The following is a 57671-nucleotide window of genomic DNA, read 5'->3' on the forward strand; positions in this document are numbered from 1 at the left end:
CGTTTTAACAACAACGAGAGTCGTTTCTCAGACGGACATCAGCGCGGAGGTCAGCAGCGTCGCGATGCTCGCGACAGCGCAGCTCCCAAAGCCGGTTACCGCCCGTCGAAAGGTCAAGGACCTGAAATCGACACCGATGTAACCGGTCGCGAACTCGATGGCTCAGTATTGCGCCAGCTTCGCGCGTTGGAAAAGGATAACGCCGACGTCGTCGGTCAGCACCTCGTGATGGCAGGCCGCTACCTCGACATCGACCCCAAATTCGCTCTAGAGCATGCTCAAGCTGCAACTCGCCGCGCAGGCCGCATCGCAGCGGTACGCGAAGCCGCCGGCATCGCCGCCTATGTAGCAGAAGATTTTGAACTTGCTCTGCGTGAGCTCCGTACTCATCGTCGTATCTCCGGCTCAGATGAGCATCTAGCGGTGCTGATTGACACCGAACGCGCGCTGGGACATATCGAAAAAGCTCTTGAACTGGCAGAGGAATCGAAGCAGCTAGAACTTAAGCCCGCTGAGCGAGTAGAAACCGCCATTGTGGTCTCCGGTATCAAACACGACCAGGGCGATTTAACAGGCGCTATTGAGGCGCTGGAGATTCCCGAGCTCAATAGCCAGCGTGGATTCGACTACAGCCCTCGCCTCTTTGAAGCTTACGGTGCGCTTCTTGAAGAAGACGGGCGAGAAAAAGAAGCCGCTCGCTGGTACCGACTCGCAATCGTTACTGAAGCTGCGTTGGGACAGGGCGAATTCGCAGAACCCGAAATCTTCGATATCTTCGGCGAGCCCGAGCTCTTTGAAGACGAGGAAGAACCTTCGGTTTCTCTCACTGACATCGAAATTAAGACGGAAGAGTCTGAAATCTATGAAAAGGAAGACGACGACTTCGTTGAGGAAGATGAGCAGGATGAAGACGCACTGAGCTCCGCTGAAACCACAGTGAGCGAAGAACAAGCTTCCGAAGAGAACCTGCAGTCTTTCGACGAGGAATCAAAAACCGAGACCGAACGAAAAGAAAACCACGAGGACTAATAATGCTGTTAGACCGGCACGATAGCATACTTTCTGACCTGGACGGCGTAGTCTACGCTGGCCCCTTCGCTCTTGAAGGGGCTCCGGAGGCTCTCAACCGAGCGCAGGATATGGGCGTGCCGGTCGCATTCGTTACCAATAATGCCTCCCGAAGTGTGAGCACCGTTGCCGAGCACCTGGTGAAGCTTGGTGTCAAAACGGATAGCGAGCACGTCATCAGCTCTGCTCAAGCGGCAGCTGAAATGCTTAAAGACCAAGTGACACCCGGTGCAAAAGTTCTTATCTGCGGTGCGCAAGCTCTCGCAGACTGCGTGAAAGATGCCGGGTTTGAACCGGTCTGGAAACAGAATGATTCACCGTCCGCCGTCGTGCAGGGGTTTAACCCTGAATTAAGGTGGGTCGACCTTGCCGAAGCAGCCTTTACTCTCTCTGACCCGGATATTGTGTGGGTAGCGAGTAACACTGACTTGACGATTCCTAAAGAACGAGGAATTGCACCGGGTAACGGGACGCTGGTGAATGCTGTAGCCACTGCAACGGGGAGAACTCCTCTGGTTGCTGGAAAACCTGAGTCAGCTATTTTCACCACCGGAGCAAAAAAACTCAAGAGCTCTCAGGCTCTGGTGGTAGGGGACCGTCTAGATACCGATATCCAAGGCGGAAACCGGGCCCAGATGGCGACGGCATGCGTACTTACCGGTGTTGATACCGTCGAGTCTGTTTTGGCTGCAATACCTCTGGAACGGCCAACCTACCTACTGAAGAATTTGGGTGAACTTTTCGAAGACTATCCCGATATCGAAGTTTCTATTGAGACCAATGGGGCACAGGCATCTTGTGCTACTCATCGCGCTTTAGTTACTGGAAATAAACTTGCTGTGTCCGGCGATTCAGACCACCTCAACTTTTGGCGAGTTAGCTGCGCAGCTTGGTGGGCAGCTCATCCTCACGTTGACGTTCCCACATCTCCGGAGGAAATCGTTCATGAACAGTAAACCCGAATCTGAAGAAACCTCCCACGATGAGTTGATTGAGTTCGAAAAAGAACTTGAGGCGGTGCTGGCGTTAGATCCTATCGAAAGAATTCAGCGGTATGAAAGTCTCAACGCTCATCTCATTCATGAGATGGAAACGGCGCAAGAACCTGCGGAGCCTGACGAGTGAGCTTACGTTTAGATAAAGCACTGGTTGAACGAGGTCTAGTTTCCTCACGTACCTTAGCTGCTAAGTTGATTGCTGAGCGAAATGTCAAAGTCAACGGCAAGGCTGCGCTCAAAAGTTCGCAACTCGTGGGGGAGAAGGATTTTTGCCAAGTTGCGTCTTCAGACCTGACACGATATGTATCGAGAGCCGGTCATAAGCTCGCCGGAGCATTAGAAGCTTTCCCTCAGATTCGGCTTGAAGGTAAACGGTGTTTGGACGCCGGCGCTTCGACAGGCGGTTTTACCCAGGTGTTACTTGAGCGAGGGGCGGCTTCCGTGATGGCAGTTGACGTAGGTCATAATCAGTTGGCGCCCATGCTTCGTGACCATCCCTCGGTGGAAGTTTTTGAGGGACTCAATGTCCGCTACCTGAAGCCAGATATGATTGGCGGAGAAGTAGAGGTGACGGTCTCTGACTTATCGTTTATTTCTCTCACCCTGGTTATGGACGCTTTAGCGATGTCAACTCAGCACGGGGGCGATCTGCTGCTGATGGTCAAACCTCAATTTGAAGTGGGGAAACACTTTATAGGAGCAGGTGGCGTGGTCAATAATCCCCAGGCACACCAGATGGCTTTAGATAAAGTGTGTGCAGCCGCAGAGCAAGCCGGTTTAGAGGTTTCAGGGCAACAACAAAGCCCTCTACCGGGGCAAGATGGAAACCTCGAATTCTTTTTGTGGTGTAAGAAATCATAGATTAATCTACGCCTTAAATTCGAATACTTATTCGAATTTAAGGCGTTTTTAGTTCACAAGAGCTCATGAGTGGAATAGTCTAGGTACGTGACTTTTTCCCAAACAGCTCATGACTCTTTCAGCCGTAAAATTCTGGTGTTTGCGCACACCGGCCGTGATGACGCTCGCCGCGCCGCCCGTCTTGCCTGTACCCAACTTTACGGTGCAGGTCTGAGCCCGGTGATGGAACGTTCTGATCTCGAATCGCTTCTGGAGGGGTGGCAAGAACCGGTCCCGGTTGAAGTGATGCGTGAGTCGGTGGCTCTCAACGAAGTCGAGCTCGGCGTTGTACTCGGCGGAGACGGCTCAATTTTGCGCGCTGCCGAGATGATTCGACACACCGAAATTCCACTGGTCGGAGTTAATCTGGGACACGTGGGGTTCCTCGCTGAATCGGAAGAATCAGATTTAGAGGAGACTGTCTCCCGTATCGTACAAAGCGACTACGAAGTTGAAGAACGTATGGCGCTCGACGTGCAAGTTTGGCACGGGCGTAAGAAAATTGCGGCAACCTGGGCTCTGAACGAAGCCAGCGTGGAAAAAGGCAACCGCGCCAAAATGATTGAAGTTGCTATTGACGTCGACGCCCGCCCCATTAGTACCTTTGGGTGTGACGGGGTGGTCATGGCGACTCCCACCGGATCAACCGCCTACTCGTTCTCCGGCGGTGGTCCCATTGTTTGGCCAGAGGTTGAGGCCATGCTGATTGTTCCCCTTGCCGCTCATGCCCTGTTTTCGCGCCCCCTCGTTACTGCGCCGTCGTCGACTATCGCAGTAGAAATCTCTGCAGAATACGGTCAAAACGCGGTGCTGTGGTGCGATGGCCGGCGTAACCAAGAAATCCCCGCAGGTTCGCGTATCGAAGTTTCGAAATCGTCTAAACCGGTGAGACTTGCGCGCATTCACCCTGTACCTTTTGCAGAGAGATTAGTCGCAAAATTTGAACTTCCCACCGAAGGGTGGAGGGGGCCAATTCGCCGAACAGATACTACTGCACTTCCCCAGATAACGAAGGATATAAACGAGTGATTGAGGAAATTCACCTTCGCGACCTCGGTGTCATTACCGATGCTCGTTTGCCGTTAGAACCGGGGTTTTCTGTACTGACCGGTGAAACCGGTGCGGGCAAGACCATGGTAGTAACTGCATTGGGAATGTTACTGGGCAATCGTTCCGATGCTAATTCCGTACGGTCGGGAGCAAAAAATGCTCTGGCAGAAGCCGTTATTAAACTGCCACATGACCACCCATCTCTAGCTCTCGCCGAAGACGCAGGAGGCTCGATAGAAGAACTAGATGCAGAATCCAGCGAGCTCCTTCTTGCGCGGACTGTATCTGCAGCAGGGCGTTCCCGCGCGCACGTCGGCGGTTGCTCTGCACCCATCAGTACGCTATCCGATATCGGGCAGCATCTGATTGCTGTTCATGGACAGTCGGATCAGCTTCGCCTCAAATCTTCTGCTGAACAGCGCCATGCTTTGGACTCCTACGCGGGAGAAAAATTAGCGCGGTTAAAAAAGAAATACCGGGTGAACTACGAACGATTCCGTACTGCTGCCGCCGAACTGCGAGAAGTCCGCGAAAATACCCGCGCTCGCGCATTGGAAGCGCAAACATTAGAGGGTGCGTTAGCAGAAATCGATCGTGTGAATCCGCAGGAGGGCGAGGACGAAGCCCTGAAGAGCGAATCCGCCAAGCTCTCTAATGTGGAGGCACTGCGTATCGCCGCGACGACCGCTTCAACGGCTCTTGCGGGAAGCGAGTACGGGGAGGCTGATACCCCCAACGTACTGGCCCTTCTTGATTCCGCTCGTTCAGCGTTGGATCAAGAATCAGCTGCTGATGAAGATATTGAAGCTATTGCTCAGCGAGTGAATGAAGCGTTGATTCACGTGACTGACATCGTCGAAGACATTTCGTCGTACTTATCTAACCTTGATTCAGAAGGACCAGAGCGGCTTGCCGAAGTGGAGACGCGGAGAGCACATCTGAAATCGTTAACCCGTAAATACGGTGCGGATATAGCTGAGGTGTTGGAATGGGCACAAAGCTCGCGGGAACGACTAGAATCGCTTGCCGACGATCCAGCCCGTGCTGAAGCCCTTGAAAATGAGTTGCGGGAGCTTAAGGAGACCTTGACCGAGCAGTCTGACCAGCTCCGCACACTGCGAGAAAAAACGGCGGTGAAACTGGCTCGCGCTGTAACAGAGGAGTTATCAGCTCTGGCGATGCCAAATGCATCCTTGGTCGTGACGGTGGAAGAGACCGAAAAGTTCTCTTCGCACGGTAAAGACGCCGTAACTTTCATGCTCCAGCCTCATCAGCGGGCGGATCCGCGCCCGCTGGGTAAAGGTGCCTCCGGTGGCGAGCTCTCTCGCGTGATGCTGGCTTTAGAGGTGGTGCTCGCTGAAGTCGATCCGGTACCCACCTTCATCTTCGACGAAGTGGATTCAGGCGTCGGCGGTAAAGCAGCTATAGAAATTGGTCGACGTCTTGCCATGCTTGCCCAACATGTGCAGGTATTGGTGGTCACGCATTTGCCTCAGGTGGCAGCGTTTGCAGATCAGCATATTTTGGTGTTGAAAAATGATGATGCCTCGCTGTCCCGCGTTGAAGTGCTCTCAGACGAACAGCGCGTGGTGGAACTGGCACGTATGCTGGCGGGGCACGATCAATCTGCATCGGCGCAGGAGCATGCCCGCGAACTACTCGAAATGGGCAAGAAAGCCAAGTAATTTTTAGCGTTCAAAGTAGAGGAAAAATGGAACAGAACCTCAACCCATCGGTAGGCGAAGCTGCGCGACTTAACGCGCCGCAAATAGCCGAAAACCAGAAGACTATAGCTGATATTGCGAACCCTCGATATGTGACATCACGCTCCACCAAATTTGAGGGGTATGTCTGGGACGTTATCCGAGAGGGGATATCCCTCGAAGAAGGCGCAGAACCCTTTGAACGTGACTTTCTGTTGCATCCCGGTGCCGTCGCAGTAGCTGCTCTCAACGAGAACAATCAAATATTGCTTATAAATCAATACCGGCATCCGGTGCGTGCGAACCTCTGGGAGATCCCTGCTGGTCTGCTAGATATCGACGGCGAAGACCCGCAGATAGCGGCAGCACGAGAACTCGCCGAAGAAACTTTTATCCAGGCAGAACAGTGGGATTCGCTCATGGAATTCTATAATTCACCCGGTGGTATGGGGGAGATGTGCCGGATTTATCTTGCCCGAGGAATTAGTCAAATCCCCCGCGATCAGCAACAAGAGCGCGAACACGAAGAATCAGAAATCGTAATGCGCTGGGTTGATTTGGATGAAGCTGTTTCAGCTGTGCTCTCTGGCCGAATACACAATGCCAGCTCAACGAACGCTATTTTGGCGGTTGCTGCGGCGCAAGCACGAAACTTTGAAACGCTCTATTCTGCCCAGGCCCCTCTCGACGCTCACCCATATTTGAGGGATCCTGACTTTCGAGGGGAAATCCGCCCCGCTGAAGGTCGCTAATGCCTCGAGAGCACCAGCGCGTCACTGCTTTAGAAACCGCAATCGAAACCTATCTTCAGTACCTCACCATTGAACGTGGTTTGGCAAAAAATACGGTGGAGTCCTATCGGAGGGATTTACTCAAATACCAGAGATTTTTAGAAGATTCTGGGATTATTGACCCCACGGTCATTACCAAAAAACACGTGAGAGATTTTGCTACTGAATTAGCTGAAAAACCTGCCAGGAGCACGGGGAAGTCTCTCAGCGCCCGCAGCGTAGCTCGTATCATTGTTGCTATTCGGGGGGCACACAAGTTTTGGCTACGAGAAAAAATAACAGCTCAGGATCCGGCTGCTTCCGTTCACCCGCCTACGCCCGGGGCGCGTTTGCCTAAAGCAATCGCCGTCGAACAGGTAACTAAGCTCTTGGAAGTACCTGATATCAGTACTCCCACGGGTTTACGCGATCGGGCGATTCTTGAATTTCTCTACTCTACAGGTGCTCGCATTTCCGAAGTCATTGGCGTGGATTTGGATGATCTTTCTATTCACACTGCGCTAGGAGACGACGAAGCGGCCGGGCACGACGTCGTGCGTCTTTTTGGCAAGGGTAATAAGGAACGTATGGTTCCCGTCGGTTCGTATGCAGCATGCGCTCTCAACGACTATCTGGTCCGAGCCAGGCCTGGTTTTGCCGCACGCGGCAAGGGGACGGCGGCAGTTTTTCTCAATGCCCGAGGCGGCCGGCTCACGCGGCAGGGCGCTTGGCTCATTCTCAAAAAAGCGGCTGAGAGAGCGAAACTGGAGGCAGAAATCTCTCCTCATACGCTGCGTCATTCGTACGCTACACATTTGCTAGAAGGTGGCGCAGATATCCGTGTAGTCCAAGAATTATTAGGGCATGCGTCGGTGACCACTACTCAGATTTATACCCGCGTTACACCAGAAACCCTACGTGAAGTATTTGCTTCCGCCCATCCCAGGGCTCTCTAAAGAATTCGCGGTTAGCTCGTCCCACAGCAAAAATCCCGATGCTAAACAGCATCGGGATTTTGGGAGACAATCACTAAATTTTTAGCCCTGCCACAATTTGGCGATTCCGCCCAGGGACATAATGCCCAGGTAGACCGTCAAAATCCAGCTCAACCAACCGGCGATAAGTAGCCAGAGAGGGTACTTGTAACCGCGGAGAAGCTTTTTACCCTTGAAGGTGGCAACAATGAGCAGAGCTGCCAGGCCAACGGGAAGAATAAGACCATTGACTGCACCGGCGACGATGAGCAATGTCGCAGGAGTCTTGCCCACCAGCACGAACACCAAGGTAGAGGCAACAATGAACGCGACGGTCAAAGCATTCTTGACGGTGATAGAAGTCTTCTCAGAGGTGATAAAGGATACCGAAGTATAAGCTGCACCAATCACCGAAGAAATTGCTGCACCCCACAGAATCAGGCCGAACAGACGGGTTCCAATTTCGCCCGCCGCAATTCCAAACGCCTGAGCAGCGATAGACGATTCTTTAGCAAATTCAGCGCCGCTGGCTACAACGCCCAAGATAGCGAGGAAGAGCATGAAACGCATGAGACCGGTGACGATAACGCCGGTTACAGAGGAGGTTGCGATGTCCTTGACGTACTCGGGACCTTTGACCCCGGCGTCAATCATGCGGTGCGCACCAGCATAAGTGATATAACCACCTACGGTACCGCCCACCAGGGTGGTGATGACGGCGAAGTCAACGGTTTCGGGAAGAACGGTGTTCTTTAGAGCCTCGCCTACTGGAGGATTAGACACGATTGCTACATAAGCGGTAGCGAGAATCATGATGACGCCCAAGACGACCACAATTTTATCCAGCGCTGCCCCTGCTTTTTTGGAGAGGAAGACCAAGATAGCCAAAACAGCTGTGATGATGCCACCGACAGTGGGATCCATGCCCAGCATCGCGTTGAAACCCAGACCGCCACCGGCGACGTTACCAACGTTGAAAACAAAACCGCCGAGCGCTACAAGTATTGCGAGGAAAATACCAAGACCTGGCAGGACGTCATTGCTGAGATCCTGTGCCTTGCGACCGGTTACACCAATGATGCGCCAGACATTGAGCTGCACAGCGATGTCAATCAAAATCGAAATCAGAATCGCAAAAGCGAATGACGCGCCCATCTGATAGGTAAATTGGCCGGTTTGCGTAATGAATCCAGGACCAATTGCACTGGTCGCCATGAGAAAGAGAGCCCCAAGCAGAACCGAACGGCCGCCCTTTTTGATGTTCTCCCGGGAGTCAGCTACCGAAGTAGGTGTGGGTGATAAATCTGCCACAGATATTCCTTATTAAAATGCTCGCCCAGAAGGTCGAGGGAAACGCCAAGATGAAATGTTGTTAACTAAGCCATAGAATGGCTTCAGGTTATTATTGTTCAACAATAAAGCACACTTTCGTGTGTTGTCTATCTCTGTCTTACACGAAAGGAAGAGCGATGACTCGTACAGTTGATCTCAATTCGGATTCAGGTGAAGCGGTCGGTTCATGGTCAATGGGGGATGACGCCGCCATGATGAAGATTGTTTCCAGCGCTAACATTGCCTGCGGCTTTCATGCAGGAGATCCGCTGACGATGCGCTCCACCGTTGAAGCGGCAGCAAAGAATGACGTGTCCATTGGCGCGCACGTCTCCTACCCTGACCTGGTGGGATTCGGTCGCCGCTTTATGGACATGACCCCGGCTGAACTCAGCGCCGCTGTGCTCTATCAAATGGGTGCTCTGGAGGCTGTATGCCGTGCGTCCAATACCCGAATCTCATATGTGAAACCCCACGGCGGACTCTATAACGCAATTGTTCACCACGAAAAACAAGCGGAGGCGGTGGCGCACGCCGTCAAAGAATTCGGATCAGACCTTCCGATTCTGTGCTTGCCCAACAGTGAAATCGAGCGCAAAGCTCTTACTCTCAACGTTCCGGTGGTTCATGAAGTATTCGCTGATCGGGGTTATACCCCCGAGGGTACCCTGGTTCCGCGAACTCAGCCTGGGGCAGTCATCCATGATGTAGACAAAGTTGCGCAACGAGTGTTGCAGATGGCAACAGAAGGAACGGTCGTTGCTAATGACGGCTCAACGGTAACGCTCGATGCTCAAAGTATCTGTGTTCACGGGGATACTCCCGGGGCAGTTGCCATTGCTCAAAAAGTGCGGGAAACGTTGACTGCACATGACGTTGAGATACGTTCCTTTTGCGCTTAATCAACGCAAACACATACGATGAATATTGTTGAACAATCTTTGAGTTCAATATTGAGAACTATCTGTTAGGAGCAATAGGTGACTGCACCTCCAATGCTCAAGCGATTCGGTCTGACCTCCATTCTGGTGGAGTGTGCAGATCTCAGCGCGGCGCTCGCCGTGCATTCCCATCTTCAGCATCAACCGCCAGCTGGGCTGGTTGAGCTCATTCCCGCGGCACAAACCGTGCTGGTGCGTTTTGAGCAAGCGCATCAAGCTCTAACTTTTGCGCGCACTTTTACCGGCGCAGCTAGCACCGATATTCGCAGGGAAGCAAGCCGCGAACAGCTGATTGATGTGGTGTACGATGGCGAGGATTTAGCAGACGTCGCAGAGCACACCGGGCTTTCGATTGAGAAAGTCATTGAAGCTCACACACAGCAGCTATGGTCTGTAGCTTTTGCTGGATTTGCCCCGGGCTTTTTTTACCTCCACGCTGAAGAAAACGTTCTAGAGGTTCCCCGACGCGCATCACCCCGTACCGCGGTACCCAGCGGTGCCGTCGGTCTGGCAGGACAGTTCTCCGGTATCTATCCCCGCACTTCTCCCGGTGGCTGGCAACTCATCGGTCATACCAATGCACCCTTGTGGGATCTCTCCCAGAATCCTCCTGCGCTTCTTGAACCGGGTAATACGGTGCGTTTTCGCGCGGTTCGTGAGCACATCGACGTCGCTACGCCCGAATCTACCGTGTCAGAACCCTCAACAGACTCGGTGCTGACCGTGAAAACTGCAGGCGCGCAACTGCTCTTCGAAGATGAAGGTCGTAGCGGACTCACCCACTGGGGTGTTTCACCGGCGGGGTTTGCTGACCCTGTAGCTGCTCACGCTGCCAACCTGTTAGTAGGGAATATGCCCTCGGCGACCGTCCTCGAATCGCTCATGGGCGGATTCGTTGTGGAGGCGCAGCAAGATACGGTGGTTTCCCTTACCGGAGCACGCACCTTTGCTATTGTCACCGAACCTGCCCAGCCCGATCGAGTGGTGCCGCAAGAGACACCCGTTGCGCTCATGGCAGGCCAGACCCTGCGTGTCGGTGTTGCCGAGCAAGGCTTACGCGTTTATCTCGGAATACGCGGCGGGTTCGCGGCGGAGGAAGCTGCAACGAGCTTTTCCACCGACACGATGTCATCCATCGGGCCCTCCCCACTGCAGCCCGGAGATTCCCTTCATGTTGCCGAAAAAACGGGGATTGCCGTCGCGCACCCAGTGATTGCCCCTGCACTGCCTAACCCGCAAGAAGCTAATCTCATTCGAGTAATTGTGGGGCCGCGTGATGACTGGTTTACCCCCGAATCAATACAACGATTCTTCCGTACCGAATGGACGGTCAGTCCAGATTCCAATCGCATCGGAATCAGGCTTGCGCCGCAAGAAAACGAATCTGACGGTACCGATACACAAACCCTAGAACGCGCCAACACCGAAGAACTACCCAGTGAGGGCATGATTTCGGGGGCGATTCAGGTGCCGCCAAACGGTGAACCGGTCGTCTTCTTAGCCGACCACCCCGTCACCGGTGGTTACCCCGTGATTGCTTGCGTTCACCCCCACGATCTGAGGCTACTTGCTCAAAGCCAGCCCGGAACAACCATTAGATTTACACGCTTCGAGATAGACGGCGAAGCCAACGAACAGGAGAACACCCGTGCGTAAAGTATTGATTGCAAACCGCGGTGAAATTGCAGTACGCGTCATCGGCGCCTGCGCTCAAGAAGGCTACGAAAGCGTTGCCATCTACGCAGATTCGGACGCGCAAGCACTGCACACAGTACTTGCCGACGAAGCTTACGCTCTCGACGGTATTACCCCTGCAGAGACCTACCTCAATGTTGAAAAAATTCTCGATATTGCACAAAAATCTGGTGCTACCGCTGTGCACCCCGGCTATGGCTTTCTCGCAGAGAACGCCAAATTCGCGCAGGCAGTCATCGATGCTGGACTGATTTGGATTGGCCCTTCACCCGAAACAATTACTGCGCTCGGTGACAAAGTTAAAGCTCGCGATATTGCGCTCGCCGTCAACGCTCCCTTGGCTCCTGGAACCGATGGGCCGGTCGAAGGCCCCGCTGAAGCGCGCGAATTTGCTGAAAAGCACGGACTTCCCATCGTCATTAAGGCAGCCCACGGTGGTGGCGGACGCGGCATGCGCGTGGTGCGGGAAATGCACGAAATTGAGAACGCTTTCGAATCGGCTCAACGAGAAGCAGTAGGGGCATTCGGAAATGGCGAATGCTTCGTAGAACGTTTCCTCGACAAGCCCCGCCACGTAGAAACTCAGGTGGCAGCGGACCAGCACGGCGGCGTCGTCGTTCTGGGAACCCGCGACTGCTCCTTGCAGCGCCGCCACCAAAAGCTCATTGAAGAAGCACCGGCACCATTCCTAACGACCGAACAAATTAAGACGCTGGAGAAAGCCTCCAAGGATATCTTTGCTGAAGCCGACTACACCGGTGTAGGCACCTGCGAATTCTTGATTGCAAACGATGGCACAATTTCCTTCCTCGAAGTAAATACCCGTATTCAGGTAGAGCATCCGGTGACCGAAGAATCGGCAGGTGTCGATCTTGTACGTATGCAGCTTGATATAGCGGCAGGGGAGCCCCTCGCCTATACCGAAATGCCAGAACCCATCATGCACGCCATCGAATTCCGTATTAATGCTGAAGATCCCGGTCGCGGATTCTTGCCCTCAGCGGGAACTATCGATTCGATTAACGTGCCTACCGGACACGGTATCCGCTGGGACTCAGGCGTGCGCGCAGGCACCGTTATCGACGGCAGCTTTGATTCGATGCTGGCTAAACTTATCGTCACCGGAACCACTCGCGAGAGAGCCCTCCGCCGCGCAGTTCATGCGCTCAAGCAGCTAGAAATCAACGGTGTTTCCACTGTCGTTCCATTTGACCGCATGATGGTTGAGCACGAAGCATTCAAATCAGAAGACGGCGAACTGGGAATCTACACCACCTGGATTGAAGACGTATTGGGCGACGATCTGGAGATTGATCCCCACTACGAACAGGGCCTGATTCCCGTGGGCGCTCAGGTTCTGCCCGGCACGGGCGTTACCCGCTTTGCCTTGGAAATAGACGGAACGCCTAAACGAATCGGCATTCCCGACGCTGTATTCGCCGCTATGGGAAATGGTGCTAGCGCCGGTGTTCCCGAACCCGCTGCTGCCACCGGCGTGGTATCGCCGATGGGTGGTGTTCTAATTCGCTTCACGGTAGAAGAAGGCGCTGAGGTATCGCAGGGTGAGCAGATTGCGTTACTGGAAGCTATGAAAACCGAGGTTCCTGTATTCGCCGATGCGAACGGTACAGTGGCGCACTTTGAGGTTGCAGCCGGCGAACGCGTTCAGGCAGGAGATACCCTCCTCAAATTCGCGTAACCTAGAAGAGTGAATCCAGAAACATCTACTCTCTCCACGGTTTCGAGCCTGGCAGAAATAGCTGCTCGCACGCCGTCGGCTCAGCACGCGCACGTTACGAGTTGGACGGTAAACGTTCTGCGGAGTGCAATGAACGACGGCGTGTTGGTGCCGGGAACTAAGCTTTTGGAGCAACACATTTCGGAGATCCTCAATATTTCCCGAAATACACTGCGCCAGGCGTTCATGATTCTGATCGCTCAGAATCTGGTGGAGCAAATTCCTAATCGGGGTGTGTTTGTGAGCGCGCCCGATAAGGAACAGATTAGTGAGATGTTTACTGTTCGGTTGGCTCTAGAGGGGGCTGCTATTGAGCTGGCTCCCTCTGGAGCGCAACCGCATATCAGAGAAATTTTGAAGAAAGCACAGCATAGCCGAGAGCGTGGTTCGGTATCAGGAATGGCCAGTGCCAACCAAGATTTCCATAAAGAGTTAGTGCAACTAGCTGCAAGCCCCCGCCTTGATTCGCTCATGAGCAGTGTGTTGGCGGAGATGCGTTTGCTGTTTTTCTTGATGGAAACGGTCCCCAGCTTTCACGCGCGGTTTGTGGATCTGAATCGGGAACTTTTAGAGCTGGTGGAGCAGGGCCATAAAAAAGAAGCCCAAGCAGCTTTGCGACAGTATCTCAAAATATCGCAGGAGCAATTTACCCAGAAACTACACCACTGATATTGGAACTTCTGGTTAACTGCTCACCGGAAAACCAATAAATCAACCTCATGACAGTAGTGCCCCCGGCGAAGAATTTGCCGGGGGCACTGCCTTTCTTTTGAGAGTTTTGGAACGAGCCTAACGGTCGTCCACCGCAATATGGCGGGTGGGTTCTTGAACGACAGGAATCTGTTTGGTCGGAGATTTCTGCGCTACGGCATTATCTACGTGCTGATCGCCTTCGAGATGGTCATTGCCCATTGTGGATTCATCGAAGGGGTCATTGCCTGCCAAAACGTTCTTGACCTTAGCCATATCCACTTCGTTCACAATCTTGCCCAGTAGAACGGTTGCCACTGCATTGCCGGTGAAGTTGGTTAAGGCACGAGCCTCAGACATAAAGCGGTCGATACCGACAATCAGACCGACGCCGTCGATAAGGTCCGGACGATGCGACTGCAAGCCTGCTGCGAGGGTTGCAATACCTGCACCGGAAACACCAGCGGCACCCTTTGATGCAATAATCATGAAGAGCAACAGCGAAATCTGCTCGCCAATCTCCAACGGATTACCCATAGCTTCCGCAACGAAGATGGACGCCATCGTGAGATAGATTGCGGTTCCGTCGAGGTTGAACGAGTAACCGGTAGGAACTACCACGCCCACCACAGGCTTAGAAACACCCAGGTGTTCCATCTTTGCAATGAGTCGGGGGAGTGCGGCTTCAGAGGACGATGTGGAGAAAATCAGCAGGTATTCGCGAGCTAGGTACTTCATCAGTTTGAAGATATTGACGCCGGTTACCAGCTTGAGCAAACCACCGAGGATAATAGCGATGAAGAGAATACAGGTGATGTAGAAACCGACCATCAGAATCAGCATCGACCCGATAGCCTTGGCGCCGGTACTGCCCACTACACCTGCAATAGCGCCAAATGCGCCCAAAGGTGCAACCCACATAATCATCATCAGCAAGCGGAAAACAAGTGCTTGCATGTAGGTAATAAACTTGAGAACAGGTTTACCTACTTCACCCATACGCTGTAGCGCAAATCCGACCAACAATGCAACGAAGAGAGTCTGCAGGATGTTCCCTGAGGTCAGCGCCGAAAGCAACGACGTTGGAATGATACCCAGCAAGAAACCAATCGTGCCGTCCCCGTGGTCAGACTCAGCAGACACCGGAGGAGTGTAACCGGTGGGTTGATAGTTCAAATCGTGCCCAGGATGAATAAAGTTACCTACTACCAACCCAATCGCCAAAGCAAAGGTAGACATGCAGATAAAGTAAAACAGCGCCATGCCGCCCACTTTGCCCACGGTAGCTGCTTTTGCAACGGAGCCAACTCCGATCACGATAGTGCAGAAAATAATGGGCGCAATCATCATTTTGATGAGAGCTACAAAAGCAGTGCCGATAGGAGCCAAACTCTTGGCGAAACCGGGGAATAATATACCCACGATGCAACCAAGAACTACCGCGACAATCACCGACACATACAGCATATGTGTAGGGTCTTGGTAAAACTTCTTCTTAGAAGCCTGAGGAGTAGCAGTCATATGCCAGAGCCTTTCTTTGACGCGCAATGCGCCGACGGTCCGAGAACGTCAAAGGGGAAGCACTCGGAGAATGTGTGATGAGATGTGCCTAACAGGCGATATAAGAATACTAGGTCATTAACCTACTGTTTACCGCCAAGTATGAGCCAAGAACTCAAGTATGACTAGTAAGTTCTCTAGGGTACCTTCCGCTCGTCCACTCCGTTATATGCAGAGAGAGGGCGGATGAGGGAGTTCTGCGCCCGCTGTTCCATAATGTGCGCTGTCCAACCGGTGAGGCGAGAGCAGACGAAGATGGGGGTGAAAGTGGGAGTATCGAACCCCATGAGGTGGTAAGTGGGGCCGGCAGGATAATCCAGGTTAGGCTTAATTCCCTTCACCTCATCCATCGACTCGGCAAGCCCTTGGTACAGCCCAATAATGTCGTGACGGTTGAAGTGTTCGACCATGTCAAAGAAGGACTTCTGCATGGTCGGAACTCGTGAATCACCATTTTTATATACGCGGTGACCGAAACCCATGACTTTCTTCTTCTGGGCAAGAGCATCGTCCATCCAAGCCTTAGCGCGAGTTTTTGCTTCTGCTTGGGATTCTCCCTGAATCACTCCGATTTCATCGAACGTATGTTGGACTGCCTCGTTTGCACCGCCGTGTAACGGACCCTTGAGAGCGCCAATTGCACCGCAGACTGCTGAATGCAAATCCGAGAGCGACGAAGTAATGACTCGGGCGGTAAAGGTTGAAGCATTGAAGGAGTGCTCCGCATAAAGCACCATGGAAACTTTGAAGGCTTCTTTGACTTCGGGAGCAGGAATTTTTTCAAACGCCATCCACAGGAAGTTATCGCAGTAATCTAAATCTTCGCGGGGAGGAACGGGGTCTTCACCGCGGCGTCGTCGCTGGTCATAGCACACCACTGCCGGCATTGAGGCAAAGAGCTGCCAGGCTTTATGCATTTCTGCCTCGGGGGATGAGTCCTCTGAATCTGCATCGCAGGCGCCCCAGAACGAGACGGCGGTACGGCACACATCCATCGGGTGGCAGTCGGTGGGTAAATCATCGATTATCTTTTTCAAATCAGCATCAAGTGACCGGTGTGCGCGCTCAAAATCCTCAAACTCTTTGAGACGTGCGGTATCCGGCAATTCGCCGTCCCACAGCAACAGGGCTACCTCTTCAAAGGTTTTGGTCGAGGCAAGATCTTGTACCGGGTACCCGCGGTAGAGTAGCGAATTAGTGTCGGCATTCACCTTCGAAATTGCCGTCTCATCAGCAATTACTCCGGCCAAGCCTTTATGAATTTCTGGTGTTGTTGACATGTGAATCTCCTTTGATCCGGGCAGATTATGCCTTGTCGCCAAAGCGGTCGGGAACCTCAAAATTAAAGATTCCGGTATCGAAGCGGTTGTATGCCTGGTAATCAACCAGGTCGTAGAGCCTGGCGCGGGTAAACATTTGATCAACAAAAGATTCTTGGGTGCCCTCAGCATCTATGGTGTCGAGTACTCTTTCCATAGCACCTAAGGACGAGCGCAGTAGAGTTACGGGGTAAATAATCATATTCACACCGACTTCGGTTAGCTGCTCTTTAGTGAAGAGCGCTGATTTCCCGAACTCTGTCATGTTCGCCAAAATGGGAACGTCGAGGGCGCTGCGGACTGCTTCGAATTCGGAGAGATCCTTAAGCGCTTCGGGGAAGATGGCATCTGCGCCTGCGTCTACCAGCGCTTTCATGCGGTCAATCGCTGCATCGAGGGTATCGACCCCCCTCAAATCGGTGCGTGCCATGATGATGAAGTTGGGGTCTCTGCGCCCTTCGATGGCAGCTCGGATACGTTTGACGGCTGTCTCTTCATCCACCATATTTTTGTTATCGAGATGCCCACAGCGCTTGGGGTTAAACTGATCTTCAATATGGCACCCCGCCAACCCAAATTCTTCGAGTTCTTGGACCGTTCGCGCCACGTTCATGGGCTCACCAAAGCCCGTGTCTGCGTCAACAATTGCCGGGAGGTTGGTGAGTCTGGCAATTTGACCGGCGCGCTGTGCGACTTCGGTGAGAGTTGTCAAACCTACGTCAGGAAACCCCAATTCGTTGGCCAGTACAGCGCCAGAAATATAGACACCGTCGAAATTTTTTTCTTCAATGAGTCGCGCAGAAATCGGGGTATATGCTCCGGGGAATTGCAGTGTTTTACCCGAGTTGAGCATGGTGCGGAAGTCTTCGCGCTTTTGCGCTGCTGTTTTAGAGGAGTACAACATTTTAGAAAATTCCCTCCCGAGCTTCTTCTAATTGGATGGATGCGGTGATGTTTAGCTGATCGAGTTCTCCAGCTTTCAAGTGGGATAGATTCTCTGCAGCTTCAATAAAGCGGTTCAACTCGAAATCTTCAACTTTTCCCTCAGCGAGAGTGCGTAACTTCTGAATGTACTGCTGACGGCCGAACGGACGAGCGCCCAAGGGGTGGGCATCGGCTACGGCAATTTCTTCGCTGAAGACCGTGCCATCGGTGAGTAGAATTTCCGCACGTCCACCAAATGCTTTTTCCTGGGGATCTAGCGAGTGATAGCGGCGCGTCCACTCGGGATCTTCTTCGGTGGTGACTTTGTGCCACAGCGCAACGGTCTCCGGACGCTGCGCCCGTTCGGGAGCGTAGGAAGCTACGTGATCCCAGACGCCGTCCTGAAGCATTACCGTGAAAATGTAAGGGATGGAGTGGTCGAGTGTTTCGCGGGTCGCTGTGGGATCGTATTTTTGGGGATCGTTAGCGCCAGATCCAATGACGTAGTGAGTATGGTGCGAAGTATGAAGAACTATCTTCTCGATATTTTCTGCCTGCGCGAACTCGGGATGCTCGCGGTGTAGCTTGCGTGCTAAATCAATCCATGCCTGCGCCTGGTATTCAGCCGAATGCTCTTTGGTGTAGGTATCGAGGATGGCACGCTTTGCTTCACCAGGCTCAGGGAGCGGGACCTCATAGTGTGCATCTGGGCCGTCGAGCATCCACGCGATAAAGCCGTCTTCACCTTCATAGATGGGAACGGGGGAGGTCTGCCCGCGTAGGGCGCGATCCACAGCTTCAACTGCCATTTTGCCAGCGAAAGCGGGAGCATGCGCTTTCCACGTTGAAATCTCGCCCTTGCGGGATTGGCGGGTGGCGGTGGTGGTATGAAGGGCTTGACCGATGGATTGGAAAACGGTTTCCGTATCTAGCCTTAGGAGGGTGCCGATGCCGGCAGCAGCTGAAGGACCAAGGTGAGCTACGTGGTCGATTTTATGGCGGTGGAGGCAGATTGCTTTCGCCAAATCGACTTGAATCTCATAACCGGTAGCAATGCCGCGAAGCAGGTCATGCCCAGTGTTTCCCTTATGCTGGGCGACGGCGAGGATGGGCGGAATATTATCTCCGGGGTGGGAATACTCGGCGGCAAGGAACGTGTCGTGGTAATCCAACTCGCGTACTGCTACGCCGTTTGCCCAGGCTGCCCATTCAGGGGAGACCTTTTTCTGAGCGATATCTACGCCGAAGATACCTGCACCTGCGCCGCCGGGACCAGCAGTAGATGCCAGCGCCTGGCCGCGGGCGGAGATGATGGGGCTACGGTTGAGGGAAGCGATGGCTACCGATGCGTTATCCAAAATCCGGTTGATGACCATCTCTTCAACCTCTGCGGTGACCTCTACTGGGTCGGTGGCAACAGCGGCAATTTTATGTGCGAGCTGGTCGGCACGAGCGAGTTTCTCTTCGGATGCGTAAACGCGAACCGGGTGGGTAATAGTCATCATCGTCCTAACGATTGTGCTGTGTGTAACAGGTAGGGGCAAAAGTTTGAAATGGCTCTTAAACCTAAGCAGCAGCGGCGTAGAAACCGTGTTCGGGTTTCTGGGAGGCTTTTTTGATTTCCTCCAATGCCTGATGCAAATGCAAGGTGACTGCAGCCTCAGCTAATTGTGGTTCACCGCTGGCAACAGAGCGGGCAATTTGCGCGTGCTCCCGGGCTGCTTGAACGAGTCGCTGGGGATTTTCCTGGGAGAGCTTTCTGATGCGAGTGAGGTGGCCTCGCAGGTTATTTTGTGCCTGAATCAGGTAGGGGTTATCAGCCGCTCGATCGAGTGCATCATCAAATTCGGCAACCAGTTTGTAGTAATCATCTAGCTCAAGTGCATTGTGGTTAAGCCTGTCGCTGGCGTCAACGAACCTCTGAGCTAGGTGCGTAAATTCTTCGGAATCGCCTTTGACTGCCGCCAGTGCTGCCTGAGTGCAGTCGAGGCTGACACGTAACTCAAAAAGTGCAATTGCTTTGTTCAAGGAAAGGGGCGCTACGATGACGCCGCGACCGGCAAGCGGTTCAGCTAGACCATCTGCCAGGAGCCGGGAAATCGCTTCGCGAACGGGAGTGCGAGATACCCCGAAACGTTCTGCTTGTTCTACTTCGGCAAGAACTGCACCGGGGGCAAGTATGCCATTCATGATTTCAGTTCTCAGCGCTTCGTAGGTTTTATCGCTGGCTTTCATCGCATCCCTCCCCATGGACTGTGTTGCACACCACTGTAACCTTCTAGATAGTTTTTGTATACATGATTTGAAAAATAAAGACTTTATTTCACGTTTCTCCTAAATATTTTGAATTAATGTATACAAACTATTGTTATTTGTGAGATGCAACACTAGATTGATGCTCAACCTGGATCACTCAGTTGAGGAGAAACTATGTCTCAGTCAGCAACCACCTACCGTTCAACTTTTCAACACAGCGTAGAAGAACCTGAAAAATTTTGGCTCAAAGCTGCCCAAGCTATTGACTGGGTAACCCAGCCTCAAACCGCTCTAGATAATTCTCAAGATCCCATTTTCCGCTGGTTCCCTGATGGTGAACTCAATACCTGCTATAACGCTGTGGACCGTCACGTTGAATCGGGTCGAGCAGATCAGGCCGCTATCATTTACGATTCCGCCATGCTGGGAACGCGCGAAGAAATTGCTTATGGAGATTTACAGCAACAGGTAGCTCTATGCGCCGGTGCGCTTAAAGCCTCGGGAGTGAATCGCGGCGACCGGGTACTCATTTATATGCCGATGATTCCCCAGGCAGTAGTTGCTATGCTGGCAACCGCACGGCTCGGTGCTATACATTCAGTGGTGTTTGGGGGATTCGCTCCCGCCGAGCTAGCATCGCGTATTGATGATTGCCAGCCGACCGCCGTCGTCACGACCAGCGGGGGAATTGAACCGCGTCGTCGTATTGAGTACATCCCTGCAGTGGAAAAAGCGATTGAACTCTCTTCAGCCAAGCCAGCTGCCGTGATGGTGTATGAACGAGAAGGATTCGAAGATACAGTGGAAGCTGCGGCGCAGAGAGCTGCCAAGAACCCTAGCGGGGTGCAGTGGATGAGCTGGGCTGACGCCGTGGCAGATGCGCAACCGGCAGAACCAGTCACCGTCAAAGCAACCGATCCTTTGTATATCTTGTACACCTCAGGAACGACGGGAACACTCAAAGGCGTGGTTCGAGACAACGGTGGACACGCTGTAGCAATGGCGTGGTCGATGAAAAATATCTATGACGTCTCGGCGGGTGAAGTCATGTGGACGGCATCAGATGTGGGATGGGTTGTAGGGCATTCCTATATCGTCTACGGTCCACTGCTCGCCGGTGCTACCACGGTACTCTATGAGGGAAAACCGGTAGGAACGCCTGACGCAGGTGCGTTTTGGCGGGTCATTCAAGACACCTCAGCGAAAGTTCTGTTCACCGCCCCGACCGCGCTGCGAGCGATTCGTAAAGCAGACCCCGAGGGTAGCCTCATTTCAGAGTACGACCTTTCCCCCCTCAAAACTTTGTTTGTGGCGGGGGAGAGGCTCGACCCTGAAACGCACCGTTGGTCCAGCGAAAAACTGCAGATACCCGTCGTCGATAACTGGTGGCAAACCGAAACCGGGTGGGCAATTTGCGCCAACCCACAAGGACTAGAACCACTGCCCATCAAGTCAGGCTCACCCTCAGTTCCCGTGCCCAGATTTAACCTCGAAGTGCTCGACCCCATTGGTGAGGCGGTCGAGGCAGGAACCGAAGGAAACCTTGCCCTTAAGCTTCCGCTTCCTCCGGGGTGTTTGCCAACGCTGTGGGGCAATGATCAGCGCTATATAGACTCCTACCTCAGCGCTTTCGACGGCTACTATGCGACGGGGGATTCAGGCTACATTGACGAAGAAGGCTACGTGTACGTCATGGGTAGAACCGACGATGTTATCAATGTTTCCGGCCACCGACTCTCCACCGGTGCAATGGAACAAGTGCTAGCTACTCATCCAGCGGTGGCAGAGTGCGCCGTGATTGGTATTTCCGATGACCTCAAGGGGCAAAAACCCTCGGGCTACGTTGTTCTCAAAACCGGTGCAGAAATCTCAGAGCAGGAGCTGGGCGAGGAACTCATTCACAATATGCGCCAAGCTATCGGCGCTGTGGCTGACTTCAAAGACGTGTATGTGGTCGAAGCGCTCCCCAAAACACGGTCGGGAAAGATTCTGCGTAAGACCATGCGGCAGATTGCAGATGGGGAAGACTATAAGGTTCCCTCCACCATCGAAGACTCAGGCGTTCTGGACGAATTGCTCGCTATTCTGAAGCGCTAAATGTGCTCTTCCACCGGTCTCGCAGATAATCGTTCGCTGGGCCGGTGGAACGCTCTCACGAAGAGCCCGAGTGGACCGGGAAACACAATTTGTTCAGAATACGGGTGAAAGCGGTAATCTAGAAGCTAAAGACCAAAGTCAGAAATAGACTCAACTAACCCAAAGGTGAAAAACATTGACCGAAAATGGAGCCGAACAGCTCGGACCAACAGGGCGCCCCTTGCGTGTCTTTCCTGATCCTGCGCCGCTACCTGAACACGGTCCCGCCCGCATTATCTCCATGGTGAACCAGAAGGGCGGGGTGGGTAAAACCACCTCCACTATTAATCTTGGCGCAGCTTTAGCTGAAGTTGGGCGTAAAGTCTTGCTCGTTGATTTTGACCCGCAGGGTGCACTTTCTGCCGGTTTCGGTGCAAATCCACACGAGCTAGATTTGACTGTATATAACGTCATGATGGATCGCAAAGTCGATATTCACGACGTCATTCAGCCCACAGAAGTCGAAAACATCGACTTACTCCCCGCTAACATTGACCTCTCTGCAGCAGAAGTTCAGCTAGTGAACGAAGTAGCTCGCGAACAGGTCTTGGCTTCAGCCTTGCATAAAGTCGAGAACGACTACGATGTCATTCTGATTGACTGCCAGCCTTCGCTAGGTCTGCTTACCGTTAACGCATTGACCGCCAGCCACGGCGTCATCATTCCTCTCATCTGCGAATTCTTTGCCCTCCGTGCAGTGGCACTGTTGGTGGATTCGATTGAAAAGGTGCAGGACCGGCTCAATCCCAAACTTCAAATCGACGGTGTACTTGCCACCATGTTTGATACCCGCACTCTGCATTCCAAAGAGGTGTTGGCGCGAATTATCGACGCGTTTGGCGACAAAGTATTTGACACCGTTATTAAACGCACGGTGAAGTTCCCCGACGCTACCGTCTCGGCAGAACCGATACTTTCCTACGCCTCAAACCATTCGGGCGCAGAGGCTTATCGCCAGCTCGCCCGCGAACTCATTAGTCGAGGGGGAGCACCCTAAAGGCTCCCGCAACGAAAGAATTTCTTGCTCAACCCCGCAATGACCGACGCGCGGTCGCCTACCCGGCACCGCGCGTCGGGTTTGTGCGTGGGCTAAACAACGCCGGGAAGTCTTGAAACTACCCCCAACACAGGGCAAAATATAAGTAGCTAGTTTACATCTCGACAATAGCTTGAGAAGAGGACGCTGCCGTGAGGGCACCGACAACAATCATCAACCAGCAGGGAAAATCCGCCGAAAATACACCCGGCTTCACCCTGACACTTCAGAACTTCGAAGGCCCCTTTGACCTTCTCCTTTCCCTTATTTCCCGCAGAAAACTCGATATTACCGACGTAGCGCTCGCCGAAGTTACCGATGAATTTTTGCACTATATCAACCAACTTTTTGAGAGCCAGATAGACACCGCTCTTGACCAAGCAAGCGATTTCTTGGTTACTGCCGCTACTCTGCTCGATTTGAAAGCAGCACGGTTACTTCCCCGCGGTCAAGTGGAATCAGAAGAAGACGTGGTTTTGCTGGAGGCTCGTGACCTACTCTTTGCACGGTTGCTTCAGTACCGCGCTTACCGCGATGTAGCCGGTATTCTCGCTGAACGCTATGAATCCGAGGCGCAGCGTTTTCCCCGAGATGTTGCTTTAGAACCCCAATTTGTCCAGGTTTTACCTGAATTGGTTTTTGAGATAAGCCCCGAAGAATTTGCTCAGATAGCGGCGAAAGCATTGAGTGCTTCGCATTTTGAAGATGAACCGCATGAGAATTTGGCGCAGGTTGAGCTAGGGCACCTTCACCAGCCCCTCACTACCATTGCGGACGAAGAAAATTTCATTGTGCAACGCTTGGCAGAAAATTCCCAGGAGTCCTTTTCGAATCTCATTCGCGGATGCGGAGAATTCGAAATAGCCGTTTATCGTTTTCTGGCGGTGTTGGAGCTGATACGCAATGGGGCAGTAGAGGTAACTCAAGCTAACCCCCTGGGCGAAATTTCTGTGAGCGCTGTCGGGGAAAAATCCCCGGTGCCTGAGTTACAGAAGGAGGCAAGTGTATGAGCGATATAACGGGAGTAAACCCCGATTTTACGGACGACGACCTTGCCATCCTCTCGACGGGCGCATGGAACCCGGAGGGGGACGACGCCCCAGCAGAGACGCCTGAACAGCAGGTAGAGGATTCTCTTCCCGAGATTCCCGAAGCGCCAGATAATCCGTGGGAGCAACCCGAAACCGCCGAATCGTATGCGCAACAGCAGCAGGAAAAACCACGTACGGAAGTTAAGCGTTCTGAAATTATCTCGCGGGTTGAGTTGACCCCAGGGGGCGTCAAAGCAGCTATTGAAGCAATTTTGGCAGTTGCAGATGCGCCCGTCAGCGTACGCGAGCTGTCCTCGGCTCTGATTGTTTCCGAATATGAAGTGGAAAAAAGCTTAGACGAGCTTTACCGCGAATATAACGGATACGACGACGGGCAAACGGTTCACGAACCCCGAGGGTTTGAGCTACGCAGAATCGCTGGCGGATGGAAGCTCTACTCGCGACATGACTTCAGCCCATGGGTGCAGCGGTTTGTGGTGGGAGATTCCACGGCAAAACTCCCCAAAACGGCTATGGAAACTCTGACCGTTGTGGCTTATCAACAGCCGGTGACCAGAAGTTATGTGGCAAGTGTTCGCGGAGTAAACGCCGATGCTGCCTTTCGCACCTTGCTCAAACGTGGACTGATTGCAGAGACCATTCCCGAACCAGAAACCGGTGCTCATCAATACATCACCACCGATGTATTTCTTCAAAAGCTGGGCTTAGGTTCTTTACAAGAACTGCCCGCCTTGGCGCCCTACTTACCTGATATTGACGACATCGAACTAGCAACCGAAACACCCTAAAAGATTCAGCGGAGTTTATTTCTCCGCGAAACAGACAGATAGCGCACTCATTGCGCAGAGAACAAGAGAGAAAAAGGTAATACACATGGCAGGAAGAACTGGAAGCGGAGCAGGAAACCACGGACGCGGCGGAGCAGGTCGCGGGTTCGGCAAGAATAACGAATTCCGCGGTGGCAAGCCCGGAGGAAAATCAGGTGGATTCAAGGGCAAGGGTTCCAACAAGGGAGCTAAGCCTGGTGCACCCGGCGGCCCCCGTAAACCGGGTAAGGGTCAGGGGCCTAAATTTAAATCAGGTAAGCCCTTTGCCGGTGAATTCGGCGAGTTTCGCCCTAACAACCGCAAGAATAGCAACTACGCTGGTCCCCACCGCCCGCGTCGTCCTAAGGCAGACCCCGTAGATCATTACGATTTCTATGACCACGAAGGCGTTCGCCTGCAGAAGCTGATGGCTCAAGCTGGTGTGGCGAGCCGCCGCGTGTGTGAAGAAATGATTGAAGAAGGTCGCGTGACAGTCAACGAGCAGCTAGTCACCGAATTGGGTGTTCGCGTCAACCCTGATGAGGTTTCAGTCCGAGTTGATGGAATCACTATTCAGACCAATGACAAGCTTGTTTACATGGCGTTTAACAAGCCTGCAGGCGTTGTCTCCACTATGGAAGATCCCGACGGTCGCCCCTGCATTAGCGACTTCTTGCGCAAATCTATGAATCAGCGCGTGTTTCACGTGGGGCGTCTCGATGTTGAAACAGAAGGTTTGCTTCTTCTCACCAACGACGGCGAACTCGCTAACCGTTTGACCCACCCCTCTTATGAAATTCCTAAGACCTATCTTGTGCAGGTGCGCGGTCCTGTGGAATTGGGTGTGAGCAATCAGCTAAAGAAGGGCGTTCGTTTGGAAGACGGCGTCTCCCGAGTTGACGATTTCCGCCTGGTTGATTCAACTCCCGGTCACGTTTTGATTGAGGTTGTTATTCACTCCGGTAAGAACCGTATTGTTCGCCGCATGTTTGAAGAAGTCGGCTACCCCGTAGAGAAGCTGGTTCGCGTAGAGATGGGGCCGGTTCGTATTGGATCGCAGAAACAGGGCACTATTCGAAACCTTTCTAAGGTTGAGATTGGTGAACTGCTTGCTTCGGTAGATATGTAAGAATCGTTGCGCTTGACAGGGGAGAAACGAATGGAACTGGCAGAAGATCAAAACCTCTCTGCCCTTGCTGGCCCGGTGCTCATTATTGGTACCGGTCTGTTAGGGGCATCGGTAGGTTTGGCTTTGCGCGCCCAGAAGATACCGGTGTATCTCTCTGATGTTTCTCCGACCATAGAAGCAATTGCAGAGGATATTGGTGCGGGTCGCTCCCTCCGCGCGGTAGCTACCGAACGCGGGGTTGCGCCGTCGGATCTTCGGCAACTGCTGGGGAGCGAACCTCAGTTGGTGGTGGTTGCAGCGCCACCGGATGTTTGTGCGCAAATCGTGGTCGAGCAGCTCACCCTCTGGCAACATGCAGTTGTCATTGATATTGCTTCGGTGAAATTGTCGATTCTGCAACAGGTTCAACAATCGGGTGTAGATACTTCCCGTTATCTAGGTACACACCCGATGGCTGGTCGAGAAAAATCTGGCCCTGTTGCAGCGCGCGGGGAGCTCTTCACCTCCCGCCCTTTCGTCGTCTGCAAGCATCCAGACGTTTCGCCCACTGCTGTGCGACTAGCGCAAACACTGGGAATTGAGATGGGATCCACCCTGACCTACCTCGACGCCGCAGAGCACGATCGAGCGGTCGCCCTGATTTCTCATGTGCCCCAGGTGATGAGTTCTCTGATGGCATCGCGCTTGCAAGAAACACCCTTACATGCGCTGGGGCTAGCAGGGCAAGGCCTGCGGGATACCGTTCGAATCGCTGGATCTGACCCCGGATTGTGGATTCAGATTTTAGCGGCAAACTCAGAAAATATAGTGCCCACGTTGCTGGGGGTGCGGGATGATTTGGAGCGGCTCATAACAACTTTAGAAAATCCCACTGCTGCAGGAGCACGCCTAGATATCGCCCAGCTCATGAGCGAAGGCAACGCCGGGGTAGCTAGGATTCCAGGTAAGCACGGTGGAGCTCCCGAAGCTTTCTCGCAACTTACTATTCTGGTGGACGATACACCGGGGCAGATTGCCCGGCTACTCATCGACATAGGGGAGCTCGGGGTCAACATTGAGGATCTCCGATTAGAACATTCTCCCGGACAACCTGTGGGTATGGCTGAAATTTCGGTCAATCCCAACGAACACGAAAAACTAGTAGAGGATCTCACCAGCGCGGGCTGGAAGGTCGTTCGCTAACAGAAAGGCAAAGATGAATAAGCTCGTTGTAGCAATAGACGGCCCTTCCGGCTCAGGCAAATCTTCGGTGTCTAAGGCGGTTGCACGCCACTTTAACCTGCAGTACCTCGACACCGGGGCAATGTACCGTGCTCTCACCTGGTACTGCCTGGAACAGCAAACTGATCTGACGAATCCCGAGGCAATCATTGCCGCCGCTGAAAAATTTCCCCTGCACCAGGGCACCAGCCCCGATGAGGAGTCAATCGTAGTGGGGGAGACCGACGTTGCAGAAGCAATCCGTGAACCCGGCATCTCGGGTTCGGTTTCTGCCGTAGCATCGGTGCCGCGCGTGCGGGAAATCCTGATTCAGATGCAGCGAGATGCAATCGCTGCCGCCCCCCGCGGAATGGTCGCTGAAGGACGCGACATCACCACCGTCGTCGCTCCCGATGCCGATGCGCGGGTTCTACTCACCGCCTCCGAAGAAGTTCGCATGGCTCGCCGGGGGCTTCAGCTCGGCGGTACCCAGAGCTCATCTGACCTACAAAAACAGGTTGTGCAGCGTGATGCTAAAGATTCCAAGGTTAACAACTTCACTGAGGCAGCCGAGGGCGTTGCTCTGGTTGATTCTTCTGATCTTGATTTTGACCAAACTATTGCAGCGGTGATTGCCGCTGTTGAAAAACAGATCAATAGCTAGTGCCTGCACTAGACTGTTCACAGATACTTAGACCATAGAAAAGAGGTTGCGACGTGGAAGAAAATATCACTCCAGAACGCGACGATTATGAGGATAAATTCCTCGGCGGTGGCTCAGATGACGTCTCCGAACGCCTCGCTGAAATTGATGATGAAACCGCAGAACAGCGCGCCGAAGCTCTCCTAGCAGGGCTCGAAGACTACGAACTCGATGAGGAAGACCAGGAACTTCTAGGTTCTTGGGGTTTTGAAATTAACGAGTCCGATCCCGAAGAAGCCGACCCAGTAGTTGCCATCGTGGGCCGCCCCAACGTTGGTAAATCAACCATCATTAACCGCATTATCGGCCGCCGTGAAGCCGTGGTTGAAGATAAGCCTGGCGTTACCCGTGATCGCGTATCGTATAAGGCTGAGTGGGCTGGCAAAGATTTCACCCTGGTCGACACGGGCGGTTGGGAAGCTGACGCCAAGGGTATCGACGCGCAGGTTGCAGCGCAGGCTGAGATTGCTGTTGCACATGCCGACGTCGTTTTGCTGGTGGTTGACGCCATCGTAGGTATTTCTAATACCGACGAAGCGATTGTTCGTATGCTCCGCCGCGTCAAGAAGCCTATTCTGTTGGTTGCTAATAAGGTCGACGCCGAGCATCAAGAAGCTGAAGTTCACGCGCTGTGGTCGCTGGGCATGGGGGAGCCATTCCCTGTTTCCGGTGTCCACGGCCGTGGTTTGGCAGATATGCTCGACGCACTCCTCAAGGTGATGCCCGAGCACTCGCAGTATGCTGAACCTGAAGCGCTGGGCGGACCCCGCCGTATTGCACTGGTTGGTCGCCCCAACGTAGGTAAGTCCTCGTTGCTGAACAAACTCGCTGGTGAAGAACGTGCCGTGGTTAATGATCTAGCGGGCACTACCCGCGACCCCGTGGACGAAATCGTCGCATTGGGCGATCGCCCCTGGCGTTTTGTAGATACCGCAGGTATTCGCCGCCGAGTGCACATGGCAAAGGGCGCAGATTTCTACGCTTCACTCCGTACCCAGACCGCCATTGAGCGCTCTGAAGTTTGTGTTGTTTTGCTGGATGTTTCTGAGCCGATTTCTGAGCAGGATGTGCGAATCATTCAGCAGGTTGTTGATTCAGGCCGCGCCCTGGTTCTGGCGTTCAACAAGTGGGATACCCTCGATGAAGAACGCCGCGAACTGCTAGAGCGCGAGATTGACCGTGACCTCGCCCACGTAGCGTGGGCACCGCGCGTCAACATTTCTGCGCGCACTGGATGGCATAAGGACAAGCTGGTTCCCGCACTGGAAACCGCCCTTGAGGCATGGGATTCTCGTATCTCCACCGGTCGCTTTAATGCGTTCTTGGGCGAGATTGTGGCAGCACATCCGCACCCCTTGCGCGGTGGCAAGCAGCCCCGTATCTTGTTCGGCACGCAGGTTTCTTCACGTCCGCCGAAGTTCGTTCTGTTCACCACCGGTTTCTTGGATCCTGGCTACCGCCGATTCATTGCCCGCCGCCTGCGTGAAACTTTCGACTTCACCGGTACGCCGATTGAAATCTCGATGCGCGTTCGCGAACGCCGGACCCTCGGTGAGCGCCAGGCAGCAAAACCTGGTAAAGCGTCCAAGGGCGGACGCCCGAAGAGCACCCGTCGATAACACTTGCCGGTAGAGTCCCGGAGCCGACTTGATCCGGGACTCTACCTCAAGGGGTAAATGTGATTGAAACCGCCCCAAAAAGTTTTAATTTTGGGTGATCTCAATTTTGCGTTCACCCTAAAGGTGGGTATAGTTATACGAGTGCTTGAGGGAAACCTTGAGAACAATCGGGTTGTGGCGCAGCTTGGTAGCGCACTTGACTGGGGGTCAAGGGGTCGCAGGTTCAAATCCTGTCAACCCGACACAAAATAAACCTCTCCACTAGGTTCGAAGCGTAGTGGAGAGGTTATTTTTATGCCCAAAAATCTACAATTTATCTATCCCTCAGCATATGAAAGCCCCTCTGGTCCTGTATGTCGTTAGTAGGAGCTTACGATTTACGCATCGCTATCTAATTCGTGCTTATCAATCGAGCAGATGATGAGTGGGCGGCTACTAAAACAGAGCTCAGATACACGATTCATTACTCGAAGAGAAAATCATGAGCTCATTATTGTGTAGATTGAATAAGTTAATTCCCAGATAGTGCAAGAAGCACTCGTTCAGAAATAAGACTGGACCCCGTCTGGATTGCGACATCTCTGCAGAAATTATAAAACTTATCGTACTTTTTTCTTGCGTCTTCGTCTTTAGTTTGGAATCTAGCTGCATCTACGTAGATGCGTAGTTTTTGCACTGCCTCACGAAGGTTGAACATCCCTGCCGATTCAACTGATTGTAAGCATTCAAGTATGTGGTCAATAAGTACACGTGCATGTGACTGCAATGCAGGATCCAAAGACGTGTCGTTATCGATTGCTTCTACGAGAATTCGAACTTCTTCAGAGAATCTGCTGCGCAATGCTGCTTGCATATCATTTCCGCCGTTGCGCGCAGCCATTGCTATGAAAGCAGAGAACATTTTCAAATCCTTAATAACTCTCTCATCTACTCGTTGAGCATAGGAGGAGTGGTATGGGAATCCACAAGCATTTACCCAATCAGGAAGGGAATATGCGAAACCTCTTACCTCGGGTATTTGTTCCTTGAATTGTTCGAGAACAGTTATTACCTGGCTGAGAAGTATGAAGGTTTCCATCCCGTCTTCAGGGGTTTGGATGCCGAATTCATGAACTCTATTTTCGATATCTTCGTTCCATTGTTCAAATTTTTCAGCAAGCGCTGCTGCAGGGTTTATGGTCTATTTTTCCTTTAGTCAAACACATAAATCAGGCCTCCGGCACGCGTTGCCGGAGGCCTGTGATTCCCTACGTAGGGAATAATCCAATGGAAATCCTATCAATAAAAAACTATCTAAGTTGTTCGATTTTGCAGCTACGAGGTTACCGGTACTTCCCCTAGACTACTGCTTTCTTTGCATTCTGTGTCCTGGCGCCTCAGCGCGGAGTTTTCAGATGCAACATCAAATGTTTGGTCTATTTACTCGTAATGAGTCCACATTCGAAGGACATGGACGGTCTGTTCATCTTCTATGACGTCATACACCAGCCGATGCTGAATGTTGATTCGTCGAGAATATAGTCCTGCTAAATCTCCAACTAGTTTTTCATACCTGGGTGGATTCTTATATGGATTTTCGGAAATTACGTGCAGAAGCCTCTGCGTTTTTTCTTTTAGTCCTGCTCGCTGAAGTTTCTGCGCATCTTTTTGAGCTTGTTTCGAATAAACAATTTTCCATGCAGGGCTTACCAATGTAGGTCCGAGCTTCCTTCAGAGAGAGGCTCATTTTTTGCGGCTAGAATGCTTTGAACCATTCCAGGGATGGAACTCAGATGAAGGGTTTCCTGGATGGCCTTCCAATCTTCTTCGCTGATCAGGACGGCGTTGCCCCTCTTGCCGGTAATCGTGAGTGGTTCCGCATTATTATTGACCTGGTCAATAAGTTGATAGAGGTGTGTACGAGCGTTTGTGGCCGATATTGCTGTCATATTACAAATCGTACGCTATAACGTACGACCTGAAAAGGATGTTTTAAGGTATCACACATCATGAGAAGATAGTAGAACCATCGCCATCTACAGAGGGAACCCGCGGTATGTAAGAAAAACATATCGAAAACCTCAAGATAGCAGAGGATTCTCAAAGACTCATCGAAAACTAGCCAACAGCTCCACCCCTATTAGTTTGCTTTACAAATAACCCCTGAAAGATCCCTCATGCTCATTCTTGCCAGTATCTTCGTTAGCCTCGCCGTGCTCATCCACATCTACATTTGGGTGCTGGAATCCTTCCTCTGGGATAAACCTCGCGGCTTACAAACATTTAACATGGACCCCAACCGTGCCGCGCTCACCAAAGAAATGGCAGTTAACCAGGGGCTCTACAACTTACTTTTGGCGGTTGTTGCCTTTGCCGGACTGATAGCGCTATGGAGCGGTTCACTTGCGGTGGCAAAAGCGCTCATTTTTGCAGGAGCAGGTTCTATGGCAATTGCCGGTATCTTCCTTTTCGCCACCACTGCAGATAAGCGCCGTCCAGCACTGATTCAACTGCTTCCCCCGCTCGTCGGCGTCATCGCTGCCGCTCTGATATAAGTTTTACTTTGGCTCTTTCAGGCTGCCAACAGTCCACTAGGGGGAGTACTAATGAACACCCCAAAGATCCTCCGCCAACCGAGTAATATGGATGGCGAGATAAGTGCGTTCATCGGCAGATAGATCCTCACCCAGATGCATCTCAAGTAGCATTTTGGCTTTGAGCGCGCAGGATACCTTTACGCGCCCGAAGAAGAGCGAAGTTTAGGAATCTGCCAGAGGAAGAACAAAAGGTTGTACACATGAAGTATTTTCACGGATACCTCCCCTAAGCCGCTGCAATAAATTCTATCGGGTGCGAACAGGGCAGTGACCCGGAAATACGCCTTTCCGGGCCACTGCCCGCTAACGGTTCGCTGAGGTGCGACTATGAATTTTCAGGGTAGGAAGGCTTCCAATCTTCTGGCGGTAACTCATTGGTCTGAATAAGCTGCTGGTACCAGAAGAACGAATCTTTGCGATAGCGCGCGAGATCTTTGAGATCGAACTCGTCGCGGTTCACATAAATGAAACCGTAGCGCTTTGCCACGCCCTGATGGGTGGACACCACATCGATAGCAGTCCAGGGGGAGTAGCCCAGGATTTCGACGCCGTCTGTAATCGCTTCCTGCGTCTGCTCCAGGTGCTTGCGCAGGTACTCGATGCGGTAATCATCGTGTACCCGCCCGTCATCGGTGAGCTGGTCGAAAGCACCGAGCCCGTTTTCGGTCACGATGAGGGGCAGACGGTAGCGATCCCAGATTGCACGGTAGGTCATGCGCATACCCACAGGGTCAATTTCCCAACCGAAGTCGGTCATCTGCAGATGGGGGTTAGAAACAGCCTTGAAGTATCCTTCTTCACCTTCTGCGATTTGCTGGTCGGCGTCCTCGCTACGTTCTGAGGCACCGCCACCCAAAGGCGCATCTGCCATGGTGGTGGTGTTGTAGTAGTTGAAAGCAATGAAGTCAGGTCGAGCCGATTTGAGAATCTCCAAGTCGCCTTCTTCAATGGTGGGCGCCCAGCCGTGTTCTTCCAGATAGGCCCAAGCCAGAGTGTTGTATTCACCGCGCACTGCCAAATCAAGGTAGAGCCAGTTGCGCACCGCGTTGTAGTTATCGGCGGCAATCACGTCCTCCGGTTTGGACGACGCAGGGTAAACATAGGAGATGTTAGGCGCCGGACCAATCTTGGCCTCGGGATGCATCTGGTGAAGCATTGCCATGGTCTTCGCCTGCGCCAAGAACATGTTGTGATTGATCTGGTAGAGCTCCTTGTCGGGGTCATCACTGGTGGTGGTGATAATGCCGAGCTTATGACCGTGCAGAATCATCATGTTCTGCTCGTTGATGGTCAGCCAATATTTGACCTTGGAGCCATACTCTTTGAAAAGAACTTCGGCGTAGCGCACGAATGCATCGGTGGTGGTGCGGGATGCCCAGCCGCCTTTTTCATCTAAAGCAATCGGAGTGTCGAAGTGGAACATCGTCACGATGGGTTCGATATTGTGAGCCAGCAATTCGTCGATGAAGTTGTGGTAGTACTCGATTCCCTTGGGATTGATTTCGCCGTCGCCGTCGGGGATGATGCGTGACCAGGCGATAGAGAACCGATGCGCGCGGAAGCCCAACTCTGCCATCAGCGCGATGTCCTCTTTATAACGGTGGTACTGATCAGCAGCTACTTTGTAGTCGCTGGTCCCTTCGGGTAAATCTTTCTTGAGGTCGATGGCAATAGGACCGCGACCGTCCTCGTCCCATGCGCCTTCTACCTGGTAAGCGGAGGTCGAAGCAGACCAGAGAAAATCTTGTGGGAAAGGCTTGAGCTCTTTGTGGTACATGGTGTTCCTTATCTAGAGAGTTATTCTTAGCGTTCGACGATGACGGCGAGTTCACCGGCACGAAGCTGCTTATTGAGTTGAGGTTCAACGGTGGAGAAGTTACCGGAGTTAGTGATGATGGTGATTACGGTGTCATCATATCCAGCCTGAGCCACTTGAGCACGATCATAGGTAACGAGTGGCTGACCGGCAGTCACGATATCGCCTTTTCAGACGTGCATGGTGAAGCCTTCGTTCATCATGATGGGGTGAGCCCCCAATGCAGACCAAACATGAACTTTACTGCATGTTGAAAATGATTCTCAACAGGTAGAATGGCGGGATGACTGATCAACACAAAACCCATCACCACCAGAACTCGGAGAACCTAACGCCCCAAGAATCATGGAACAACCTTTACTCGGAAAGAGAGCAGGTTTGGTCCGGTAAACCCAATGCAACTTTGGTGGCTTTGATTGAAAAATACCAGCCCACCACCGTCCTGGATCTTGGATGCGGCGAAGGTGGCGATGTCATCTGGTTGTCACAGCGCGGCTGGGCGGCTACAGGAATTGATATTTCCGACGTCGCTATCGAACGCGCTCGCCAAGCTGTAGAAAAAATTGGTGTGGAAGCCGAATTCGTGGCGGCGGATTTAGCAGAATGGCGAACTGACAGGAAGTTCGATCTCATCGTTTCCAGTTTCATGCAGTCCCACTTTGATGACCTCGACCGCATTGGAATTTTTAGAGCCGCACTTGAACTCTTGAATGTTGGGGGAGAGCTGGTCTCTCTTTCACATGCAGGCATGCCGTCATTTGTGAAAAAAGATGATCCCCGCCGCGAGAAGAGGGAGAATCTTCCGCAACCCCTGGTTGAGGCGCATACTCTCACGGAAAATGACGATCGTTTTGAAGTAAAACTTGCGGAAACCAGAAGCCGAACAGTTACCTCGCCCGACGGTGAAGAGGGCACTATTGACGACGGCGTGCTGGTTATCAAGCGAGTTCGCTAGGTATTTTCTGTACAGTATCAGGATATTTTTCTTTAATCAGTCTACTTTCGGTGAATAGAAAGTAGACTGATTTTATGACTACTACTCCTCAGAAAAAGACTCTTAAAGATAAATCACTGAACTTCATTACCGACGGGTACCTTTTCGCTTCGCGTATGCGTGCTAAAGCTGGTTTGAAGCAGAACTCCCACGAACCTTTCACCCTCAAGATGTTGGGTAAAGACGCCACGATGATTCGCGGCAAAGAAGCCGTGGGCTTCTTCTACGACGAGTCCAAAATTAGCCGTGATGGCGCCATGCCTCACGCCGTCAATGACACTCTCTTTGGTAAGGGAACTATTCACGGTCTCGACGGTGAGGCCCACAAGGTGCGCAAAGCTCAGATGGCGGCGATGGCTTATGACGACGACGCTCGCGTGGCTCACTTTGCCGACCTTGTTACCGAAGAAATGGAGCGCACTCTCTCTGACTGGGCTGAAAAGCCCGGCAACGTTTACGACGATGTAGCGGTAGCTTATGGACGCGCAGCTTTCCGCTGGGCTGGTATTCCTATGACCGATGAGCAGATGGTCAAAGAGGCTCAGCGCATGAGCCATCTGCTGGATACGTTCGGTAATCCTCTGAAGAACCCTCTCGCCTGGATCGACCGCGCAAAGCTGGACCGCTGGTTCGAACAACTCATTGAAAATGTTCGCTCAGGAACTCAGAACGTTGACCCTGATTCCGTGACCGCGCACATCGCGGATTTGCGCGATGAAAATGGCGAACTGGTCTCCGCCCGCATTGCAGCTATTGAACTGCAGAATCTCACCCGCCCCACTATTGCGGTTTCCCGCTTTGCGGCTTTTGCTGCAGTAGCGCTCGTACAGAACCCTGACTGGGCAGAAAAAATCCGCTCCGCAGTCGAGTCCAAGGGGAGCTGGGCGAATGTCCCCGAATCCATTGCCTTTGCTCAGGAAACCCGCCGTAAGTACCCATTTGTTCCCATGCTCCCCGGCTATGTCAAAGAAGACGCCGAAGTTTCGGGCTGCCCGGTGCATAAGGGACAGCGCGTTTTGATTGATATCTTGGGTACCAATAACTCTCCTCAGCTCTGGGAAAACGCCGCTGATTTCGACCCCTCCCGCTTTATGGGCGTCGAGAATTGGGAAGATATCGCCTACTTTATTCCTCAGGGTGGCGGCGATGTGCATACTGGCCACCGCTGCCCCGGTGAACGCATTGCGGTGACTGCTCTTTCTGTTGCAATTTCTGCCATGGCGCAGAAGAACGTGCATATTTCACAGGATCAGGATGACACCGAGTTCCGCTGGGATCAGATTCTGACCCGTCCTAAGACAGGTGTGCGTATTAGCGTAGATGCTGCTTCTGCGCGCTAATTCGTAAGAAAGAGAAAGAACCTCCCACCCACTAGCCAATTTGGCTCACTGGGTGGGAGGTATCTCTTTTGCTTTTACATGGAGGTCGGACCAGTATTTTTAGTCATGGTTTTGGTGCCGACAGCTAAGCGAGGAACATGCTCTAAAAGGGATTTGAAATTAAAAGTCGCCCCTAGTTACGAGTAGGTTACCCGCAGCTAGAGGCGCGTCTCTTTATCTTAGTGGAGGGAGCCGATGGTCTGCTCGACGGCGTCGAGCAGTTCACCGTTAGCGACCAAACGTACTGTTTCGTTGATTTCAGGAGCCAGATAGCGGTCAGTGCCCGGGCCCTCCACGGTTTCGCGGAGCTTGGAGATAACCGCACCGGTTGCTGCTGCAGGTTTCTGCGGAGCCCGCATATCAATACCTCGGGCAGCCGTCAGAATCTCAATAGCTAAAACGCGCGTGAAACCATCCACTGACTTACGTAGCTTACGAGCGGCACTCCACCCCATGGATACGTGATCTTCCTGCATTGCAGAAGATGGAATCGAATCAACGGATGCCGGATTAGCCAGACGCTTGAGTTCAGAAACAATCGCTGCTTGGGTGTACTGGGCAATCATATGGCCAGAATCTACACCAGGGTCATCTGCCAAGAACGCGTTGAGACAGCGGTTGCGGGCGGGATCCAAGAAGCGGTCGGTGCGTCGTTCGGAAATAGAGGCGGCATCGGCAACAGCAATAGCCAAGAAATCTAGAACGTAGGCAACCGGTGCTCCATGGAAGTTACCATTCGATTCCACGCGACCGTCCTTGGTTACTACCGGATTATCGATGGCAGAAGCAAGCTCGCGAAGAGCAACTGAACGAGCGTGCTCAATGGTGTCTCGCACCGCTCCAGCAACTTGCGGGGAGCAGCGTAACGAGTACGCATCTTGAACATAGGTTGAATGCTCGCCCTGATGGTGGCGGATGATCTCGGAATCTTCCAGAACAGTGCGAATATTGCGCGCTGCTGCAATCTGACCGGGATGGGGGCGAAGTTCATGCAAGTCAGCGGCGAAGACACGATCGGTGCCGACCAGACCTTCAACAGACATTGCTGCTGCGACGTCGGCAAGGCGTACCAACCGGTCAAGATCGGTAATTGCCATGACCAACATCGAGAGCATGCCGTCTGTGCCGTTAATCAGCGCAAGACCTTCTTTTTCCGCTAGCTCAACGGGAGTCAATCCAGCTTCGGTGAGCGCGTCTGCGGCATCCTGGAGATTGCCCTCGGAATCGCGAACTTGACCTTCACCGATGATTGCCAGAGCGCAGTGGGCTAGGGGAGCGAGGTCACCTGAACATCCCAACGAACCATATTCAAAGACCACCGGAGTAATACCCGCAGAGAGCATCGCAGCGTATGCCTTAGCAACTTCAGGGCGTACACCCGTACGACCGGTTGCCATAGTCGAAAGACGTAATAGCATGACGCCGCGGATGACTTCGCGCTCAATTTCAGGGCCGGAACCTGCAGCATGGGAACGAATCAACCCGCGTTGCAAAGCGGTACGCTGCTCTAACGGAATGTGCTTTGAAGCTAGAGCACCAAAGCCTGTGGAGACTCCATACACCGGGGTTTCATCATGTGCTAAATCGCGGATCTGCTGCGCTGATTTTTCGATTTCTTGGAGGGACTCTTCACTGAGCGAAACCGTGGCATCATGGCGGCAGACGTTGATGACGTCTTCGAAAGAAAGGGCGCCAATTCCCACCTCAACGTGAGGACGGCCAGCTTTATCGTTAGTCATGATTTATCTTTCTATGTTGGGTGAGAACGGTGTGAGCAATGCGAGCAGCACTGCGCGCAGTGCGTCCGTCAATATCAAAAGAGGGGTTGAGCTCGGCTATATCAGCTGCAATGAGCTTTCCTGACGTAGCAGCTTGACGAACGCAGGAGAGAATCACTGGCAGAGGCACACCAAACGCCGCCGGAGCACTTACACCCGGAGCAACAGCAGCAGGCAGAACATCCAAATCGACGGTCAAATAGAGCACATCAACAGAATCAATAAAATCCTGGACAAACCGTTGAACGTCACCCAGGTTTTCGGTTTGGCTTTGCTCATCTAGGAGGTATCGCACGTCAAAATGGTCAGCAGTATCAAACAAAATCTGCGTATTGGAAGGCTGGCTAATACCGACGACAGCGTAGGAAAGTTCGGTGCCGGCGGCTGCTTCTTGTTCGAGTGCCTGGCGAAAAGGAGTACCGGAGCTGGGCTGATCTGCAGAGCGCAGGTCGAAATGCGCATCGAGATTCAAAATTCCTACACGCTGTTGCGCACGCGCTGAGGACTGTGCAATTCCCGAATAGGTACCCAACGCAACTTCATGTCCACCGCCAAAGACCATAGCTAGCGCACCGGCGTCGATAATCGTAGCTACCGCATCGGCTAGGCGGCTCTGAGCTGCTTCCAACTCATTTCCAGCAGTGACCACATCGCCCACATCAGCAGTCTTGCGCTCACCCTGATTCGGGGTGAGCGCAAAATTTGCCAGCGCTGCTCGCAAAGCGGCGGGAGCCTTTTGGGCGCCCTGCCTGCCTTTATTTCGGCGGACACCCTCGTCTGAAGCGAACCCCACCAACACCGCATCTAAAGACTTCAGGTTCTCCGGGGTAAAGTCATCGACCGTAAGAAGCTGTTTGAACCAGCGGTTGTGCTCAGGGCCGTCACCGTCGTCTCGTCCGGTAAGAGCCTCTGGTGCTCTATCAATAATCATGCGTTGTTCTCCTGCAATCTGGATGATCCGTGGGTGAGCGTGCCGTCCTTCCACACTCCACTCACCAGCGGAACGCCGGGGCGGTATGCCAGGTGAAGGTGGTTAGGGGCATCCAGCGCCATGAAATTGGCGCGGGCGCCGGGGGAGATTCGTCCAATATCATCTCGTCGTAGCGCCTGGGCACCGCCGGCAGTGGCAGCCCACACCGCTTCATTAGGGCTCATCTTTAAATCTCGGACGGCAATGGCAATACAAAATGGAATCGAAGTAGTAAAACTGGTTCCCGGATTGCAATCAGCTCCCAAAGCAACGGTAACGCCAGCATCGAGCAGACGCCGTGCGTTGGGGTAGTCATTGCGTGTTGAAAAATCTGCACCGGGCAGCACGGTAGCTACCGTGCTGCTGTTCGCTAGAGCATCGACGTCGGCATCAGAAAGATAGACCACGTGATCCACCGACGCGGCATCGAACTCAACCGCTAGTTGAACTCCGGAGCCATAGGTGAGCTGGTTGCCGTGCACCCGTGGAACCAGTCCGTGTTGTACGCCGGCGCTCAGGATTGCCCGTGATTGTTCCTCGGTAAAGGCACCCTTTTCACAGAAAACATCAATCCACTTAGCGTAGTTAGCGGCGAGGGGAATCATCTCATCAATCGCCATTTGCACGTATTCGTCTTGGCGCCCAGCATATTCCTCGGGAGCCACATGGGCGGCGAGTAAAGTGACTTCATCGGTGCAGGTCGCAGCAACTTTCACACCCTGTACTTCAGATGCGGCAGACTGCCCATAGCCCGATTTCACTTCAACGGTGGTAGTTCCCTGTCTCAGGTACTCATTCATATAACGCTGAATATTAGCCTTGAGCTGCTGGTCGGTTGCGGAGCGAGTTTTCTTAATCGTGGTGCGTATTCCGCCTGCCTCGTACTTTTTACCTTCCATGCGAGCAGCAAACTCTACCGAGCGGTCGCCCTGAAAGACCAGATGAGAATGCGATTCGACGAAGCCGGGCAGTACTGCGCGTCCGTCTACATCGAATTGCTGGTCGGCGTCGGGAGCCTGCCCAGCAGAGCCCACCCAGGCTATTTTTCCCTCATCCACAATAAAAGCGGCGTCTTCGATAACGCCCAATGCGCCGTTATCAACGGCTGGGTCGTTAGTAACCAGTGTTTTGATATTGGTGAAAAGCTGGCTTGAAGCCATGTATTTTTCTCCTGAATCAGTAGGGGGTGCGAGGCATCATTTACCTCGCACCCTGGGTGTTGAGCTAGCTCAATCGGTTCTAGTTGACGAGTGAATCGATGAGATCATCGTTGACGGTGTAGGGAAGTGTAATCTGTCCCTTGCCCGAGTAATCGTGATTGAAGTCGGTTGCTGTCTCAATAGAGTGTTCGTTGCGTGCCCAGCTACGGCGCGCCACGCCACACATGACATCCCAGAGTAGGGACGACTTGATGACTTCGTCGACTCGCTCGGAACCATCCAGCACCATACCAAAACCACCGTTGATGGAGTTACCGATACCGGTGCCACCGCCGTTATGCAGCGCAACAAGGCTCATGCCGCGTGCAGCGTTGCCGGCGAAGCACTGGGTTGCCATATCCGCCATAATGTTGGAGCCGTCCTTGATATTGGAGGTCTCGCGGAAGGGCGAATCGGTACCGGATACATCGTGGTGGTCGCGACCTAGCATGACGGGGCCGATTTCTCCGTTACGCACTAGCTCGTTGAAGCGCAATGCGATATCCATGCGCCCCTGTGCATCCTGGTACAAAATACGTGCCTGAGTGCCTACCACTAGGGCATTTTTCTCTGCATCACGAATCCAGTTATAGTTATCGCGATCCTGGTGGCGGCGGGTGGGATCGATACAGTCCATCGCCGCCTGGTCGGTCTTGCGCAAGTCTTCGTGATCACCGGAGAGACAGACCCAGCGGAAGGGCCCGTAACCGTAGTCAAAGAGTTCGGGACCCATGATATCTTCAACGTAGGAGGGCCAGATGAAGCCGTTGCGTTCGTCGCCATCGATAGCAATTTCGGTGACGCCGGCGGAGAAGACCGATGCCATGAATGCATTGCCGTAGTCGAAGAAGTAGGTGCCGCGCTGAACCAATTCCTTGATGAGCTCGTAGTGCTTGCGCAAGGTTGCATCAACCTTTTCAACAAACTGGTCGCGGTCGTTCTTAAGTAGCCTGGTGCGTTCTTCGAAGGTGAGGCCCTGTGGGCAGTATCCGCCGTCGTAGACTGCGTGGCAGCTGGTCTGGTCGCTCAGGAGGGGGATTTCGATGTTGTTGTCGACGGCGTACTGGAGCAAATCTACGATGTTGCCGTGGTAGGCAATCGAAACGGGTGTCTTGGAGTCAATGTGCTCCTTGGCGATGCGGAAAACCTCTGCCAAATCTGAGGAGGCGTGACCAACCCAGCCTTGATCTAGGCGGGTCTGAATGCGCGAGTAGTCTACCTCTGCCACGATACCTACAGCGTTGGCGATTTCAGCTGCTTTAGGCTGAGCACCACTCATACCGCCAAGCCCGGAAGATACGAACAATACGCCCGCCAAATCGTCCTCTGCGGGGATGCCCAGCTTGCTACGCCCTGCATTGAGCAGAGTATTGAAAGTGCCGTGCACGATACCCTGGGGCCCAATGTACATCCAGCCGCCAGCGGTCATCTGACCGTAGTTAGCGACTCCCAATTCTTCTGCAATTTCCCAGTCCTTCTGGTTGTCGTAACGACCAATCATCAGGGAGTTGGTGATAATGACGCGCGGGGACTCGGGGCGGGAAGGGAAGAGACCAAGAGGATGACCGGACATCACAACCAAGGTGGTGTCTTCGGTCAATTCCTGCAGATACTTCATAATCAGTCGGTACTGCAACCAGTTCTGGCAGACGCGACCGGTCTCACCGTAGGTGACGAGCTCGTAGGGGTAGAGCGCTACGTCGGTGTCGAGATTGTTATCAATCTGCACCTGCATTGCCTTGCCTTCGATGCACTTGCCCTCGTACTCGTCGATGGGGCGACCGTGAATCCGACCCCGTGGACGCCAGCGGTAGGCGTAGATACGGCCGTAGGTGCGTAGCTCTTCAAGGAATTCGGGTGCTGCTTGTTCATGCAGTTCTTCGGGTAAATAACGCAGTGCGTTGCGCAGGGCTAGTTTGGTCTGTTCGAGGTTCAAGCGGAATCCGCGCGAGGGCGCGCGGCGGTAGGCGGGGTCAAAGCTGGGCTCGGGTGGAAATTCGTTATCGAGCTTGATTTGCATAGCTTCTGAGGTGCTGGTGTTGTTGTACATATTCACATCCATTTCATCATTGAGTGGGTGGTCTGGTTAGGTTGGGGAAAACTAGATATTTTCAAATTTCTGGGAAAGTTCTTGAACCGTGCTGTGTAGCAGCTGACCAAGTTCAGCTTCTTTTTCAGGTGTAATTCGGTAGGTCGGGACAAGCATGCTCAATGCCGCGATGGTTTTTCCACGCACCTGAAGAGGGGTTGCAATAGCGGTGACATCTGCTTCAACACCGCTGGTGACTACCGTGTATTTTTCATCGTTGTGCTGGTTAAGAAGAACTGCGCCGACCGCGGTGGAATTCAAAGGAATCGTTTGCCCTTCCCAGCTTCTGTGCTGGATGGCGTGCGTTCCGTTTACTACTGCCAAATAGAGGACCTGGTGGTGTTGTTTGATGGAAAGATACACCGATTCGCCGGTTCGTTCTGCAAGTTCGAGCATGGTGGGGCGGCAACGATTCCGTAAGGTGTTGTCGCCCAGGGCTTTGAACCCCAGACGGAGCAATTGCGGCCCAACATCGAATTTTCCCGCACGATCTCGGCGAACAAATTCGAGTTCTTCAAGGGTGTGCAACAGTCGCAACGCGCTGGAGGGGGAAAGATCGGCTTGCTCAGACGCTTTGGTGAGGTTTATTCCCGGATGATCGCAGACGACGGTGAGGAGCTTGAGGGCGCGTTCAACAGATCGCGTGGTCGTAGTTGGCATATTTCTACCTCGCCGATTCCCACTCGCCAGGTTTGTATCTTGAGTCACAAACATCTTACGTTCAGAAGAATACATCAGATATGTGAGCGAAAAATCCCTCAAGAGGTGTTGTTGCAGAATAAAAATAAATTTTCATTAGATGAAAATTGGAGGGGTTCGCCCTGTCATTCCGCGCTACTTTCCGTAAAACGCAAGGATGCGAGAGAAGTGAGCTGTGATACATTTTGGGTAATTCAAAGACGAATTCAAAGGAACTTCATGTCAGAACACGCCATTAGCGAGGAACAGACTGCAGCTCTCGTTCCCGTCAGCGCCCCTGGTGCTGGGAAAGATGTACTCAAACTCATTCTGTGCTCAGTCTTGGGCATCTTCATGTTTTTTATCCCCATCACCATAGGTGGAAAAAGTACTATCCCGCTTGATCACCTGGTGAGTTGGGTGAAGCTAGCTATCGGCCCAGTTGTTCCATGGCTAATGCTAGCCCTCGTCCTTTTGGGAACATTGAGACCTTTTATTACGGGGCGATGGAAGAAATCTCTTACTCAGAAGATATTTTCAGTGCTCAACATAGTGGGCCTTATCGCAGCTGTGCTGATGATGACCTCCCCACCAGCATGGTTAGCGGATAAATCTATCGGCCCTTTCCTATGGAATACTTTAGTGACCTCGGTAGGGCTCATCGTGCCCATTGGCGCTATCTTTCTGGGCTTCCTCATCGGTTTTGGACTGATGGAATTTGTGGGTATTTTTGTCCGACCTATCATGTACCCCATCTGGAAAACCCCGGGCCGCTCTGCGGTAGATGCGGTAGCCAGTTTTGTGGGGTCCTACTCTCTTGGTCTACTCTTAACCAACCGTGTGTACAAACAAGGCGGATATACCGCTAAAGAAGCAGCAATTATAGCCACAGGCTTTTCCACGGTTTCAGTAACCTTCATGGTCATTGTGGCTAATACCCTCAAAATCATGGATTTGTGGTTGCAATACTTCTTCACCGCATTTTTTGTGACTTTCGTGGTGACAGCTATCTGCGTTCGTATTCCGCCGCTGTCCACCATCCCAGACACCCACTTTCCAGGGTCTACCCCTAACCCTGAGCAACCCATCACTCGCCATAAGATGCAAGTGGCGTGGGAACAGGCACGCGGAACTCTACATGCTAACCCCGGAATCGTTCAGACCATGTGGCTCAATTTCAAAGACGGTGTCATCATGGCGTCAGCAATTCTGCCCTCGATTATGTCCGTTGGTTTGCTGGGATTGCTGGCGGCAAAATACACTCCCATCTTTGACTGGATGGGTTGGATTTTCGTTCCCTTCAATAAGCTAGCCGGTATGCCAGATCCCTTACTGGGTGGCAAAGCCATCAGCCTGGGGCTGGTGGAAATGTTCCTACCCGCTACTGAAATTGGTCCTGAAGGAGACACCCTCACCGCGTTCATTATCGCCGTAGTTGCGGTATCAGGAATTATCTTCCTCTCAGCTATGGTGCCCTCCATCATGGCAACCGATATTCCCGTGAAATTCTGGCATCTGCTAGTAATTTGGGTGGAGCGCGTTATCCTGAGCATCCTCATTACTGCCCCCATAGCCCATCTAATTATTTAGCGGGCAATCGACGTGGTTCATGCTCGACGCGACCCATCGGCGTTCCAAAGTTTCGAGATGCCGCGCCGATGCGAATCTATCAAGTGAGTATCGACCACTCCGCAAGCCTCAAACATGGCATAGACCGTCGTTGGTCCCACGAAAGAAAATCCTTCTTTTTTAAGACGCTTGGCAAGATTCTCCGACTCCTCAGACCGGGTAGGAACCTCTACAAACCTCTGCGGGGTGGGAGTTTGCTCAGGCCCGTAACTCCAAATCAACGCAGGTAAACCGTCATCGACCAGCATCCCGTTAGGGAGTGTAAAACCTAAAAGCGCTGCCTCTGCTGCTGGTAGCTCGACGTCGGGGGAGAGGCGTACCTGCTCTCTGAGGCTCTGCGCTCGCTGTCGCAGAGCGAGGGTAGCGCGTGCATTCTTGATGACAGCGCGAATCTTCGCTTCGGAACGAATAATCCGCGGGTCTTCCTTGATGCGGGCGACATCCTCGTCCGTCAGAAGAGCTACAGCATCGGGGTTGAAGTCCAAAAAGTCTTCTCTAAGCGCGTCTCTCTTCACTAACACGGTGCGCCAGCTCAAACCGGCTTGAAAGCCTTCTAGGCAGATCCGTTCAAACATACCCTGCTCATCAGCAATGGGTACGCCCCACTCCTCGTCGTAATAGGTGCGCATCAGCTCATCTGTTGCAGCCCAGCGGGGGCGAGAAAGACCATCCTCGCCGGTCACCACATCGGGGGTCAACTTTTCAGGAGCTGGATGCTGCTGTGGCTCTGGCATAATGTTCTCCTTAGTTACCTGCCGGGGATAGACCTGTCTGTCGAAGCGTAATATTGATTCGACCCTCAGGGAAATTGAGTTCAGCAGGTGAAGTATCAGGCAAAATCTTCGGCACGCCATGATACATAAAACGGCTGGGACCGCCAAAGACAATTAGGTCCCCAGAAGCCAGCAAAACATCCTCAAAGGGCATATTTTTATTTTCCGAATTTCCTGCACGAAAAACGCCCGTATTGCCCAGCGATACCGAGACAATCGGCATCGATGACCGCTCATCCTTATCCTGGTGCATTCCCATTGAAGCATGAGGTGCGTAGTAGTTGATAAGCGCCACATCAGGGCAATAGCTAGAAACCCATTCGGCATGCTGTGGACCATCAAAAGCGAGCCACGACGGCGCCGTCGATGGCTGATACGCCGCATCTAATGCCTGCCTACCCATGCGCTGTAACCAATCTGGAACAGCAAACGGCTGCGCACCACCAAATTCCGGAGCATCATTGCGATAGGCATAATCGCTCCAATGCCAGCCCAACGAGGTAAGGCGCACGGACATTTTCTTGCCGTAAATCTCAGGCGAATGAGGAGGAATACCTCGGGAAATTCCTTCTCTTTCGGGGGTAGTCTGACCCCAGCGGAAAAATTCCCCCACCAAAAATCGCTGCTGATTCATCGATAGCCAACCGGGCACATGAACGCAGCCGGGGTAAATCTCCCGCGGCTGTCTCACCAAATCGGCGTCACTGAAAAGAGCCGGCATCTAAAAAAGCCGAGTTTCTTTCTCGGAGGTAGGTTCTTCTAGATCCAGCAGAAATTGTTTAGTTTCCACCCCTGCGGCATACCCCGTCAATTTTCCGTCGGCACCCACCACTCGGTGGCAGGGAATGAAAATGATGCATCGGTTGCGCCCAACTGCTTGCCCCACCGCCTGAGCAGGGGCATGCGGGCCCACAATCTTAGAGATTTCTCCGTAGGTGGTGGTGTACCCGTAAGGGATTTCTTCCAATGCCTGCCACACTGCGAGCTGAAAATCGCTCCCGGCGGGGTTAATGGGAACGGAGAAAGAGGTTCGCTCTCCAGCAAGATATTCGTCAAGTTCTTGCGCCGCTTGAGCCAAAAGGGGCTGTGAATCAAGGTCTACTTTTTCGCCCAGTTCCTCGGCGGTTGCGAAGTGGGCTTGCCCCTCTAACCAGGCTCCGGTGAGGGAATCGCCATCGGTTGCCAGATACACAGTACCTAGGGGGCATTCCTGGGTTGCATGTAAGGTATTTTGGCTCATAAGTGCTCGTTTCTTGAGAATGGGCTAGAGAAGGGGATAATCGTAGTCTAAAGCGAAAAGTGCTTCAAAGTCTTGGGGGAGCAAGATATGCTTCCCCTCACTTTTCGTTGCTCAACCTAACTTCTAGACCAGCCCCAGCCACTTCCAATAAGTAGTTGAGAAGAGCAGCACCAACAGGTAGCCGATGACTGTTAGGGGAATGCCGGTTTTGAGAAACTGCTTAGTAATGAACGCTCCTGTGCCGTAGGCAAGCATATTCTGTGGAGCTGAGACAGGAAGTAGGAATCCGAAGCTAATGAGGAACTGCTGAATCACCACAAACCCGAGACCATCCTGAGGAGCGGTCAACGTCGAAGCTAGCGCGATATACACAGGAATGAGGGCAGAAGAGAGGGACGTTGCCGAGGCGAATCCCAAATGAATCAAAATGGTGAAAGCTGATACCAAGGCGATAGTAGCTAACAGCGGCATATGTTGCAGACCGAGAGCGCCAAAGGTAACCTCCGAAAGCCACTTAGCTGCGCCCGTCTTCAGCAAAAGAGTGCCCAGGGAAATGCCCACTGCAAAGACCACCAGTGTGCCCCAATTGATGAGCTTTTCTGCTGATTTCCAAGTGAAAACACCAATTTTGGGTAGTAGCAGGAATCCAATGGCAACGAGGTTCTGCGCTACCGCCGTTTTGATACCGATATTCCAAGTAGAAACAGATTGAGCTGCGGTAATAATTAGAAGAGCCGATAGCTTTGAATCTTTCGCCATACCGAAGGCTGCTACCATGCCCAAAAGAATTGGGACGACTGCGCCAGCACGGGCCGTTGCTGAGGGAACGAAGAAGGCGAGGATAATCGAGATAGCAATGGCGCCCACGACAATGTGCGAGGTCTTTTCCCCGGCAAATCTCAAAACAATGAGAGCAATGCGCTTATGCAGTTCTGTTGCCTGCATCGCGGCAGCAAGGGCGAGGGCAGCTGCCACCAGAGCGACGCCGGAGGAGCTGAATCCGCCCAGGGCTGTAGCGAGAGCATCAGTGGTCCCTAGAGCTTTGGAGGGTTCTTTGGGGTCGGGTGAAAGCCCCAGCAAAATCGTAATGTAACCGATAATGAGCACCGAGGACACCGGATAGCTCACCGCCTCGGTAACCCACATAATAACGGCGAAGCCCAGTACCGCAAGAGAAATTTGCCCCTGCCAGGAGAGGGACTCACTGTGAGGTAAGAGTAAGACCGCTATCAACACGATATGAGCCAGAATAAACCAGAGGGTTTTGAGGGAAAATCGAGGTAGTTTCCGCTCAGAATCAGGGGTGGCTGAAATTTCGGCAGGGGCGGATTCGGTGGGCGATACAGCCCGGGAGGAGCCCATGGGAAATCCTTCTGATGAAAGTAGGTTATATTTCCACACTAGCCTTGGTCTAAGAAGATTCTTGGGGTATTTTGCCCCTGCGATATTTGTGACAGAAGATGAAGTTCTGCTGAGATTTTTACCGCTTCAGGCGAAGTTTTCGCCACCGCGAAATTGCTTGAAAAAGCTCCTCTTTACGGGGGAGTACCACATCGCCTCGGACTCTAGAATCTGACCCTGTGAGCGTCTCTAACCCTTCTCTTTCAATCTGCTCGATGACCTCCTGTACCGCTGGCGCGAGTGGAATCTGAGCTGTTTGAAGACGCCGGGCAACTAAGGGCAAGCATAGTGCTATGGCCTGAGTTTGCCCAGAATCCACCAGCTGGGAGAGATACCGCAAATCAAGGTTCTCTTTACCGATTTGTATCTCCTCTAATCCGCGACCCCGAGGAGGTTTGCGCGTGTCCTCTACAAGAAGGGAATTCGGGTCAACCGTTCGAGGTGCGCCCAGCAAAGCTAGTGAGGACGTTTTATCGGTATTACCTTCTGAGAGGGAATGCTTCGTTTCGTGATACTGCTTGGCTAGTTGGTGCGCTCGCTCGGTCACATCTTGAGGAACGTATTCATTCAAAGCAATAACGGTATGTGCGTGTTCGAAGAACGCTCCTGACCCTCCCATTACCAAAATGGTTGAAATTCCCCGATCTTCCCACAGGTCTGAGATTCGATCGACGAACGGGGTAATGGGTTCGGCTGAAATTAAAGCTTTCATGCGCTGGTCGCGAATCATGAAGTTCGTGGCGGAGGTATCCTCATCAATAAGCACAGTACGCGTACCTATTTCAACGGCTTCGGCTAAATTAGCTGCCTGGGAGGTGGAGCCACTGGCATTGGCTGTAGAAAATTCTTGCGTATCAATCCGCCCCGGCAGATTATTAATCATGGTAGAAATATTGGTACCTGTGACGGCGCGGCCATCCTCAGCCCGCACAGAAACAGCGGTTGGATCGCTCACTACCAGCTGGCGTCCGTCTCCTGGAATATGTGGGAAGACGCCGCGCTCTAGCGCTTTCAAAAGCGTGGATTTTCCATGAAAACCTCCACCAACCAGAAGAGTAATACCCTCTCGAATACCTAAACCACTGATAGAGCGCCCGCTGGGCAGATCAAAGAAAACTTTGTTTTCTGCGGGAGATTCAAAGGGAACAGCATTAGCTAGTGGGGTATCTGAATTGCCTGAGCGACGGGCAAGAACAGCACCATCCGCTACGAAACCCACCAGATGCCTGTCCTGCAATTCACGCTGTATAAATAAATAATCGCGCAGGGTTTGCACGTGCTGTTTCAACGCATGATGTTGCAGCCGCTCGCCGAGTGCCGAGTAGCTGACTAAACCAGGTAAGTCGTCCACCAAAAGTCCTGCAGCGAGGCGACCCTTGACTCGGCGTCCAGCGGCAGGAAACTGAAAAGTAAGCGCAACCTGAACCGTGCCTTTCTCACAGGTCACCGAAGAACGAGGGAGAATTTCTTGTCCAGGGCGTACCGCCTGAAATTCCCGAGGACCGTGGGATATAGCATCGTAAATGTCTCGGGCAATAAAATCGCTCACCGCAACACGATCTGCAGTGTCTTGCAAAAACTCTTGGGGTACCTCGGTAGCTGTAACTGGTAAGGTAATCCGAATTCTCGACGCCGACGCATAGGGATCGGGCTGCACCTTATCAATATGCAAGTCAAAGCCCTGAAACTGCCATGTTCCCGCTAGCTGTTTGAGCGCACCGTATGATTTGCCGTCCAATGAATGAAGCCGTGAATAGAGCTGAGATGAAGTACCCATACACCTCAGCATATAAGAAAGCCGGGGCATGACAATTTCATGCCCCGGCTTGACTTACTGAGAGAGATTAGTCGGTGATAACGTCTTCATCGACCCAGTCGAGGGTCTTAGAAACCGCCTTCTTCCAGTTACGGTACTGGCGCTCGACCTCCTCAGTATCCATATCCGGAGTCCAACGCTTATCTTCGGACCAGTTATCAATGACATCTTGCTCGCCGTCCCAGAATCCCACGGCGATACCGGCAGCATAAGCTGCACCCAAAGCGGTAGTTTCAATAATCTTGGGGCGGATCACAGGAACTCCGAGAATATCTGCCTGGAACTGCATGAGGAATTCATTTGCAGTCATGCCGCCATCAACACGCAATTCGGTGAGCTCTACGTCTACTCCGGCGTGATCGATATCTGCGTTCATCGCATCGAGAACTTCGCGAGTCTGCCACGCGGTTGCCTCCAGAGCGGCGCGGACGATATGCGCCCGGTTAATATAGCGGGTTAAGCCCACAATAACTCCACGCGCATCGGAGCGCCAATGCGGTGCAAATAGCCCGGAGAAAGCCGGTACCACGTAGCACCCACCGGAGTCTTCCACGCTGGTTGCCAGCTTTTCAGATTCAGCAGCGTCGTTAATCATGCGCATGTTATCACGCAGCCACTGAATCAAAGAGCCGGAAACTGCGACAGATCCTTCGAGCGCATAAACGGGCTTGTTATCGCCAATTTTGTAGGCGACGGTGGTGAGCAGACCATTCTCAGAAATAACGGGTTCTTCACCGGTATTCATCAGCATGAAATTACCTGTGCCGTAGGTATTCTTCACCATGCCCTCTTCAAAGCACGCCTGACCAAAAGTAGCAGCCTGCTGATCACCCAAAATACCGGCAATAGGAACCCCGGGCAGAAGACCATTTTGGCGACCTTCCCCCAAAATCTCGGAGGAAGAGTGAATCTCAGGGAGCATCGAGAGGGGGATTCCCATATCTGCTGCAATGGATTCGTCCCACTGCAGAGTCTTGATGTTCATAAGCATAGTGCGAGATGCGTTGGTGACGTCAGTAACGTGAATACCACCATCAGTGCCGCCGGTGAGGTTCCATACGAGCCAGGTATCGGTGTTGCCAAAGAGGAGGTCACCTGCTTCGGCCTTTTCGCGTGCGCCCTCAACATTGTCGAGAATCCACTTAATTTTTGGGCCTGAGAAATAAGTTGCCAGGTGCAAGCCGGTGATATCGCGGTACTTGCCTTCGCCTTCTTTGCCGCCAAGCTCATTGCAAATCTTCTGTGTGCGGGTGTCCTGCCAAACGATGGCGTTATAAATCGGCTCGCCAGTGTTCTTATCCCAGACGACGGCGGTTTCGCGCTGATTGGTAATACCAACAGCGGCGATTTCGTGGTGGTTGATGCCTGCATCAGAAAGTGCATGACCCACTACTTTACGCACATTGCTCCAGATTTCTAGCGGATCGTGCTCAACCCAGCCAGCCTTAGGAAAAATCTGCTCGTGCTCGAGCTGGCCTACAGCCTTGATGTTCGCCTTTTTATCAAACAAAATGGCGCGGGAACTCGTGGTTCCTTGGTCTAACGAAAGGATGTACTTTTTGCGTGCGGGCAGTTTTTTCTCTGCCATATCAACCACTCCTTTGTGATAGTTACTGTGGGGTTTAGTTTAGCTCAACCTCTAAATAGCGAGTAGCGCAGGTACAATCAGCGCGGCAAGTACGGCACCGATAATGGGACCAACCACGGGAACCCAAGCATATGCCCAGTTGGAGCTTCCCTTATGAGGAATGGGAAGGATAGCGTGGGCAATACGGGGACCAAGGTCACGAGCAGGGTTAATGGCGTAACCGGTTGGACCACCGAGGGAGAAACCGATGGAAACAACGATGAGTGCAACAGCTAGAGGACCAAGACCGGAGGGAGTCTGACCTGAAGCAACAACGAATGCAATCAGAACGAAAGTTCCGATGATTTCAGAAACCAGGTTCCACCCATAGGACGGTACGGCAGGGCCGGTGGAGAACACTCCCAGCTTGACGCCGTCGTCGGCTGGTTCATCGAACTGCTTCTTATAAGCGAGCCAGCAGGCAATAGCGCCGACGATAGCGCCCACCATCTGACCGGCAAAGTAAACCAACATGTTGCCCAAGGTTGCAGGAACGCCCTTTGTTAGCTCATTCCCAGCAACCCACTGACCAATGGTTACAGCCGGATTCAAATGCGCGCCGGAAGGACCAGAAACATACACCGCAGCAAAAACTGCTAAACCCCAGCCAAAAGCAATTGCTACCCAACCAGCACCCTTGGCATGCGATTTGTTCAAACTATTAGCTGCACAAACGCCAGCACCCAACAAAATAAGTACCAAAGTGCCCAGGAACTCAGAGGAAAAAAGCCCTAAAGACGTCGGTATGCCGTCTGCGCCGGTAAGAAGGGTAGACCCTCCTGCAAGCAGACCATTCATAGTAAATCCTTTCAATCAAGGAATAAATCAGTGAGTGCGCTAAACACCATCCCCTCGGCGATTTAGCGCACTCAAACGGAGGTACTCATGCACTTAGTATGTTTACCTATGGGTTATGAAGCGTTGTTCAACTTCTGACGGGGAGCTACGCTCTCAACGTTCTCAAGATGAGCAACTGCCTCAGAATCTGTGGAGGTTTTCTCCGCCGCAGCAATAGCCTCAACACGCTGACGGTATAGATCAACTTCATGCTGGGCATCCTTCTGAGACCAACCAAGTTCAGGGGCCATCAGTGCAACAATTTCTTCGGCCGAAGAAAGCCCACGATCGCGCTGCTCCAAGTCCAGACGAACACGGCGAACCAGAACATCTTCAAGGTGAAGCGCACCCTCAGCTTGAACCGCGTACACAACATCTGCACGCAAGAACTGCGGAGCATTTTTCAAGGGCTCACCGAGGTCCGGATTCTTCTCAATGAGAGACACTAAATCGGTAATTTCTGCACCGTAGCGCTCTAGCAGATGCTCCTGACGTTGCTTATCCCACCCCTGTTTCTTGGCAATAGAATCAATCGAACCCAGAATTGCTCGATACCCGTTTGCACCCACCAGAGGAATATCAGAAGTCACACTGGGGCGGCTCTTCGCATCATCACCGAGCGCAAAATCGACAGCATCTTCTGCCATCACGCGGTAGGTGGTGAGCTTGCCACCAGCAATTGCACTCATATTCGGGGCAATTTCCGTAACGGTGTGCTCGCGAGAGACCTTGGTGGAAGACTTCTCTGAGCCTTCTTTGAGAACCGGCTGAAGCAACGGGCGCAGACCCGAATAGGTGCCAATGATGTCATCCTGGGTCAGCTCTTCAGCAATAAGTTCATTAGCCTGATCCAAGACATACTGAATATCCTGGGAAGTAGCAACAGGATTCTCAATATCCTCGGTATAGGGAGTATCAGTGGTGCCGATGATCCAATAGCGTTGCCAGGGAATAATGAACAGGACGGATTTCTCGGTCTGAGTAAAAATACCTGAGGACGCTTGGATGCGCTCGCGAGGAACCACAATGTGGATACCCTTAGAAGCAAGAACCTTCAAGCCGGCGTCTTTCTGCGCCATGGATTCTGTCTCTTCGGTCCAGACACCGGTGGCATTGATAATTTTCTTCGCTTTAATTTCGAGTTCGGCATCGGTTTCGAGATCCTTGACGACTGCACCGTTCACAGCTCCTGAGGAATCTTTGAGAATGCTAATAACCTGGGTGCGGGGAGCGGCTAGAGCGCCATAGCCAGCTGCGGTGCGCACCAAGTCGATGACGAGACGGGCGTCGTCCACGCGTGCATCGTAAAACTGAATAGCACCGGTGAATTTGTCATCCTTAATGCCCGGGAAGATTTTCTTAGTTCCTTTTTTGGTGAAGTGTCGTTGTGGAGGAACGGTGACGTTGCCACGGGCGCCGGCGAATGCCATGACGTCATACATGCCGATTCCCACCGCTGAATACGCACGCTCAATTACGGGCATTTTCAAAGGCCATAGGAAGGGCTGTGCTTTGACGAGGTGGGGCGCGGTTTTAGTCAGTAGGTTGCCACGTTCTTTGAGGGCTTCTGCCACGAGCTTGAAATCCAAATTGTAAAGATAGCGCAGACCACCATGCACTAGCTTGGAAGACCAGGCCGAGGTTCCTGCTGCCCAGTCACCTGCTTCCACGATGCCGGTGCGCAGTCCGCGCGTTGCTGCATCGAGGGCGATACCTGCGCCGGTTACACCACCGCCAATAACAAGAATGTCCAGACCTTCTGCGTTGGTCATGGCTTCTAGCGCATGGGCGCGTGATTCTTTAGTGAGTCGTGATTGCTGTGCAAACTGTGCTGATGACACGGCTAAACCCCTTTGATAAGAAAATACCTTTTCTCTATTTGAACTGTTTAATACAGAAGGTGCCAAACACTCTGAACGGATTTTCAAGTAGTATCTTGAAGTGTGAAAGAACGTAACACTCAGCTCTTTGAAGCGGCTCAGCTCTACTACCTGGAACATCTCACTATGGATCAGGTGGGAGCCCGGTTATCTGTTTCACGCGCTACTGTTTCACGGCTTCTCAAAGAAGCGCGGCAGGTGGGACTGGTGCAAATTAATCTCAATGATGATTTCAAACCGAAAAATGACTTAGCAACCAAGCTGGGGGATAGGTTCCGCGTTAAAGCTCTGGTAGTACCCACAAACCCACGCGATTCGGCGTTGGGGCGGATGCAAGCAGTAGCTCGCGAGGCGGGTGTTTTACTCAATAATGTGATGCACGATGACATGGTCTTAGGGGTGGCTTGGGGCTCTACGGTGAGCGAAGTTGCCCGACAACTACCTCCCCGCCCGCTCAAAAACGCTTTGGTTGTACAACTTAATGGGGCGGGTAACGCCCGTCATACGGGTATTCCTTATTCAGGTGCAATCTTGGGGCAGATAGCCGAGGCATTTAGTGCTCAGATGATTCATTTTCCTGTCCCGGCTTTTTTCGATCGCGCCACCACCAAAGAGGCTATGTGGCAGGAAGAATCAGTGCGCTCTGTGTTGAAAATGCAGAGGGTGGCAGACGTCGCACTTTTTGGAATTGGTGCTTTTGGCGGCGCGATTCCCTCGCATGTCTATAACGGCGGGTACTTTACCGAGGAAGAGCAGCGCCGCCTGAGGCAGACCGGCGTAGTGGGGGATATGTGCACGGTTTTTCTGCGGGAGAATGGCACTTTTGCGGACCTTGAGGTGAATAGACGGGCGACCGGTCCGACCCCTGCTGAACTAGTGCGCATCAAACGACGTATCGCGGTGGTCTCGGGAGCGCACCGGCTATCTGCGCTGATGGGGGCGCTCATGACGGGCGCAGTGACCGACCTGGTCATAGATGCGCAGCTGGCGGAGTTGCTGTTGAAAGCTGCCTAAATTCTTCGTCTCGAATGAAAGCCCCCCAGACCGCAGAACCATCCACAGGTTCGTCGTCTCCATCAAACACGTCTTCCCCTTCATCAAGCGCAAACGCGAAAAAGGAAGTTGATGCAATCGAATTTGATGGAAATTTCGATAATTTTATCCCCTTACCAGGTGGATGCCGCTTACAAAAACGGTGGCTGGGGGATGACCGAAAAAAGTGGTGACTTTGAGGATACCTATAAGGGGTAATTTGCCCTAAGGGTCACTAAATCCGCAAAAGTGCACTCAAATAAGTGCACTTTTGCGGATTTAGTGACCCTTAGGTTAGGCACCTGGAACAATCATGAATCAAACTTCGGCATCGCGGTGTGCCGCCCACTTAAGGGCATCGCGAACCGCGCCTATGGAGAGCTGATCTTGGCTTTCTCGACGGGTAACCATAAAGATTTTCCGAAAATGTTCCTGGGTAGTCTGCAATACTTTCACGCCATAAAGGCCGCCGGAACTTTGCACAATAAATTGAGGCACAATTGCCGCCGCGTACCCAGCTCGTACCAGATGAAGATGGGTGATGACGTCGTCAATATCGAAATCGACACGCGGTTCAAACCCGGAGGCTCGGCAAAGGTTGATAGCCCACTGTCTGCTGGTGTTGCCGGTATTTTCAAAAACCCAGCGTAGATTTTGGGCCTCGGTGAGCTCTTCGGCATCTGTTGCTTGGGGCGCAATGATGTTTAGACGGTCTTCGGTGAGCAATTCGTAAGAGAGTTCTGGAATCTCTGGAATAAAGTGGTTGGGATACGTCTCGGCGATAGTGAGGTCGAATTGCCTACTCTTGGTCAGATTGAGACCAATTTCGGGTTCTATCTGCATCGCGTGGAGCTGAACCGCTGGGTGGTTTTTCTGCAGATATTCAAGGGCTGCAGGTAAAAGAGCGAGGGACGCCGATTGAAAAATAGCGATGCGCACTGTTCCTCGAGCTTCTCCGGTGAGGCTCTCCACCCGTGTTTTCATTGAGTCAAACTCTTCTAGAACTCTGCGCGCGCCTTCAACTAGCACCAACCCTGCGGTGGTGAGCTGAACGCCTCGTCCAACTTTCTGGATCAGCGCGGTACCGGCTTCTTTCTCCAGTACAGAAATTTGCTGGGAGATAGCAGAGGATGTGAGGTGCAGTGTTTTTGCTGCTGCGGTGAGGGTTCCGCGTTCATGAATTTCAAGCAGCATGCGTAGGCGGCGAATGTCATACATGGCATCTCCTGAGACAAACAAACCATTAACTATTTCTTAACTGTATCAGTGAATAAGATTCATTTTTTCTAATACTGTGTTTGCGGTCATAGCGTGTTCCAATAGAGAGAGCATCAACGCCGCTTACGGGCGGCACCCTAGAATCGTTGGGAGATTCCGTGGAATACACTTTCACCTCTGATCACTACCAGCAGCTTGCTGAGCGTGCACAGAAACTCGTTCAAGAATGGCTTAAAGAAGCGCAGAACGTACCTTCCGATCAGGCAGCGGAAATGCTGGCTGGCGTACTCAAAGACCCTAACGGCCTGGACTTCACCGTAGGCTTCGTGGACACCGTCGTCCGCCCTGAAGACGCTTCGGTCGCCGGTACTAACCTTTCTAAGATTTCCTCCCTCGCCCCTGCCTTCCTTCCCTGGTACATGAAGGCTGCCGTTCAGGCTGGTGGCGCGATTGCTGGCAAGGCATCTTGGCCTACCGTTCCCGTTGCACGTAAGGTGCTGCGTGAGATGGTCAGCCACCTCATTATCGACGCACGAGATGAAAAGCTGGGCCCCGCTATCAAGCACCTCACTGAGGGCGGCAATAAACTGAATATCAACCTGTTGGGTGAGGCAGTTCTGGGCGATAAGGAAGCGGAGCGCCGCCTGAGCGAAACCAAGCGTTTGCTCTCCCGCGACGACGTCGATTACGTTTCCATCAAGGTCTCGGCAGTTTCTGGCCCCCATTCGCACTGGGCGTTTGATGAGGTTGTAGAAGAAGCTGTCCGCCGTCTGACTCCGCTCTATGAGCTGGCAGCTAACTCTCCCAAGAAGAAGTTCATTAACTTGGACATGGAAGAGTACAAAGACCTCGACATGACCATCGCAGTTTTCACCAAGATTCTCGACCAGGAGCACCTGCGCGATCTTGAAGCAGGTATCGTACTGCAGGCTTACCTGCCCGATACCTTGGCGGCTATGCAGCACTTGCAGGAATGGGCTGCCAAGCGTGTTGAAAACGGCGGTTCTCGCGTGAAAGTTCGCCTGGTAAAGGGCGCTAACCTGTCGATGGAAATCGTTGAAGCTGTTGTTCACGGCTGGGACGTGACTACATGGGATTCCAAGCAGCTCACCGACACCAACTACAAGCGCGTACTCGATT

52 protein-coding genes and 1 tRNA gene (1 of these 53 running past the window's edge) are annotated in these 57671 nt (G+C 52.7%); 28 read left to right on the top strand and 25 right to left on the bottom strand.

The window, feature by feature from the left end; genetic code table 11:
- The 8 genes from A7E48_RS11165 to xerD form a co-directional block, all read left to right on the top strand.
- A partial coding sequence (locus tag A7E48_RS11165; protein WP_068171665.1) for a hypothetical protein occupies positions 1–1029 on the top strand: 1029 nt, incomplete at its 5' end.
- Positions 1030–1031: 2 nt separating this feature from the next.
- On the top strand, positions 1032–2024 hold the full coding sequence (locus A7E48_RS07535; RefSeq protein WP_068171668.1) for an HAD-IIA family hydrolase: 993 nt from the start codon (positions 1032–1034) through the stop codon (positions 2022–2024).
- A complete protein-coding gene (locus tag A7E48_RS07540; protein WP_068171672.1) occupies positions 2014–2193 on the top strand; it encodes a hypothetical protein in 180 nt (59 codons plus the stop codon). The genes A7E48_RS07535 and A7E48_RS07540 overlap by 11 nt, the downstream gene beginning before the upstream one ends.
- The gene (locus A7E48_RS07545; RefSeq protein ID WP_068171674.1) at positions 2190–2927 is read left to right on the top strand and encodes a TlyA family RNA methyltransferase; all 738 of its coding nucleotides are present in this window, start codon (positions 2190–2192) and stop codon (positions 2925–2927) included. Before A7E48_RS07540 ends, A7E48_RS07545 begins: the two co-directional genes overlap by 4 nt.
- An 87-nt stretch (positions 2928–3014) precedes the next feature.
- Positions 3015–3995 (top strand): NAD kinase, encoded by a 981-nt coding sequence (locus tag A7E48_RS07550; RefSeq protein ID WP_068171677.1) that lies wholly within the window; start codon positions 3015–3017, stop codon positions 3993–3995.
- Positions 3992–5701, top strand: coding sequence for a DNA repair protein RecN (recN, locus tag A7E48_RS07555; protein ID WP_068171680.1), 1710 nt, complete (start codon positions 3992–3994; stop codon positions 5699–5701). Before A7E48_RS07550 ends, recN begins: the two co-directional genes overlap by 4 nt.
- Positions 5702–5727: 26 nt before the next feature.
- A complete protein-coding gene (locus A7E48_RS07560) occupies positions 5728–6471 on the top strand; it encodes an NUDIX hydrolase (protein ID WP_083147286.1) in 744 nt (247 codons plus the stop codon).
- Positions 6471–7445, top strand: coding sequence for a site-specific tyrosine recombinase XerD (gene xerD / locus A7E48_RS07565; protein WP_068171681.1), 975 nt, complete (start codon positions 6471–6473; stop codon positions 7443–7445). Before A7E48_RS07560 ends, xerD begins: the two co-directional genes overlap by 1 nt.
- Positions 7446–7526: 81 nt before the next feature.
- Here xerD and A7E48_RS07570 read toward each other — a convergent pair whose 3' ends face one another.
- A complete protein-coding gene (locus A7E48_RS07570; RefSeq protein WP_233126036.1) occupies positions 7527–8723 on the bottom strand; it encodes an NRAMP family divalent metal transporter in 1197 nt (398 codons plus the stop codon).
- A gap of 209 nt (positions 8724–8932) precedes the next feature.
- Between A7E48_RS07570 and A7E48_RS07575 the strand changes: the two genes are divergently transcribed.
- The 4 genes from A7E48_RS07575 to A7E48_RS07590 all read left to right on the top strand — a co-directional run bounded on the left by A7E48_RS07575 (position 8933) and on the right by A7E48_RS07590 (position 13838).
- Positions 8933–9697 (top strand): LamB/YcsF family protein, encoded by a 765-nt coding sequence (locus tag A7E48_RS07575; RefSeq protein WP_068171685.1) that lies wholly within the window; start codon positions 8933–8935, stop codon positions 9695–9697.
- 78 nt (positions 9698–9775) lie between these two features.
- The gene (locus A7E48_RS07580) at positions 9776–11392 is read left to right on the top strand and encodes a 5-oxoprolinase/urea amidolyase family protein (protein WP_233126034.1); all 1617 of its coding nucleotides are present in this window, start codon (positions 9776–9778) and stop codon (positions 11390–11392) included.
- Entirely contained in the window at positions 11385–13130 is a 1746-nt protein-coding gene (locus A7E48_RS07585) for a biotin carboxylase N-terminal domain-containing protein (RefSeq protein WP_068171687.1), read from the top strand. Before A7E48_RS07580 ends, A7E48_RS07585 begins: the two co-directional genes overlap by 8 nt.
- A gap of 9 nt (positions 13131–13139) precedes the next feature.
- Positions 13140–13838 carry a GntR family transcriptional regulator gene (locus A7E48_RS07590; protein ID WP_083147287.1) on the top strand — a complete coding sequence of 233 codons (699 nt, stop codon included), beginning with the start codon at positions 13140–13142 and terminating at the stop codon, positions 13836–13838.
- Positions 13839–13958: 120 nt separating this feature from the next.
- On the opposite strand, the gene A7E48_RS07595 is transcribed toward A7E48_RS07590, so the two are convergent.
- From A7E48_RS07595 to A7E48_RS07615, 5 genes are all read right to left on the bottom strand, one after another.
- Positions 13959–15380, bottom strand: a complete 1422-nt coding sequence (locus A7E48_RS07595) for a cation:dicarboxylate symporter family transporter (RefSeq protein ID WP_068171689.1) — start codon at positions 15378–15380, stop codon at positions 13959–13961.
- Between the two features lie 176 nt (positions 15381–15556).
- Positions 15557–16699 carry a bifunctional 2-methylcitrate synthase/citrate synthase gene (locus A7E48_RS07600; RefSeq protein WP_068171692.1) on the bottom strand — a complete coding sequence of 381 codons (1143 nt, stop codon included), beginning with the start codon at positions 16697–16699 and terminating at the stop codon, positions 15557–15559.
- A 25-nt stretch (positions 16700–16724) separates the two neighbouring features.
- Positions 16725–17642 (bottom strand): methylisocitrate lyase, encoded by a 918-nt coding sequence (prpB, locus tag A7E48_RS07605; protein ID WP_068171695.1) that lies wholly within the window; start codon positions 17640–17642, stop codon positions 16725–16727.
- A 1-nt stretch (position 17643) separates the two neighbouring features.
- Positions 17644–19164: an MmgE/PrpD family protein gene (locus tag A7E48_RS07610; RefSeq protein WP_068171696.1), complete on the bottom strand. Its 1521-nt coding sequence runs from the start codon at positions 19162–19164 to the stop codon at positions 17644–17646.
- Between the two features lie 64 nt (positions 19165–19228).
- A complete protein-coding gene (locus tag A7E48_RS07615) occupies positions 19229–19897 on the bottom strand; it encodes a GntR family transcriptional regulator (RefSeq protein ID WP_068171699.1) in 669 nt (222 codons plus the stop codon).
- Between the two features lie 195 nt (positions 19898–20092).
- On the opposite strand from A7E48_RS07615, the gene A7E48_RS07620 reads away from it, so the two are divergent.
- From A7E48_RS07620 to A7E48_RS07660, 9 genes are all read left to right on the top strand, one after another.
- Positions 20093–22015, top strand: a complete 1923-nt coding sequence (locus tag A7E48_RS07620; protein WP_068171702.1) for an AMP-binding protein — start codon at positions 20093–20095, stop codon at positions 22013–22015.
- 175 nt (positions 22016–22190) lie between these two features.
- Positions 22191–23051 carry a ParA family protein gene (locus A7E48_RS07625; protein ID WP_068171705.1) on the top strand — a complete coding sequence of 287 codons (861 nt, stop codon included), beginning with the start codon at positions 22191–22193 and terminating at the stop codon, positions 23049–23051.
- A 191-nt stretch (positions 23052–23242) separates the two neighbouring features.
- Positions 23243–24100 (top strand): ScpA family protein, encoded by an 858-nt coding sequence (locus A7E48_RS07630; protein WP_068171708.1) that lies wholly within the window; start codon positions 23243–23245, stop codon positions 24098–24100.
- Positions 24097–24930 (top strand): SMC-Scp complex subunit ScpB, encoded by an 834-nt coding sequence (locus A7E48_RS07635; protein WP_068171712.1) that lies wholly within the window; start codon positions 24097–24099, stop codon positions 24928–24930. Before A7E48_RS07630 ends, A7E48_RS07635 begins: the two co-directional genes overlap by 4 nt.
- A gap of 85 nt (positions 24931–25015) precedes the next feature.
- Positions 25016–26077, top strand: a complete 1062-nt coding sequence (locus A7E48_RS07640; protein WP_068171714.1) for a pseudouridine synthase — start codon at positions 25016–25018, stop codon at positions 26075–26077.
- A gap of 30 nt (positions 26078–26107) precedes the next feature.
- Complete coding sequence (locus tag A7E48_RS07645; protein ID WP_068171717.1) at positions 26108–27259, top strand: prephenate dehydrogenase; 1152 nt, start codon at positions 26108–26110, stop codon at positions 27257–27259.
- A 13-nt stretch (positions 27260–27272) separates the two neighbouring features.
- Positions 27273–27941 (top strand): (d)CMP kinase, encoded by a 669-nt coding sequence (gene cmk / locus A7E48_RS07650; protein ID WP_068171720.1) that lies wholly within the window; start codon positions 27273–27275, stop codon positions 27939–27941.
- A 53-nt stretch (positions 27942–27994) separates the two neighbouring features.
- Positions 27995–29599 carry a ribosome biogenesis GTPase Der gene (gene der / locus A7E48_RS07655; protein ID WP_068171722.1) on the top strand — a complete coding sequence of 535 codons (1605 nt, stop codon included), beginning with the start codon at positions 27995–27997 and terminating at the stop codon, positions 29597–29599.
- Between the two features lie 168 nt (positions 29600–29767).
- A tRNA-Pro gene (locus A7E48_RS07660) sits at positions 29768–29841 on the top strand.
- A 269-nt stretch (positions 29842–30110) separates the two neighbouring features.
- Here the strand turns inward: A7E48_RS07660 and A7E48_RS07665 are convergent.
- The 3 genes from A7E48_RS07665 to A7E48_RS07680 form a co-directional block, all read right to left on the bottom strand.
- Positions 30111–30677, bottom strand: coding sequence for a hypothetical protein (locus A7E48_RS07665; protein ID WP_141669416.1), 567 nt, complete (start codon positions 30675–30677; stop codon positions 30111–30113).
- Between the two features lie 341 nt (positions 30678–31018).
- Entirely contained in the window at positions 31019–31291 is a 273-nt protein-coding gene (locus A7E48_RS07675) for a Txe/YoeB family addiction module toxin (RefSeq protein WP_068171732.1), read from the bottom strand.
- Positions 31285–31527: a type II toxin-antitoxin system Phd/YefM family antitoxin gene (locus tag A7E48_RS07680; RefSeq protein WP_068171735.1), complete on the bottom strand. Its 243-nt coding sequence runs from the start codon at positions 31525–31527 to the stop codon at positions 31285–31287. The genes A7E48_RS07675 and A7E48_RS07680 overlap by 7 nt, the downstream gene beginning before the upstream one ends.
- Before the next feature lie 228 nt (positions 31528–31755).
- Between A7E48_RS07680 and A7E48_RS07685 the strand changes: the two genes are divergently transcribed.
- Positions 31756–32133 (top strand): DUF1304 domain-containing protein, encoded by a 378-nt coding sequence (locus A7E48_RS07685; protein WP_068171738.1) that lies wholly within the window; start codon positions 31756–31758, stop codon positions 32131–32133.
- Positions 32134–32500: 367 nt separating this feature from the next.
- Here A7E48_RS07685 and A7E48_RS07690 read toward each other — a convergent pair whose 3' ends face one another.
- Both A7E48_RS07690 and A7E48_RS10835 read right to left on the bottom strand, forming a co-directional pair.
- Positions 32501–33952, bottom strand: coding sequence for a glycoside hydrolase family 1 protein (locus tag A7E48_RS07690; RefSeq protein ID WP_068171742.1), 1452 nt, complete (start codon positions 33950–33952; stop codon positions 32501–32503).
- 26 nt (positions 33953–33978) lie between these two features.
- Complete coding sequence (locus A7E48_RS10835; protein WP_158004411.1) at positions 33979–34149, bottom strand: hypothetical protein; 171 nt, start codon at positions 34147–34149, stop codon at positions 33979–33981.
- Positions 34150–34274: 125 nt separating this feature from the next.
- Here A7E48_RS10835 and A7E48_RS07695 point away from each other — a divergent pair, with 125 nt between their 5' ends.
- Positions 34275–34946: a bifunctional 2-polyprenyl-6-hydroxyphenol methylase/3-demethylubiquinol 3-O-methyltransferase UbiG gene (locus A7E48_RS07695; protein WP_068171746.1), complete on the top strand. Its 672-nt coding sequence runs from the start codon at positions 34275–34277 to the stop codon at positions 34944–34946.
- Between the two features lie 74 nt (positions 34947–35020).
- Positions 35021–36325 carry a cytochrome P450 gene (locus A7E48_RS07700; protein WP_068171749.1) on the top strand — a complete coding sequence of 435 codons (1305 nt, stop codon included), beginning with the start codon at positions 35021–35023 and terminating at the stop codon, positions 36323–36325.
- Between the two features lie 218 nt (positions 36326–36543).
- Here the strand turns inward: A7E48_RS07700 and hutH are convergent, their stop codons facing one another.
- The 5 genes from hutH to A7E48_RS07725 form a co-directional block, all read right to left on the bottom strand.
- Positions 36544–38103 (bottom strand): histidine ammonia-lyase, encoded by a 1560-nt coding sequence (hutH, locus tag A7E48_RS07705; protein ID WP_068171751.1) that lies wholly within the window; start codon positions 38101–38103, stop codon positions 36544–36546.
- Positions 38096–39073 carry a formimidoylglutamase gene (gene hutG, locus A7E48_RS07710; protein WP_068171755.1) on the bottom strand — a complete coding sequence of 326 codons (978 nt, stop codon included), beginning with the start codon at positions 39071–39073 and terminating at the stop codon, positions 38096–38098. The genes hutH and hutG overlap by 8 nt, the downstream gene beginning before the upstream one ends.
- A complete protein-coding gene (hutI, locus tag A7E48_RS07715) occupies positions 39070–40272 on the bottom strand; it encodes an imidazolonepropionase (RefSeq protein ID WP_068171758.1) in 1203 nt (400 codons plus the stop codon). The genes hutG and hutI overlap by 4 nt, the downstream gene beginning before the upstream one ends.
- 79 nt (positions 40273–40351) lie before the next feature.
- Positions 40352–42361 carry a urocanate hydratase gene (locus A7E48_RS07720; RefSeq protein ID WP_068171761.1) on the bottom strand — a complete coding sequence of 670 codons (2010 nt, stop codon included), beginning with the start codon at positions 42359–42361 and terminating at the stop codon, positions 40352–40354.
- 51 nt (positions 42362–42412) lie between these two features.
- Positions 42413–43060 carry an IclR family transcriptional regulator gene (locus A7E48_RS07725; protein ID WP_068171763.1) on the bottom strand — a complete coding sequence of 216 codons (648 nt, stop codon included), beginning with the start codon at positions 43058–43060 and terminating at the stop codon, positions 42413–42415.
- 258 nt (positions 43061–43318) lie between these two features.
- Between A7E48_RS07725 and A7E48_RS07730 the strand changes: the two genes are divergently transcribed.
- On the top strand, positions 43319–44668 hold the full coding sequence (locus tag A7E48_RS07730; RefSeq protein ID WP_068171766.1) for a YjiH family protein: 1350 nt from the start codon (positions 43319–43321) through the stop codon (positions 44666–44668).
- A gap of 17 nt (positions 44669–44685) precedes the next feature.
- Here A7E48_RS07730 and A7E48_RS07735 read toward each other — a convergent pair whose 3' ends face one another.
- The 8 genes from A7E48_RS07735 to A7E48_RS07770 all read right to left on the bottom strand — a co-directional run bounded on the left by A7E48_RS07735 (position 44686) and on the right by A7E48_RS07770 (position 54242).
- The gene (locus A7E48_RS07735) at positions 44686–45441 is read right to left on the bottom strand and encodes a DNA-3-methyladenine glycosylase I (RefSeq protein WP_068171769.1); all 756 of its coding nucleotides are present in this window, start codon (positions 45439–45441) and stop codon (positions 44686–44688) included.
- Between the two features lie 10 nt (positions 45442–45451).
- Positions 45452–46201, bottom strand: coding sequence for an alpha-ketoglutarate-dependent dioxygenase AlkB (locus A7E48_RS07740; RefSeq protein ID WP_068171771.1), 750 nt, complete (start codon positions 46199–46201; stop codon positions 45452–45454).
- On the bottom strand, positions 46202–46720 hold the full coding sequence (locus A7E48_RS07745) for a methylated-DNA--[protein]-cysteine S-methyltransferase (protein WP_068171774.1): 519 nt from the start codon (positions 46718–46720) through the stop codon (positions 46202–46204). It lies immediately after the preceding gene.
- A 123-nt stretch (positions 46721–46843) separates the two neighbouring features.
- Positions 46844–48082, bottom strand: a complete 1239-nt coding sequence (locus A7E48_RS07750; protein ID WP_068171776.1) for an SLC13 family permease — start codon at positions 48080–48082, stop codon at positions 46844–46846.
- A 118-nt stretch (positions 48083–48200) separates the two neighbouring features.
- Entirely contained in the window at positions 48201–49898 is a 1698-nt protein-coding gene (locus A7E48_RS07755) for an ABC-ATPase domain-containing protein (protein WP_068171780.1), read from the bottom strand.
- Positions 49899–49965: 67 nt separating this feature from the next.
- Entirely contained in the window at positions 49966–51525 is a 1560-nt protein-coding gene (gene glpK, locus A7E48_RS07760; protein ID WP_068171783.1) for a glycerol kinase GlpK, read from the bottom strand.
- A 51-nt stretch (positions 51526–51576) separates the two neighbouring features.
- Entirely contained in the window at positions 51577–52362 is a 786-nt protein-coding gene (locus A7E48_RS07765; RefSeq protein ID WP_068171786.1) for an MIP/aquaporin family protein, read from the bottom strand.
- A gap of 113 nt (positions 52363–52475) precedes the next feature.
- Positions 52476–54242, bottom strand: a complete 1767-nt coding sequence (locus tag A7E48_RS07770) for a glycerol-3-phosphate dehydrogenase/oxidase (protein WP_068171788.1) — start codon at positions 54240–54242, stop codon at positions 52476–52478.
- Positions 54243–54344: 102 nt separating this feature from the next.
- On the opposite strand from A7E48_RS07770, the gene A7E48_RS07775 reads away from it, so the two are divergent.
- Positions 54345–55295, top strand: a complete 951-nt coding sequence (locus A7E48_RS07775; protein WP_068171792.1) for a sugar-binding transcriptional regulator — start codon at positions 54345–54347, stop codon at positions 55293–55295.
- Positions 55296–55406: 111 nt separating this feature from the next.
- Positions 55407–55532: a hypothetical protein gene (locus tag A7E48_RS11495; protein WP_255376916.1), complete on the top strand. Its 126-nt coding sequence runs from the start codon at positions 55407–55409 to the stop codon at positions 55530–55532.
- Between the two features lie 99 nt (positions 55533–55631).
- On the opposite strand, the gene A7E48_RS07780 is transcribed toward A7E48_RS11495, so the two are convergent.
- The gene (locus A7E48_RS07780; protein WP_068171795.1) at positions 55632–56531 is read right to left on the bottom strand and encodes a LysR family transcriptional regulator; all 900 of its coding nucleotides are present in this window, start codon (positions 56529–56531) and stop codon (positions 55632–55634) included.
- A gap of 158 nt (positions 56532–56689) precedes the next feature.
- On the opposite strand from A7E48_RS07780, the gene A7E48_RS07785 reads away from it, so the two are divergent.
- A protein-coding gene (locus A7E48_RS07785) for a bifunctional proline dehydrogenase/L-glutamate gamma-semialdehyde dehydrogenase (protein ID WP_068171796.1) crosses the window boundary here: on the top strand, positions 56690–57671 show its beginning. 2501 nt of this gene lie beyond the right edge of the window; 982 of the gene's 3483 nt are visible here — the first part of the coding sequence; the start codon lies at positions 56690–56692; its stop codon lies off the right edge, out of view.

Origin of the sequence: Rothia sp. ND6WE1A (assembly GCF_001683935.1) — a bacterium.
GTDB classification, from domain to species: domain Bacteria; phylum Actinomycetota; class Actinomycetes; order Actinomycetales; family Micrococcaceae; genus Rothia; species Rothia amarae.

Coding starts and splice junctions, on each gene's coding strand:
- A7E48_RS11495 (WP_255376916.1), top strand. CDS start 55,407: ATGCAATCGAATTTGATGGAAATTTCGATAATTTTATCCCCTTACCAG.
- A7E48_RS07645 (WP_068171717.1), top strand. CDS start 26,108: ATGGAACTGGCAGAAGATCAAAACCTCTCTGCCCTTGCTGGCCCGGTG.
- A7E48_RS07755 (WP_068171780.1), bottom strand. CDS start 49,898: ATGGGTACTTCATCTCAGCTCTATTCACGGCTTCATTCATTGGACGGC.
- A7E48_RS07720 (WP_068171761.1), bottom strand. CDS start 42,361: ATGTACAACAACACCAGCACCTCAGAAGCTATGCAAATCAAGCTCGAT.
- A7E48_RS07635 (WP_068171712.1), top strand. CDS start 24,097: ATGAGCGATATAACGGGAGTAAACCCCGATTTTACGGACGACGACCTT.
- A7E48_RS07680 (WP_068171735.1), bottom strand. CDS start 31,527: ATGACAGCAATATCGGCCACAAACGCTCGTACACACCTCTATCAACTT.
- prpB (WP_068171695.1), bottom strand. CDS start 17,642: ATGTTGTACTCCTCTAAAACAGCAGCGCAAAAGCGCGAAGACTTCCGC.
- A7E48_RS07685 (WP_068171738.1), top strand. CDS start 31,756: ATGCTCATTCTTGCCAGTATCTTCGTTAGCCTCGCCGTGCTCATCCAC.
- A7E48_RS07750 (WP_068171776.1), bottom strand. CDS start 48,082: ATGGGCTCCTCCCGGGCTGTATCGCCCACCGAATCCGCCCCTGCCGAA.
- A7E48_RS07700 (WP_068171749.1), top strand. CDS start 35,021: ATGACTACTACTCCTCAGAAAAAGACTCTTAAAGATAAATCACTGAAC.
- xerD (WP_068171681.1), top strand. CDS start 6,471: ATGCCTCGAGAGCACCAGCGCGTCACTGCTTTAGAAACCGCAATCGAA.
- hutI (WP_068171758.1), bottom strand. CDS start 40,272: ATGGCTTCAAGCCAGCTTTTCACCAATATCAAAACACTGGTTACTAAC.
- A7E48_RS07595 (WP_068171689.1), bottom strand. CDS start 15,380: ATGACTGCTACTCCTCAGGCTTCTAAGAAGAAGTTTTACCAAGACCCT.
- A7E48_RS07725 (WP_068171763.1), bottom strand. CDS start 43,060: ATGCCAACTACGACCACGCGATCTGTTGAACGCGCCCTCAAGCTCCTC.
- A7E48_RS07575 (WP_068171685.1), top strand. CDS start 8,933: ATGACTCGTACAGTTGATCTCAATTCGGATTCAGGTGAAGCGGTCGGT.
- A7E48_RS07730 (WP_068171766.1), top strand. CDS start 43,319: ATGTCAGAACACGCCATTAGCGAGGAACAGACTGCAGCTCTCGTTCCC.
- A7E48_RS07640 (WP_068171714.1), top strand. CDS start 25,016: ATGGCAGGAAGAACTGGAAGCGGAGCAGGAAACCACGGACGCGGCGGA.
- A7E48_RS07560 (WP_083147286.1), top strand. CDS start 5,728: ATGGAACAGAACCTCAACCCATCGGTAGGCGAAGCTGCGCGACTTAAC.
- hutH (WP_068171751.1), bottom strand. CDS start 38,103: ATGACTAACGATAAAGCTGGCCGTCCTCACGTTGAGGTGGGAATTGGC.
- A7E48_RS07610 (WP_068171696.1), bottom strand. CDS start 19,164: ATGACTATTACCCACCCGGTTCGCGTTTACGCATCCGAAGAGAAACTC.
- A7E48_RS07740 (WP_068171771.1), bottom strand. CDS start 46,201: ATGCCGGCTCTTTTCAGTGACGCCGATTTGGTGAGACAGCCGCGGGAG.
- cmk (WP_068171720.1), top strand. CDS start 27,273: ATGAATAAGCTCGTTGTAGCAATAGACGGCCCTTCCGGCTCAGGCAAA.
- hutG (WP_068171755.1), bottom strand. CDS start 39,073: ATGATTATTGATAGAGCACCAGAGGCTCTTACCGGACGAGACGACGGT.
- A7E48_RS07535 (WP_068171668.1), top strand. CDS start 1,032: ATGCTGTTAGACCGGCACGATAGCATACTTTCTGACCTGGACGGCGTA.
- A7E48_RS07735 (WP_068171769.1), bottom strand. CDS start 45,441: ATGCCAGAGCCACAGCAGCATCCAGCTCCTGAAAAGTTGACCCCCGAT.
- A7E48_RS07665 (WP_141669416.1), bottom strand. CDS start 30,677: ATGGAAACCTTCATACTTCTCAGCCAGGTAATAACTGTTCTCGAACAA.
- A7E48_RS07620 (WP_068171702.1), top strand. CDS start 20,093: ATGTCTCAGTCAGCAACCACCTACCGTTCAACTTTTCAACACAGCGTA.
- A7E48_RS07540 (WP_068171672.1), top strand. CDS start 2,014: ATGAACAGTAAACCCGAATCTGAAGAAACCTCCCACGATGAGTTGATT.
- glpK (WP_068171783.1), bottom strand. CDS start 51,525: ATGGCAGAGAAAAAACTGCCCGCACGCAAAAAGTACATCCTTTCGTTA.
- A7E48_RS07615 (WP_068171699.1), bottom strand. CDS start 19,897: ATGAAAGCCAGCGATAAAACCTACGAAGCGCTGAGAACTGAAATCATG.
- A7E48_RS07690 (WP_068171742.1), bottom strand. CDS start 33,952: ATGTACCACAAAGAGCTCAAGCCTTTCCCACAAGATTTTCTCTGGTCT.
- A7E48_RS07600 (WP_068171692.1), bottom strand. CDS start 16,699: ATGTCAACAACACCAGAAATTCATAAAGGCTTGGCCGGAGTAATTGCT.
- A7E48_RS07780 (WP_068171795.1), bottom strand. CDS start 56,531: ATGTATGACATTCGCCGCCTACGCATGCTGCTTGAAATTCATGAACGC.
- A7E48_RS07695 (WP_068171746.1), top strand. CDS start 34,275: ATGACTGATCAACACAAAACCCATCACCACCAGAACTCGGAGAACCTA.
- A7E48_RS07765 (WP_068171786.1), bottom strand. CDS start 52,362: ATGAATGGTCTGCTTGCAGGAGGGTCTACCCTTCTTACCGGCGCAGAC.
- A7E48_RS07745 (WP_068171774.1), bottom strand. CDS start 46,720: ATGAGCCAAAATACCTTACATGCAACCCAGGAATGCCCCCTAGGTACT.